This window comes from Catenovulum sp. 2E275, assembly GCF_025515275.1.
In the GTDB taxonomy this organism is placed as follows: Bacteria; Pseudomonadota; Gammaproteobacteria; order Enterobacterales; family Alteromonadaceae; genus Catenovulum.
On the sequence record NZ_JAOPFU010000011.1, the window covers coordinates 1 to 57,671 of the forward strand.

Sequence of the window (57,671 nt, forward strand, 5' to 3'; positions counted from 1 at the left end):
CTGCGTGTCGCTGCGTTGTGGGGGCGCATTATAGGGACAAAACAAACCCCGTCAACGCTTTTTTTGAATTTATTTCTTTTTTTTTATCGTTCGGTCATTTAACAAGCAAAAGCTTTATTTTATTGCATATTTTATGTACTTTAAGTGTTGTTAGAGTACAAAATAACCAAAATATAATGTACTTTAGTAATACCTTATTTTCATTTTATATTAATAATTAAAAAATTATCTTATTTTCGAGGTTTTCATGTCTAATAATAATGTTTTTAAACAGGCATCAGCAGTTATTGTTGTCACTTTATTATGTTTTTTTGTTGTACCTGCACTATCAATCAATTTAGATACTAATATTGCTTTGAGTATAGGTGTGTTAGTTGGTGGTAGTTTAGCTATCTTTCTTTCTGGGAATACTTCGTCAGCTAAAATAGAGGGTGACGATAAACCACTAGAAACTAAAACTATTTATGTTGGTAACTTACCTTACAGAGCAAATGAAGCAGCAGTAAAAGATTTATTTGCCAAATATGGGGTAGTTTCTTCTGTTCGTTTAATGCGTGATAGAAATACAGGTAAGCGTAAAGGGTTTGGTTTTGTAGAAATGGATGAGCAAGGTGCAGATAAAGCTATTTCGGCTTTAAATGAGCAAGAGTTTCAGCAAAGAACACTCAAAGTCAGAGAAGCAAAAGATAAATCATCTGACGATTAATTAAAAATAAGTGGCTATACATTGTTTGTATAGCCACTTAACTATTCCTTTATAGTTTTTCCAAAAGATCTGTATTGACGTTTAACTCCCTCCATAGAACTCAGATACAGTATAACTCACATCCTAATACCAAGATTCAAATGATGTTTGTGCATAAATCGGGTAAAATCTTTTGCTGAACATTAACCTTTAATTAAAATTGTAAAATGACCCAAGCTGTAAATAACTTAAAACCAGAAATCAACCATCTATTTTCCGTTGCGCCCATGCTTGACTGGACCGACCGCCATTGTCGCTATTTTTACCGCGTTATGTCTAAACAGGCTGTGTTGTATACAGAAATGGTAACAACCGGTGCCATTATTTATGGCAAAGGTGATTATTTACAGTTTCATCAGGCAGAACATCCCGTTGTATTACAATTAGGTGGCAGTGATCCGGCGGATATGGCAAAAGCTGCGGTTACAGCGCAAAAGTATGGTTATGACGAGATAAACATTAATGTTGGTTGTCCGTCTGATCGGGTACAAAATGGTCGTTTTGGCGCCTGTTTAATGGCCGAACCAGATACTGTAAGTGACTGTTTAATTGCGATGCAGCAAGCTTGTGATTTGCCGGTGACGGTTAAATCCCGTATTGGTATTGACGATTTTGATAGTTATGAATTTTTAACTCAGTTTGTTGAGAAAGTTCAGAATGCAGGTTGTCAGCATTTTATTGTTCATGCCAGAAAAGCTTGGTTAAAAGGATTAAGTCCTAAACAAAACCGAGAAATACCACCTTTGGATTATCAAAGAGTTTACCAGCTTAAAAAAGATTTTCCTGAGCTTACGTTTAGCATTAATGGTGGCATAGAAACCATTGAGCAAGCAAAACAACACTTAGAATTTGTTGATGGTGTCATGTTAGGCCGTGCGGTTTATCAAAATCCATTTTTAATGCAGCAAGTTGATGAACACATTTATGACCAAACAGCAAATACAATGAACCGGTTTGATGTGGCCGAAGCTATGCTTGAATATATGGAAATAGAAACAGCACAAGGGGCAACCAGCTGGCATATTGCCCGTCACATGCTTGGGCTTTTTAACGGCCAACCCAAAGCAAGGTTATGGCGTCGGTTTTTAAGTGAAAACGCAAGACAGTTTCCGCAGGGCAATGATCTATTAAAACAAGCGATCCAGTTAATGAAATAAATGAAAGTAATAATTTCAAAATAAATATTGCTCAAATCCCATTTACTGAAAAATTTTTATATGTAATTCAGCTAGATAAAAAATATAAAATTTCTGGTAAAGCATTCAAAAGCTTCTACTCTATAATTATAGATAATTATAGAGTAGAAGCTTTTGGGAGGCTTATTGGAAAATAGAGAGTTTAGAATGACCTCAGCTAACTTTGAGTTCATCAAAGCTTTAGTATACCAATCATCCGGTATAGTATTAGGTCTACATAAAAAAGAAATGGTTTACTCTCGTCTTTCTCGTAGATTAAGAGTGCTAAAATTATCTGATTTTGATCAATACTGTGACTATTTATCAAACCATAAACCCGAAGAATTTAGCCATTTTATTAATGCGATTACGACTAATCTAACTTCTTTTTTTAGAGAAAGGCATCATTTTGATTTCTTAAAAAGCACTTTGATCCCAAGAATACTAAGCAGATCGAATAATAACAAGCGTATACGAATATGGTCAGCTGGATGCTCTAGTGGTGAAGAAGCTTACTCCATTGCGATGACCCTGGCTCCAAATTTTCCTACGCAAAAATGGGATTTTAAAATACTAGCGACAGATCTAGACTCTAATATGCTAGCAAAAGCTAAAACAGCTGTTTATTCTGAGCAAGCGCTCCAAGGCATAGACCCTCAACAAATACGTCAAGGATTTAATTTAAATAAACGTACTAAGCAATATAAAGTAAAACCAGACATTCAAAATTTAGTTCATTTCAGAAGACTAAATTTACTAGAAAACTGGCCAATGCGAGGTACATTTGATGCTATCTTTTGCCGAAATGTCGTAATCTATTTCGATAATCAAACAAAAAATAACCTTATTCGTAGATATGCTCAATTACTAGAGCCACATGGTTATTTATTTTTAGGTCACTCTGAAACACTTAGTAGGGAAATAAGTGAGTTTAATCCACTTGGACATACTATTTACCAGCGTAAGGAATAAAAGTGGTAAGTATTCAACCTCACCTATCCGGCTTTGATCATATTAAAAGATTTGTTGATAAAAATAGACAAATAGTAATAGCTAAAATATTGCCCGGTGAATTATATGTAACCAAACAAAATGAATTAATTGCAACAGTCCTTGGCTCTTGCATCGCAGCATGTATTTGGGATGAAACTCTCGGTATTGGAGGAATGAATCATTTCATGCTGCCGGTTAAAAAAGATCAACATGGCGCATCAGGTTGGCAACTTGATACAAGCTATACTTGTCGATATGGGTACTGGGCAATGGAATTTTTAATCAACGAAATTCTTAAAAATGGTGGCAAAAAAGAACGGCTAGTCGCTAAAGTTTTTGGTGGAGGGAAAATAATTCCAAATATGTCCGATGTGGGAGAAAAAAACATTCAATTTGTTCGTCAATATCTAAGAGCCGAGCAAATTCCTGTCATAGCTCATGATGTTGGTGGCCCCTGGCCAAGAAAAATAATGTTCCACCCTAATTCAGGTATCGCTAAGATGAAACGTTTACGCAGCATGCATAATGATACAATTCAGCAAAGAGAGCAAACTTATATGCATGATATTGAGCTATCTGAAACTCAAAGTGATATAGAGCTTTTTTAACAAAATGGAAGATCAGATGACTATTAAAGTACTCATTATTGATGATTCTCCGCTGATTCGTGGTTTATTAACAGAAATTTTATCCAATACCAAAGACATTGAAGTAGTAGGCACAGCAGAAGATCCTTACGATGCTAGAGATAAAATAAAAATTTTAAACCCAGATGTGCTTACGCTGGATATTGAAATGCCAAAAATGAATGGTATTAGTTTTTTGCATAACTTAATGCGCCTGAGACCCATGCCAGTGATCATGGTCTCAACCTTAACTGAGGCTGGCGCACCAGCAACTTTGGAAGCACTTGAATTAGGCGCGTTAGATTATGTTGCTAAGCCCAAAGTCAATGTAATGGCAGAATTTAATTTGTATGCTGAAGAGCTTATCGAAAAAATTAGAGCTGCCTCAAAAAGTATAATTAACAAACAAGCAATTAAGCCACCATCATTACCTAGCGATTTAAGCTCGGTTGAATTTAACCCTAATTATATCGTTGCTATCGGTGCATCGACTGGTGGAACCGAGGCGATTAAAAAGGTGATCACCTCCCTGCCAAAAAATATGTCACCTATTGTTATTACTCAACATATCCCACCTGTATTTTCTAAATCTTTTGCGAATCGTTTAAATAGTTTATCTAAAATGACAGTTCACGAAGCAACACACAAGCAAATTATAGAGCAAGGTCATATTTATATTGCTCCGGGAGATCGGCACTTAACCATTAAAAAAACAACTTCGGGATATATTTGCCAATTAGATGATGATGAAAAAATTAACCGGCATAAACCTGCGGTAGATAAATTGTTTACTTCTGTAGCCGAACAAACCAAAGGTCAGGCAACCGGTGTATTATTAACCGGAATGGGAGCTGATGGCGCGCAAGGTTTATTAAAAATGAAACAAGCAGGCTGTAAAACCATTGCACAAAATGAAGCATCCAGCATAGTTTGGGGAATGCCTGGTGCGGCAGTTAAACTAAATGCAGCTAATAAAATAACGCCACTTAACGACATTGCCAGCTTGATTATCAAAACTTGTACGATAAAAGCTCACAAATAAACAATCACCCCTTGTTAAACCAGCCTTGGATTAATATATTGAACTCTATTAATTTAAGCTAAAAATGGAGTGTTTGTGGATAACCTAAATTTAAACCAACAAACCAATAATATTGTTCCGATTACTGCAGAAAATTTTCAACACGAGCTATTAACCGTTAGTCAAACCAAACTAGTTGTGATTAATTTTGCGACACAACGCAGTGGAGAAAGCATCAACCTCTCAGAAACTCTGGCTAAAATAGCAACCCAATATCCGCAAGATCTCAACTTAGCGATTGTAGATTGTGATGATCCTCAAATGCAGCAATTAGCAATGCAATTTGGGGTACAAAGTTTACCTACGGTTATTTTATTTAAAGATGGTAAAGGCTTAAACGGTTTTGCCGGTGAACAAACCGAAGCCCAGATAAAAGAGTTTTTATCCCCTTATTTACCTAAACCGGAAGATAAACTCATCCAACAAGTGGCCGCTTTAATTCAAGAACATAACTTTCAGGATGCTTTATTACCCGCAAAAGAAGCATTTCAAATAGCACCTGAAAACGCCTTGTGTAAAAAGCAGTTAATTGATGTATTACTCAGCCTAGGTCAAAATACAGAGGCAGAAGCTTTATTAAGTGATATTGGGATGATAGATCAAGACGATTATTATCAAAGTCTAGTTGCCAAATTAGAATTGAATAAAGAAGCAGCCGAAACCCCAGAAATACAAGCGCTTCGTCAAGCATTAAATGAGCAGCCAGATAACCTTGAACTTAATATTCAACTAGCCGTGCAACTACATCAAGCTCAGCAAAATGAAGAAGCGCTCGATATTTTAATGGCGATTTTAGTTAAAGACTTACATGCACAAGACGGCGAAGTGAAAAAAACCTTAATGGATATCTTAGCGACTATGGCTAAAGGTGATGCGGTAGCCACTAAATTCCGCAGAAAACTATATAGTTTGTTATATTAATCAAGCTCGTATCGGTACAAAACTTATGTTGCCGGAAAATCCCAAGACTTACATCCATGTAAGCACGGGATTCTTGTTCCCGACTAATCCCAAGTACTTACATCCATGTAAGCACGGGATTATTATTCCCGACTAATCCCAAGTACTTACATCCATGTAAGCAAAAAGGCGCCTAAGCGCCTTTTTTAATCTTGTTTAACCAACTTAAAAATTAAAGCAATACACGAGCACGAATTGTGCCTTCGATTTGTTTTAATTGCTCTAAAGCAGTTTGGCTATCATCAGAATCTACTTCTAATACCACGTAACCAATGTCAGCATTAGTTTGTAAGAACTGAGCTGAAATATTAATACCTTTATCAGCAAACGCTTGGTTAATGCTGGTTAAAATACCCGGTTTGTTTTGGTGGATATGTAATAAACGGCTGCGACCTTCATGTGACGGTAAAGAAACTTCAGGGAAGTTAACCGCAGATAAAGTAGAACCATTGTCACTGTATTTAGCTAATTTACCAGCTACCTCAATACCAATGTTTTCTTGAGCTTCTAATGTTGAGCCACCAATATGAGGGCTTAAAATAACATTAGCAATACCACGTAATGGGGTTACAAACTCTTCGTCATTTGACTTAGGCTCAACTGGGAATACGTCAATTGCCGCACCACCAACTTGAGGATCATCACCGCTCAGCGCTTCAGCTAAAGCTTCAATATCGACAACTGTACCACGAGAAGCATTAATGAACATTGCACCTTTTTTCATTGCAGCAAATTCAGGCGCGCCAAACATATTTTGAGTGCTAGCAGTTTCTGGAACGTGTAAAGATACCGCATCAGCCTGCGCTAACATATCATTTAAGCTAGCGACTTGTTTAGCATTACCAAGTGGTAATTTATCTTCGATATCATAAAAGATAACGTTCATACCAATTGTTTCAGCTAAAATACCTAACTGAGTCCCGATATGGCCATAACCAATAATACCTAAAGTTTTACCACGCGCTTCAACCGAACCATTAGCAGATTTATTCCAGATACCTTGATGCGCTTGTGCGCTCTTTTCAGGAATACGACGGAATAATAATAAAATTTCACCAATGACTAACTCAGCAACACTACGAGTATTTGAGAAAGGCGCATTAAATACCGGAATACCTAATTCAAGCGCAGCTTTTAAGTCAACCTGGTTTGTACCAATACAGAAACAACCAATACCAATTAGTTTTTCAGCAGACTCTAATACTTTACGAGTTAAAAAAGTTCTTGAACGCAAACCAACAAAATGAACATCTTTGATTTTTTCAATTAGCTCATCTTCAGCTAATGAAGTTTTTAAATACTCAATATTGGTATAACCTGCATTATTTAAGGTTTGAACCGCACTTTGGTGTACGCCTTCAAGCAGAAGGATTTTAATTTTATCTTTCGCTAGGGAGAATTTACTCATTTCATTTGGCCGTTTGGATTGCTAGACGTCTAAAAGAGCCTGCAATTATATCGATTAAAAAAATAACTGCACTAATTTTTATCAGTAAGTTTTTACGCCGTCATCTGTCGAAACTAATACAACATCAGCTCCACGTGCAGCAAATAAACCATTAGTTACAACACCAACAATTTGATTTAACTGATTTTCTAATGCAATTGGATCAGTAATTTTTAGGTTATGAACGTCTAAAATAACATTACCGTTATCAGTTACAACGCCCTGACGATAAACAGGATCGCCACCTAATTTAACAATTTCACGCGCTACATAGCTACGCGCCATTGGGATCACTTCAACCGGTAGTGGGAAGTTACCCATCACATCAACCTGTTTGCTGTCATCAACAATACAGATAAAACGTTTTGCAACAGCAGACACAATTTTTTCACGAGTTAAAGCAGCACCGCCGCCTTTAATCATGTGTTTTTGCGGATTGACTTCGTCCGCACCATCTACATAAATATCAAATGAATCAACTTCGTTTAAATCAAATACTTGAATGCCTAAAGCTTCTAATCTTTTAGTTGAAGCTTCTGAACTGGATACCGCACCTTCAATCTGGTCAGCGATTGGTGCTAACGCATCAATAAAAAAATTGGTTGTACTACCAGTACCAACACCAATAATTGTACCTTTTTTAACATATTCGATTGCAGCTTGTGCGACTGCTTGTTTTTTTTCATTCTGATTCATTTTCGTGTGTTCCTTGCTTGCAAGAGGGGCATATTATACACCCAAATTACTCTCAGATGCTAGATTCGAAACTTGTATAAAATGCAAGTTCAATAATACAAAACTTCACTATTTTGTTTGCGCTCAGCGCCCAATGCTCGCTACAATTCACGTTTAATTTTTGCCAATGCGCAATCAAAAAGCATGAAATAGAAGAGATAATTAAATGCAGTTAAACCCAGCACAGGCAGAAGCCGTTAGTTATGTCACCGGCCCCTGCTTAGTTTTAGCCGGCGCCGGCAGCGGAAAAACCCGAGTAATCACCAATAAAATTGCGCATTTAATTACTCGCTGCGGCTACAAAGCTAATCAAATTGCCGCGGTGACTTTTACCAACAAAGCCGCCAGAGAAATGCGGGAACGGGCAACCGCAACTTTGCCAAAAGGGGCTGGCCGCGGGCTTATGGTCTCAACTTTTCACACGCTGGGCTTAAACATTATTAAACGCGAATACAAAACTTTGGGCATAAAACCCGGTTTTAGTTTATTTGATGATCAGGATACGCGTGCACTGTTAAAAGAATTAACCGAAAAAACACTTGAGGGCGATAAAGATTTATTAGCCCAACTGCAAAACAGAATCTCGCAATGGAAAAATGATTTAATTTTACCTCCGCAAGCTTTAATGAGCGCCCGCGATGACAGAGATAAGTTTTTTGCTCAGTGTTACCAGCAATACGCAAAACAAATGACAGCATACAATGCATTTGATTTTGATGATTTAATTTTAGTCCCTACCCTGTTGCTAAAATATAACGAAGAAGCTCAAAACCGCTGGCAGCGAAAAATTCGTTATTTATTAGTCGATGAATATCAGGATACCAATACCAGCCAATACGAAATGGTAAAGCAGTTAGTTGGTAGCCGTGGTTTATTTACGGTTGTGGGGGATGATGATCAGTCAATTTATAGCTGGCGCGGAGCTAAACCACAAAACTTGGTGCTATTACAAAGCGATTTTCCTAAATTAAAACTGATAAAATTAGAGCAAAATTACCGCTCTGTACAATGTGTACTTAATGCAGCCAATATTTTAATCGCTAATAACCCGCATGTTTACGATAAATCATTATTTAGTGAAATGGCTTATGGCGAACCGATTCGGGTTTTATTTGCGAAAGATGAAGAAAATGAAGCAGAGCGAGTAGTCTCTGAATTAATTGCACATAAATACATGCGCAAAAGTAAATTTAAAGACTATGCGATTTTGTATCGTGGTAATCATCAGTCGCGAGTATTTGAAAAAAGCCTGATGACCAATCGTATTCCATACAAAATAAGTGGCGGCCAATCGTTTTTTGCCCGCGCAGAAATAAAAGACATTATGGCTTATTTACGTTTATTGGTTAATCCAGATGATGACAATGCATTTTTGCGGATCGTCAACGTACCTAAACGCGAAATCGGCCCAGCAACATTAGAAAAAGTGGGTAACTTAGCTAATCAGGCACATATTAGTTTATTTGAAGCCTGTTTTGAAAATAGTTTAGCTGAACATTTAGGCGGTAAAAAACTTGAAACAGTACAACAATTTGCCCGCTGGATGGTTGAGCTGGATGATAATGCTCAAAGAGGAGATGCGGTTCAGGCTGTTAGAGATTTAATTAAAGGCATCCGTTACGAAGAATACCTTTACGAAACCTCACCCAGTGGCAAAGCAGCAGAAATGAGAATGAAAAACGTTAGCCAGCTTTTTACTTGGCTAACCGGTATGCTCGAAGGCAATGAAGATGACGAGCCGATGACATTAAAAGAAGCCGTTAACCGTCTGACTCTGCGCGATATGATGGAAAGAGGCGAAGATGAAGATAATGCAGATCAGGTTCAGTTAATGACACTACATGCTTCAAAAGGGCTTGAATTTCCGTATGTATTTTTAGTTGGCGCAGAAGAAGGTTTACTGCCACATCAGGCTAGTATTGATGAAGACAATATTGAAGAAGAACGCCGTTTAGCTTATGTAGGCATCACCCGTGCCCAGCGGGAATTAATTTTTACTTTAGCGCGAGAGCGTCGCCAATTTGGTGAAGTGATTAAACCCGAACCCAGCCGGTTTTTATATGAGTTACCACAAGATGATTTGGTATGGGAACGTAAAAAAAGCAAAGAGTCTGAAGAAGTCCGTCAAGAAAAAGGGAAAGCTCACATTGCTAATTTACGCGATTTATTAAAATAAACAGTGGTTTTATCGGCTAAAATTTGTGCCAGTTGTTGAGCTGGCGCAATAAATTGCCCCTGAGCAAAACTACAGCCAATCGCATTTGCATTTAATAATCCCTGTTCATTATCTACTCCGTCGGCAATGGTAATAAAACCGACATCTTTACCAATATTAACCACGCTTTGAGCATATCTTTGTAATTGGAGATCCTGCGCTAAATCTTTAATTAACTTTTTATCTAATTTAATAAAATCAATATCGGCTTTAAATAACATTGCCATCGAGCCAAACTGAGCACCAAATTGGTCCAGCGCGATTCTCACACCGGCTTCTGCAAGGCGATTTAATGATTCAATGGCCTGCTCTGCATCAGTTAATGATTGCTCACTAAATTCAAGAATCAAATAATGTAGATCAACCTGACTGGCTTGCAATACATTAATTAATTGTGTCAACCGAGCTTGGTTATTTAAGAACAAGCCGTCAAGATTAACACTCATTAAGGCACTGGGTGCACTTTTTCCGCCCTGCTCTGGTTTTAAATAAGTTAAAGCTTGCTCAAGTGCAAAAAAGTCAATATCAAAAATAAGCTCGGTTTGCTCGGCCAACTCAATTACAGATTGAAGATTAACCAAACCGTCTTTAGGGTGCTGCCAATAAATTTGTGATTCAACCGCAACCACTGAGTTATCAGTTAAATCAACAACGGGTTGGTAATCGACAATAAATCGTTTTTGTTTTATCGCATTTCTGAGTTCAGTTTCAGTAGCAAGCTGAGCTTTTAAAGCTTCATGTAAACTTTGATCGAATACAACAAAGCGTCCACGACCTAGTTTTTTAGCCTGATACATCGCCGTATCAGCATCTCTTAATATATCCGAGGGCTTTTTATAAGCTTGCTCAGACGTTGTAATCCCAAGGCTGCATCCAGCAAAAATGTCATGGCCGTCAATGTCAAAACTCACATTGATTGTATTAATGATCTCTTGGGCTAAATCCTGCGATAGTTCAGATGCATTTTCACCTTGCAGTAAAATCACAAATTCATCACCACCCATTCGGGCTAAAATGGCGTTTTCCGGTACACACTGTGCTATTTTTTGACTTACCTCAATTAAAAATTGATCACCAATTAAATGACCAAAGGTATCATTTATTAATTTAAACCTGTCTAAATCGATAAATAACACGCTATAGGCGATCTCATTGTTTAAATGATTCTGTGCCAGTGCATTTAACAAATTACGGTTAAATAACTGCCGATTTGGCAAACCGGTTAAATTGTCGTGATTTGCATCATGATACAATTTAGCCTGCACTTGCTGATTAGCTTTAATTTGCTGATTTAAATCTTGATTAACCTGATTTAGCTGTTGGGTTCGCTCTTGCACAACTTGCTCAAGCTCTTTATGTGACTCAGCTAATCTGGCCTGTGTATGCCACTTTTGTAGAATTAAATTAAAATGGGTTGCTAAAAATGATAACGCTTCTAACTGCTCAGACTGAGCGCCAAAATGCGCTTCGCTTCTAACCATGCCAATCAATACAAAAGGCATTTGCTCATTTTGCAGTTGTTCGTTTTGTAATTGAACTGCCTGCCATGAAAAATGAGAGTTTTTAATCATAATATCAGGCACATACGCTAGTGCACCTAATTGGTTTAAATGATGAACATCTGCCGAGCGTAAAAATATAGGCAAAGGATCAATACTAAAATATTGATTAAGTGAATTAAATTGTAAATGGATATTTGATGTTATAAACGGCGTACGATTTACGGCTGGATAATGCCAATGTCCATCTAATTGCTTAACCGCAATATAATGTAGCTCAGGTGAAAATATTTGCTCAACAATCTGAGCTATAGCCTGATATAGATCGTCAAGCGTTAAACTAAAATCAAATGTTTCATTTAACTCTAATAATAATTTATGTGCTAATTGATACTGCTGTTTGAGTTTAGCTTCTTCTTTTAATGCTTGATGCGCAACCTGTAATGCTTTTGTCCGGCTATGCATTTCATGCTCTAACTGAACCTGTTGATTAAGCATATCAATGGCTTGGGTAATATGTTTGGCCAATATACTTAAAATAATTAAGTCTTGTTGGCTAAAATGAATCTCCGTCTGATGACTTTGAATAACAATAGCACCACAAGTCCCGTCATTTAACGTAAGCGGTACACCAAGCCAACTAACAGCTGGCTCACCGAGCTCTAAAACCTCACCCAGCTCAACTAAGTTGCGATAATCATCAGGGTTACATAACAAAGCGGTTTGAGTACGGAATAAATAACCGGTTAAACCGAATTCAATTACACCATCAGAAAAATGTGGGTTATCTAATACCCCACGTAACTGGCTAGCATAATAAACCAGTTCAAATTGTTGGTTAGTCTGATTTTTAAATACAATATATAAATCAGGGGCTTTAATTAGACTAGCTATGATTTCATGCAGTTGATAATAAAAATCTTTCGGCTCAATAAACAGGCGAGTTAAGTCAGCAATTTCTAATAAAGCAGTTTGCAAGCTACTTGCCTGACGTTTTAAGCCCAACAACTTCTTTAAATGTCTGCTTTTAAAACTTTTACCCGATGCCAATACTAAACTCACTTTATTAATTATTATTGCCGCATCTGTTCATACTCATTTGACATGGTTTAAGGCTTGTAGCTTAAACTCATGCCAATAAAGTTAACAGTTAAACTAAACAATCGTTGCTTTTGATCGTATCAACTAAAAGATAGCATAAAGCGCCGAAACTGTGCTGGCTTAATGATGTTTTTAGAATAGATTTAAGTTAACTCTTTGAAGCAACACTCAGATTAAATACTAAGCAAACATGTCATGTCCGACCAGTCTAGCGATGCTATAATAAATCGCATTTTGATCAAGATCAAAAAAAGATTATTTTTAGGTTACGCCTTTACTTTAGTTTAAACCTCAAGAGTGAAAGGCAAATGAAATGAGTTTTGAAATAACCAAAGTAGTGAAGCTAATTGACAATAAAACTAGAGGTTGAGCTGCACAAATACAGCTCAATTTAAGATAAATTATACGCCTTCAAGCATAAATTCAATTGCAGCTTTTAGCTCATCATCACTACAATCCATACAAGTCCCTTTAGGAGGCATTGCATTAAAACCATTAATAGCGTGCTCTAATAGAGTATCTAAACCTTTTTCTAATCTAGGTTTCCAGTCTTCAGTATGAGGCTTAGGTGCATTCAATACACCTGCACTGTGACAAGCTGTACAACTAGCATTATAAACGTCTTCACCTGAACGCGCACCACCAGAAGCAGCAACAGGTTGTGCTCCAGCAATATGCACTGAACCAACAGGCTTAAGACGCTCTTTAATTGCTTCATTGCTCATTTCATCGGCTTGTACAAATGGTGTCAGAGCGATAGCTGCCACCAATAATGATTTATTAAATTGTTTAAATACGCCCACAAGAATTCTCCAAGCTTGTAAAATTTAAATTTAGATTACTCAAAATATTACCATATAGCGAGGTTGAAAACCGAAACTAAACTTGAAAAGGGGTAACAGCTTTTGAGTGAATAAAAATGTTGGCGGGATTATAACTAAAAATTACTCAAATATAGAGGGCTTTTTTGGATTAGTTTAAATACAGACTTGATCTAAACCAATATTTTGTTCAAACAGTTAAAAAACAACAAGCCCGCAATGCGGGCTTGTTTAGTGTGAAAGCGCTGACTAATTAATCACGAATAATTAATTAACGAACTTCTTCCGGGTCATTCATTTTAATCGCATTTAACTGAGCATTACGGCCTAACACATTACCAGCATCATCTGTTGCCGGCTCTGCAATATAAATCCAGTCACCAGCTTGCTCACCTTGGCCACTACCAAAAGTAACTCTGTCAGTGAATAAAGTATAAGTGGTATCGCCATCATCATAAGTTAAATAAATATCATAAGTATCAGACGGTAAAGTTAAGAACTGATAAATTTCGCCTACTTCACGTTGTTGAATGCTATATGATGTCGTTGCAATTGATTCACCTTGTCTTACAAAATAAATATCAACTGCATCACTCTCTGTCGGGTCAGTATCGAATTGATTATTTAATAAGTTTACAAAAGTGATCTGATGGTTATCAGTAATATCGCGACTGGTATTTGAAAACGCAATGTTTTTAATTTTACCAACCGAAGCACCTTGTTCATAAGCTCTTTCTTCCACTACATCACGGTAATAAACAATTGTTTTATCAACACCATTTTGGAAAGGATAAGGTGAGCTTGAACAAGCGCCTGCATTTACACACGCATTGTATTCAATAGTAACATTGTAAGAGCCTACTTCGCCTGTGTCTAATGTTACAAATCCGCTTAATGTATCTGGCGCAATATCCGTTACGTTGGCTAATTTTTCTGCTGCAAGATTAGCTAATTTTAGGCTGATATTACCCAAATCGTTAACGCTATTATAAACACGGAAATAAGATGCAAGCTCAGAGTCTTTATATTCTGTTGGAGAAGTGGTGTTAGACAAACGAGCTAATGCAGGAATAGGCGTATCATTTAGCTTTGAATCTTTTAAAGCAAAAAAGTATTGATAATTGCTAAATGAAAAACTGCTGGTTTTTAAAATAGTTTCATCACCGGCTTTTAAAATGATGTAATACTTTTCAGCATCATCATCAATTGTTAATGTTTGTTTTTCTTTATAATTAATTACAAATTCCTGCATAATTGCAGAATCTTCAGTATCAACAAACTGTACTGTGATTGCACCATATTTATTGCTAATAGCTGGTGCTAAATACATCATATTAAATTCAAATGTATCTTCTTTAACATCACCTGTTTTGTTATTAAAAGTAAACAATAATGGCTCTTCGCCACCATTACCTAAATCATTAAGTGAAACCAAAAAGTTATATTTGTCTTTACCTAGGTTTAAATCGTCTTCATACAAAGTAGAAGTAGTATCTTCATCAACTTCTACTTTTAATTCGATTGTACTTGTACCCGATTCAACGGTTTTAATTGCAGAAGTTCTTTCATAACCTACCGCGGTGACATAACTATCATCATCATATAAAAGAACGGATGCTTTATTTGGAGATAAGTTATAATAAGTTAAATAAGTAGATGAATTGCTTGAACTATCACTACCACAGCCTGCAATAAATGCAGAGCCAACAACTAATGCTGATAATCCAATATTTTTAATGCTCATGAGCACCCCTTTAGTTACGCTCTTAATTTATATTAAGATTTAAAATCTAATCCTGTCTGGACAATAACCCAGATTCAACCTTTAACCAGGCTAAAGCTGATTATAAAAAGCTTGTTGCTAACAACTCGAAACCAAATTGAGTTGAAAATAGCCCAACATGATAATCTCAATCTTGCTTAGATGAAACCCAAATATGATCAAGATAACAAAATTTATCCGCATTTTACGTCTGTATCGACAAATTTAAAATGTATTTTCATTTATAAAGGTGATCGATTAAAACGCCAGCATATAGACTCAGGCTTTATACCAAAGTTCATTACTGAATGTAGAATTACTTTTCAGCCAGCCAAGTGGCAACATCTTTTGCAAAATAAGTTAGAATACCGTCGGCACCGGCTCGTTTAAATGCTAATAAAGATTCCATTACACAAGGCTTTTCGGCCAGCCAACCATTTTGAATAGCCGCTTTATGCATGGCATATTCACCAGAAACTTGATAAGCAAAAGTAGGTACCTGAAACTCATCTTTTACTCGGCGAATAATATCCAGATAAGGCATACCGGGCTTAACCATCACCATATCCGCACCTTCTTGAATATCCAAGGCGACCTCGTATAAGGCTTCATTACTGTTTGCCGGATCCATCTGATATGTTTTTTTGTCTGCCCCTTTTAAATTAGCCGCAGAACCCACTGCATCTCTAAACGGGCCATAATAAGCTGATGCATATTTAGCTGAATAAGCTAAAATTCGGGTATTGATATGTTGTTTTGCTTCTAATGCCTGACGAATCGCGCCAATTCGCCCATCCATCATATCTGACGGTGCAACAACATCAGCCCCCGCTTCAGCATGAGACAAAGCTTGTTTGACTAAAATTTCAGTTGTAATGTCATTTAACACATAACCATCGTCATCAATAATGCCGTCTTGTCCATGAGTCGTAAACGGATCAAGTGCTACGTCAGTAATCACCCCAAGTTCAGGAAATTCACCTTTTAATGCTCTCACTGTTTTTTGGGCTAAACCATCTTCGGCATACGCTTCTTCAGCCATTAAAGATTTTTTTTCAACCGGAGTAACTGGAAATAAAGCAACCGCAGGTATCCCTAAATTAACCAAGATTTCTGCTTCTTTTAAAATTAAATCGATAGAAAAACGAGATACGCCGGGCATAGACTCAACCGTTTCAGTTCTGTCTTTTCCTTCAACGACAAACATTGGATAAATTAAATCTTTAACACTTAATTGGTTTTCAGCCATTAAATCTCGGCTAAATGCGTCTTTACGCATTCGGCGCTTACGAATATGAGGAAAATGAGAATTGAACATACTTAAATTGCCTTAAATACTAAGATAAATTTTGGTTTGGATGAATTGCTCTAATAATATTGGGCTTGGCCTCAACCGTGCGATTACGCCCAAGTTGTTTAGCCTGATATAATGCTTTATCTGCTTGGCGAATTAACTCATCAGGATGATTATTGTCATTCGCATATAGAGTTGCAACTCCAAAGCTAGCAGTGATACGAATAGTTACATCACTAGTGACTATATTTTCATTACTTAAACTTTCTCTGATTTTTTCAGCAAAAATATGAGCGCCTTGTAAATCAGTTGCCGGTAATATGATAGCAAATTCTTCACCACCAAAACGACAGATGCAATCGGCGACACGGCGAATTTGCTGTTGAATTAATCTGGCCGTTTGACGAATGACCTGATCGCCAACTAAATGACCATAATTATCATTAATCGATTTAAACTTATCAATATCCAGCATAATTAAGCTCAAAGGCGCTTTTTCTCGACGGCTTCGCCTGAATTCAGAAAACAGTCTTTCATCAAAATAACGCCTGTTTTTAACACCGGTTAGAGCATCTTGGGTATTAATTTGTTCCAATTTATTATTTTTTTCTTGTAACTCGCGCAGAGTAACTTCTAGCTCAAAATTGCGAGCTTGCATTTCTACTTCAAGCTGTTGGTAGGCTTCATGTTCTGCCGATAGTTGATTTTGAATGGCAAATTTTTGCTGCATTAACAGATTTATCCGATCCTGATGATTGTTATTTTCGGTTAACTGAGCAATAAACTGAGCCCTGCAAATGGAAATAAATAAAAAGCCGCTCAATAAAGTCACCAAGCCATTATAAACTGCGATAGATAAATTAAGTTCAGCCGAAAAATAATTAGGTAAAGCTAAAAGCAGTGAAATCAAACCTGATAAAGCCGCCAATTTGAGTTTGCTCATTTGTTTAACGACGAAGATAAAACAAGATAACGCAGCTAAGACTAAGCCGGCATTTAGAGCATAAACATACCAATCGGCATTAAAATAAGTCGTGCCAGAGACCAACAGCAAACTAAATAACCAAACACCCCAAACAGGTTTAGCATGCACTGCGGCCTGTAAGTGAGCATCCAGCATCATTAATAATAAAACAAGTTGAATCAATAGCGATAAATACACGGAAAATGCAATAAATTGTTCAATTAGACTTAACTGAACAGAGCTAAATGCTTGGCTATCTAACTGAGTGTAAGCATAAAAAAGTGCATTTAAGCTTAATATAATGAAAACAAAAACAGAATGCAGAGCCAGTTTAGGTTGTTTATATATAAATGCCAGCGAACAGCTAATAACCAAAAGCGTCAAGCAAAAGGGTATTAACCAAACTGTGAGCCCGTTCATTAGCCATTTACCTGTTCATCTATATTAAAAAACTCAGATGCATTGGCAAATGTCTGAGCAGATAATTCAGCCAAGGTAATATTGAATTGAGCTGCAATTTGTTCAGCAATATGTGGCAAATATAATGGCAGATTGCGCTTATCTTTCGGTTTAGGCGTCAAGTTTCTTGGCAATAAAAAAGGGGCATCCGTTTCAATTAATAAACGGTTCAGTGGAATCTGATTAACCAGTTCCAATACATCTTTACCGCGCCTTTCATCACAAATCCAGCCGGTGATCCCAATAAAACAATCCAACGCAAGATAATCTTCAAGTTCTTGCCGATTTCCAGTAAAACAATGCACCACTACTTGTTTTAGCTCATTTCGTCTTGGCTTAATCACCTCTATAAACGCAGTGTGGGCATCTCGCTGATGTAAAAATACAGGCGCATTAAGCTCAATCGCTAAATCCAGTTGCTGGCTAAATACTTGTAGTTGCTGCTCTTGCGGTGAATAATTGCGATTAAAGTCTAAACCACATTCACCAATTGCTTTAACTTGTTGATTATCAAGATACAAAGCTTTAAGCACAGAAAGGTAGTTGTCTGATACGTCTTTCGCATCGTGCGGATGTACACCAGCTGTAGAATATACATTTTGATATTGCCCAGCCATTTGTGCAGCTAAGTGTGACTCTCGCTCATTTGTACCTGTGATACAAATGCGAGCAACCCCGGCTTGTTTAGCCAGTTCAATTTGCTGGTGATAATCACTCGAGAATTGGCTATTGGTCAGGTTTACACCTATATCAAACCATTGTTCAGTTGACGCTTGTTCTGTTTTATTTATTGTTTTAAAAGGTTCAACTGCCATTGTTATTGTCCTAACATAATTGATTATTATTCTTCTGGTTCGGTGTCGTCATCTTCCGGTTTATAATAAAAACGGGAAAGCAACACACCCAGTTCAAATAATAACCACATTGGCACTGCAAGTAAAACCTGAGATATCACATCCGGCGGAGTTAATAACATCCCAACCACAAATACGCCAACAATAACAAAACGGCGTTTTTCTGCTAATTTGGCTGGTGTAGTAATGCCAGTCCATACTAAAAGCACTGTTGCAATCGGGATCTCAAACGCTAACCCAAATGCAAAAAATAATTTTAAAACAAAATCTAAATAGCTATTAATATCGGTTGAAACCGTTACACCTTCTGGAGCTGCTCCTACAAAAAATGGAAATGCCAACGGGAAAACCACATAATAAGCAAATGCGATCCCACCATAAAATAACAAGGAAGAACTAGCGATTAAAGGTGCAATTAGCTTGCGTTCATGCTGATATAAAGCCGGCGCAATAAAAGCCCAAACATGATAAAGCGCATAAGGCATAGCCGCAAAAATAGACATCACCATAGTCAATTTAAACGGCGTTAAAAAAGGCGTCGCGACTCCAGTTGCTATCATGCTGGTTGATTCTGGTAGCGACTCAATTAACGGCAGAGCAATCCAATGATAAATTTGATTCGAAAATCCAACGGCTGCAATAAAAACAACTAACACCGCCAAAATAACTTTAACTAAACGATTTCTCAATTCAGTTAAATGACTAATTAAAGGTTGCTGCTCACTCATTCTTTATTTTCTTTGGTTTGATTTGAGTTCGACTCTGCTGGATTATTTTGAGGTTGAATAGATGCATTAACCGAGCGCGCGGCTTCTTCTAACTCTGACACTGCTTTTTTTTCAGCCGAGGTTAAATTTTGCATCCCTTTCGCTTCGGCTTGCTTTAATTGCTCATGCAGTTCAGAAACCCGCAGCTCGTGGTTAAGCTCAGATTTAAGGTTATTGGCGGTTTGTTTAACCGAGCGAATTAATTGACTAACAGAGCGAATTGCACTGGGCAATCGCTCTGGACCCAAAACTAACAGAGCAAGCACAGCAATGAGCGCTAGCTCCCAAAAACCAATATCCAACATTTATTTGTCTTTATTTACAGTTTGCTCAGTATTTTGTTTTGCCTGAGTTGGCTGCTCCGAAGATTGTTGACTAATATTTTTAGTTTCTTTTTCTTCTTTAAATTCAGAGTCTTTTTCATCAGAGCCTGATTCGCCCGATTTATACTCTTCTTTAAATCCTCTCAACGCACCACCTAGATCACGCCCCATATTTTTTAACTTTTTAGTGCCAAATAATAAAATAACTATGACTAAAACGATCAATAATTGCCAAATGCTAATTCCACCAAGCATGGATGACTCCTATAATTAAACTATGATAAAAATCTACTATGAGTTTGTTGTTATAATTTTAGCTATGCCAGTTGTTTTGCTAGGACAAAATATTGAATGATGTACCGAACAATAAAAATGCAATGCTGTGCTGCGCAGTATATTAAAGTAACTCGTCAGCTTTTGCCAACAACTCTGGCTATATTTGTACTTTTATTTTCAGCGGTTGTGCAGGCTGCTGAAAATGATACTTGGTTAGACAGCATGCAAACCGAAGTCAGTCAGTCAATTAATGCCAGTGCAAATTGGTTTGACGATTTTTTTGAGCAAGAAAATAAAACTAAACAAGCCAAAGCTTATGCAAAAATTCGGTTTGGTCTTATTCCGCTAGAACAGGATTTAATCCGGTTTGACAGTAAAATCAGATTACGAGCTAAATTGCCTAATTTAAAAGACAGATGGGACATTATTGTGTCCGATTACGATGAAAACCGTGAGCAAAGTATTACTGACGAAGCAATCAAAGATACCAGTGGTGGTCGTAAAGAAGAACAATTAAATCTAGCACTTAGAGTCACTCACAGCTCAAAAGAAAATCAATATATTTCCAGTCGGATTGGTTTTGCCAAAGGCGCTGACATTTATTTAAAAAGCCGTTATAAACGTAAATTTTTTCCATTTGATGGCTTAAATTTAGAAATTGAACCAGCTCTTTATTATTATCTGGATCATGGTTTTGGCAGCAGAGTTAACTTAGATTTAGAATTTGGTAAAACCCAAAATGGTTTATTCAGACAAACCAATAGCTGGGAAACTATTCAGGATGATAATCACCCAACCTGGCGCCATAGTTTATTACATTATTACCAAATCAATCCTAAATCCGCTTTAATTTCAGGTATATTTGCAACCGGCAGAATCATTAATGACGATTATTTATATGATAACCGTGGTTTTTTTATGCGATACAGATGCCAAGCTATGCGTAAATGGATATACTTTGAAATAGAGCCTTTTGTTCATTTTCCTGATTTTAGAGCGCATGAACGCACTTATGGTATGGCACTTAGGCTTGAAGTTAGTTTTGGTGAATATTAAGGAACACACTATGTTATATTTATTGGCAATAATACTTCCACCGATTGCAGTGCTATTTATTGGCCGCCCATTTATGGCTATTTTAAATCTTATCCTTACTTTATGCTTTTGGGTTCCTGGCGCTATTCACGCTATTTTTTTAGTTCACAGCGCTAAATCAGATAAAAGACAGAAAGAATTAATTGAAGCATTAAAAAATAAAAATTAAGGCAATCAAATGATTAAATCTATTTTATTATCCGCCACCTTACTTGCATTAACGGGCTGTCAAAGCGCTTATTATTCAACAATGGAAAAAGTTGGGTACCATAAACGAGATATTTTAGTAGATAGAGTTGAAAATGCTCAAGATTCACAAAAAGATGCTCAAGAGCAATTTAAATCTGCGCTGGAGCAATTTCAATCGATTGTAGCATTTGACGGTGGTGAATTAGAAAAAGTTTACAACCAACTCAATGATGAATATGAAGCTAGCCTTGAAGCAGCCGAAAATGTGACAAATAGAATTGAAAAAGTAAATGATGTGGCTGAAGCTTTATTTGAAGAATGGCAAGATGAACTTGAGCAATATAGTAATACTAGGCTCAAACAACAAAGCGCAACTCAACTTAGAGAAACTCGTGCGCAATACGACAAATTAATTCGTTCAATGCGTAAAGCAGAAAGTAAGATGCAACCTTTTCTAACATCTTTTAAAGATAATGTACTTTTCCTCAAGCATAATTTAAATGCAAGTGCTATTGGAGCACTAAAAGGAGAGTTGGTGAATATACAGAAAAATGTTGATAATTTAGTTCAAGAAATGGAACGCTCGATTAAAGAATCAGATAAATTTATCGAATCTTTAAAAAAGTCGTAATGTAGCAAAAGATAAACCTAAACAAATTATTTTATTCTACTTAAGTATATGTTTAGGTTTATTCAATTTACTAAAACCGATAAGCAAGCTGTGCATTAAAACGCTTGTCTTCTGTATCGAGCCCTGCAGAATTAGAGTTCCTTTCTCGTTTTGAAACCCCTACTTGGCCAGATAAATGCGTTGATAATTTTGTATTTAAAAATACAGACATAGAAGTATTTTTATCTTCTCGGTTTAAAGAGGCATTTGTAGTTTCATTCAAATAGCGACTTTCACCAAAAGTAGTATTAAATACAAGTTGTGTTTTTGTAGACATGGCATAAGCTGCAGACCAAGTTACAGATTGTGATTCTCGATCATTTCCAAGTGAGGTATTTTCTAATCCTTCTTGTTTACTATATTTATAAGTCAAATTAAATTTTAATTTTCGGCTGTTATCATAACCAATGCTAAAGCTACCAGAAGAGAATTTTACGACTTCGTCATTTAATTCTATATCCTGACCTATTATACCTATCTCTTCTTCACCAGGAGAAACTTGGTAATTAGGGTCAGTTGGCTGGAAGCACTCTGTAAAATCAAGTGTTCCTATAGGACATATAAATGACCCTACCTCACCAGATACAAACTGACGCCGAGAATTAATATCGACCCCTTGAGCGAACTTTGCTCTTGTTTTCAAAAAACGGCTATTCTGCTGTAGGTTTAAACTATAGTTCTCACCGAATTGGTTTCTGTTAGCAGAAAACTGTAAACTAGAACGATCCGAGGGTAACCAACTTAAATCACCACCAATAAAACTTCTAGTTTCTTGCTCCCCTGTTTTTGAGCGATAAGCTAATATATTTATATAGCTTTGGCGAGTAAAGCTCCACCTTAAACCTGTACCATATTCTTTATATGTCAAGCCATCACTCAAAGCCGTTTCGTTGTCGATTTTGTTTTTATCAATTTGGGTTTTAACTACCCACCCGAGCCGATCTGAAACAGGAATATCTAACAGAGTTGAAAAACGTGATTGTGTATAGTCCTGCTGATTGGCACGATCTGAATAGCTAGTCATCAAGTTGATATTCCATGAAAATCGAGATGAAATACCACTTCCTACTGATACACTGGCTTCTTTAGATTGAGTATCAAATTTTCCGGAACTAAAATTACTTCCGCTAAGATCTGTTTCGCCTTCAGCTTCAGCTTGGGAGCGACTAATAAGAGCCCCTGCTTTTAGATGTAAAAACCTTTGATTCCTCAGTTGATATAACAAGCCAGTTTGATAGTTCGTTACTCCTGTTAAATTTTCACTCCCCACGACTTCATCACTAAAAATACCTAATCTTGAATCCATTACTTTATAAGATTTACCGAAAGAAGTAGTCCAAGTTAAAGTATCTTGGATTAAATCTAGTTGGGTATCTAGTCCATAGCTAAAAAACTCCCGATCTGGTTCAGATTCATTATCGTGTTTAGTTTGAACATATTCGGTAAAGCCAGAAAGATTTAACTTTTTACTTTCGTAAATTAAAGCCAGCGATGGAGTTACTTTAACAACTTGATCATCGACATTTTGAGATTCTGCCGAGGTATTACTAGAAGATAAGGAGCCACTTTGAACTTCCACTTTATAGTAATCAAGGCTAAGCTCAGGTTTAAAAGTCAATTCGCCAGCTGCTATGTCAGTTACCATAGCGAGCAACCCAAAGCTAGTTACTAGTTTAATAGATGAACTGCATGGGCGTAAAACAAATTTAGTTTTTCGTATTTGAGGCGTAAGCATACGCATAGCCATATCCATATCCAGTTGTTGAAGACTGTTTTTTTGCTTTGTTCATAACAAAACCTACAGCCTTATCTTTATCAATTTGTTCAACAGCCTGCTTAAGCTCCGACAGATGTGTTTTTTCTTCTTCAACGACAACAAGTACTTGTCCAGCTAAATTAGCGAGCACAGCGGTTTCATTTATCCCTAATAATGGCGGCGCATCCATGACAACAATTCGGTCTGGATAGCGAGTGACAAACTCCTGAGCTAGTTGAGCCATTTTTTCACTGGCTAATAACTCCGTTGATAAATGGTTAGGTCTGCCAGCCGGAATAAAACGCAAGTTATCGATGTTTGTATTGTAAATAATATCTGTTACATCTGTAACTTCATCTAACAAGTACTCCATTAAGCCAGCATCAACTTGATGTTTAATATCCAACTTGCTGCTCACTGAAGGTTTAAGAACATCAGCATCAACCAGTAACACGGTTTTATCTTGCTCAAGCGCAATGCTTAATGCCAAATTAATCGCACAAAACGACTTACCTTCACCCGGGCGGGTACTAGTCACTGTAACTAAGTTTGCAGCTTTTAACGTTTTAGAGAGTCCGCCAAAGGCATTTTGTAAAACTTTACGTTTAATCGCCCGTAGCTCTTCATTTATTAACTTTCGATTCGTTGATAAAGAAACATACCCTTGCTCATCCAAGATATCGAGCTTTAAACTGACTGTTTTTGCTGACGCATGAGAATCAGATACATTTGTATCTGCCGGCATTTGCTCATTGATTTGTTCAGTTGGCTCAATACCAGGTTCCCTTTTATCTATATTCTGTGTTGACTCCAGTGAGCTTTGCTGCTTCTTGAGTTCTTCAGCTTTTTTTTGTTTAGCTAGCGCTTTCTCAATTGTACTCATTAGAAAATAGACCTCACTTGCGCCGTCACAGCAGAAAATATTTTCGTCATAAATTCACTATTTAGTCTATAACCCATCATGTCTAGTAATACAAATCCAGCAAAACCAATTAAAATAAGAATATTAGATACCCAAAACACCATTAACTTCTTATTTTCTACTTGTTTAAGTTTCTTAATGTCAACATGAGAAATTGTCCCAAATACGGGGTGTCCAGTAATTCGAGTTAATTGCGATGCTCTTAATACAACAGGCTGAATTTGACTAACTAAAAATGCAATGCCGATACCAGCTCCAAAACCTATTACTAGAATCGCGACATTCAATAGCATTCGGTTAGGCCCTGACGGTTTAAGCGCTTTCCTTGGCGCCTCTATTACTCTAAATTGAACATCATCAGATTGTAGGTCAGCCTGTTGAGACATTTGCATTGCTTCTCGGCGACTTAATAACTCATCGTATTTAGACTTTGTAATCCCATAGTCACGGTTTAAACCAGCCATTTCAGCTTCAATTTGAGGAATTAAATCCATTTTACTTTCTAAGCTTTTTATTTTATCAATATATGAATCTCGTCTTACTTTTAAAGAAGCAAGTTCGTTTTTGATATTTTGCATCGCGATAGCCATTTCTTCACCAACTCGCCCTTGAACTGCCGGCGCATCTTGAGGACTATTGCTCAGAGCTTTTTGATAACTTTGGATTTCCTGATTACGTAGTTTTTCCAGTGTCTGTAACATCGCCCGAGTTTCTACTACATCAGGGTGCTTGTCGGTATATCTAATCAATAGCTCATCCAATTGCTGATTTAATGAACTAATGCGATTGTCATACTGAGTTTCAATTGCACTGCTTACACTACCCGTTGAACTAACTGAATCATTAGCACTATTTAATGCTGTTTTTAACTGAGCTAACCTTGATTCCGCCTCTTGTATTTGCAATTCATTTGTTTCAAGCTGGGTTTTCAAAGATGAGAGTTGGCCATATACACCACCTGTACTTTGTACAAGTACATCATTATGTTTACGTTTAAAATCGGATAATCTGAGCTCAGCCGCACTCAATCTTTTCTCATATTCTGCAATTTGAGAGTCTAAAAACTTATTAGCTGTATCTGAATCTTGTCTGTTTGAACCTAATGTTGACTCTACAAATAAAGTCAAAGTTTCTTCAACAACTCGTTTTGCTATTTGCGGATCCTTATGCTCAAAGTCAATTGTATAAATGTTTTCTCGCCCCGATGCTTTAAAGTTAATATCTTGCTTTAACATATTGATCAAAGCTTCGTGTTGTTCTGGGGTCGTTACTGTTATATCTAAATCCGTATTCCGTGCAATTTTTTCTAAATTAGGGCGGCTCAATAATGTTTTTGCCATTAACTGCAATTCTTGATCTATATTTGTTTGCAGCGCTAACCCTCTTAATAGAGGTTGGAGAATTGATCTCGTATCAGCAAAAACTTTGGCTGATGATTGATAGACATCTTGCATATTTGCAACATATAACCAAGCGATCGGGCAAACGAGCCAAGTACATACAATAATAAAACGCTTTTTGATCCAAATACCTTTCAGGTATCCTAAAATATCATCCAGCGTTTGTTGAATGTTATCCATCTAAATAAAAACCTCGAATATCAAACTACAAACTTAAAACCAAGCTTCTGGAATTATAATTATATCGCCAGGTAATAAATCAACATTTGCGCTGATATCCCCAGAATTTATTAAACTATTGATTTTTATATTATAACTTTGCTGCTTTCCATTTACGACTCGAACTAACTTAGCGGCATCACCATCAGCAAATTGAGTTAATCCACCAACAACTACCATAAGGTCAAGCAAGGTCATATTCTGCTGATAATTAACCGCCATAGGCTTAGCAGCTTGGCCTATCACTCGAACTTGTTCGCTAAATGGTCCAACAAACCCATTCACACTGACTGTAACAATAGGGTCTTTAATATAGGTTGATAGCGTTTGTTCAATGTTGCGAGCCAATTCTGTCGGCGTTTTACCTGAAACAGAAATATCCTCAACTAAAGATGTGGTAATTTTACCATCGGGTCTTACCACAAAGGAGCCTGATATTTCAGGATTACGCCATACAAAAATATTTAAAGTATCACCAGGACCAATTAAATAACTATATTCGCTAATATTCGTTGTTTTAGATGGGTGTAATGTAGCCGTTGGTAAATGATTTGTACTACAGCCAATTAAGCCTAATGAGATACCACAGGCCAATGACAGTGTTGCTATATGCTTGTTTGTGAACAGCATTTTGTTATTCCTTTACATTTTAAAATAGTCAATTTTGATTTAATTTTAAACTACGAAAACATAATAGAGGAATCACAGATTAAATCAATCATACAATCAAGTTAAATTTATTTGACCGAATAAACCTATCAAATATTGCCAAACTTTAAATTAAATTCAAACTTTTTCATGCAGCAAAGCTGTTGTTGTTATTAAATACGCATAGTATACTCGACGTTAAACAACAACTTAGATTAGCGACTTATCTGTAATATATATTAGCAGTCGGATGAGCGTTGTGCTCACAATGGTTGTTTACTTGGTCATAAAAACCACTAACAAACCAAAAAAGCACAATTTAACACGGAACTCAAACAGGTATGGCTTATACATATTCTGGGCATACGCACCAGAAAATAAAACCATTGATATTAATAGAAACCACTATTTTATGTATTGCAGGGTATCTTGGTTTATATCTTTCCTCTATCAATAATCCTTTTGATGATTTTTCTAGCATTCAAATACATATAACTAATGTACTTGTTTTTGTTGTTGTAACTCAATTGGCTTTACTCTCTGTAGGTTTATATGAATTACGTTTGAGAGAATCTATTAGTGGTATCATAAGAAGAGTATTAGTTAGCGTTGGTTTAGCTTACTTCTGCCATGATGCGATCATTCTCAATCTATTCGACAGCCTAAAAATCAACCCTTTCTTTATACCTTACACTGCTATTATTAGTGTTATCTTTATTTCGATATTTCGCTATATCATCATTGACAATGAGTGGTTTGGTTTTTCCAGAAAAGATGTTTTAGTGATTGGCTCCGGTGAAAGAGCTTCAATCATTGAGCGCCGCATGAGACGACGAGCTGATCGACGAGGAATTAATCTGGTTGGATTTGTTCCTATCGCCGGAGATAAGCCTCAATGCATTATCAACGAGACTCTAATTGAGTTAGATGTAAAGCAAGACCTAGAAAGCTTTGTGATTGAAAATGACATCCAAGAAATTATTATAGCCTGTGATGAGCGTAGAAATGCGTTGCCATTAGAAGCACTATTCAACTTCAAAATTAGAGGTGTTGAAATTACAGACATCCTAGACTTTATAGAGAGAGAAACCGGCCAAGTTGCGGTCAACTTAATCTATCCTAGCTGGGTTATTTATTCGAATGGGTTTAATACAACTAACCACTTGAGAGACTCTCTGGATTACTTATTTAATGCATTTTTAGGCTTTGTCATTTTTTGCATAACTTGGCCTCTAATGTTGATTACTGCGATCTTAATATTTTTAGAAGATGGTAGACGTACAGGTGCATCTGTATTTTACAAGCAAGAACGAGTTGGATTAGATGGAAGAATCTTTAAAATTATAAAATTCAGAAGCATGGGACCTGATGCAGAAAAATCTGGGGCTCAATTTGCACAAAAAAATGATGATCGAACAACCAAAGTTGGGAAATTTATCCGAAAATACCGTATTGATGAGCTACCTCAATTATTTAATGTATTTAAAGGAGAGATGGGATTTGTTGGGCCAAGACCAGAACGTCCACAATTTGTCACTCAGTTCATTAAAGAAATCCCTTACTACAATCAAAGACATAATGTAAAACCAGGCTTAACTGGGTGGGCTCAGTTAAAATATCCTTATGGTTCAAGTTCTGAAGATACCATTGAAAAATTAAAATTTGATCTGTATTACATTAAGCATAGATCTATCATGTTCGACTTGTTAATTTTATTGAGAACTTTCGAGATTATTTTATTTGGAAAAGGCCGTTAAAACCGTGAAAAAATCCCCGATCTTAAACGCTATGACTGTTGATGTAGAAGATTACTTTCATGTTTCAGCTTTTGAAAAACAATTTAGCAGAGAAGATTGGGATAACTTACCACACAGAGTAGAGCAAAATACCTACCGTTTATTAGACTTGTTTGATTCAAACAACTGTAAAGCAACTTTTTTTATTTTAGGTGCTGTAGGCGAGAAATATCCACAATTATTAAAAGATATACATAATCGGGGCCATGAAGTAGCAAGCCATGGCTATGCACATAGAAGAGCAACAACTCAAACGGCTGAAGTTTTTAAAGCAGATGTAGAGCGTTCAAAAAAGCATTTAGAAGATACAATTGGAGCTGAAGTCATAGGCTATAGAGCTCCTAGCTTTTCAATAGATGAAAGCAATGAGTGGGCTTTTGAAGTGTTAGCACAGTTAGGTTTTCTTTATAGCTCAAGTACTTACCCTGTTAAACACGACCTATACGGCACTCCGCACTGGCCTAGATTTAAATATCAAAGGCCAGAAGGGATAATAGAAATACCGGTTCCAACATTAAAATTTGCCGGAAAACAAATTCCTATTGGCGGCGGAGGCTACTTTCGCCTCTACCCAACTTTTTTAGCACATGCTTTAGTTGATAAATATCATACAGCGGAACAACAACCCTATTCTTTTTATTTTCATCCGTGGGAAATAGATCCAGACCAACCTAGAGTAAAAGATGCACCTTTTAAATCTAAATTCAGGCATTATCTGAACTTAGACAAAATGGAAAGTAGACTAGAACTTCTGCTAAATCGCTATCATTGGTCAAGTATGAAAGATGTCTATAAAATACAGAACTGTTAAATATGGAAAAGCTGCTATTTTTAAGTCACGTTTTTCCAGCCCCGCCGAACAAAGGAAATAAAATAAGGGCATTTAATTTAATCAAATTTTTAAGCCAATATTTCGAAATACATTTAGGTTGCTTTAGTGACAGGGATTTAACCGAAGACGACCTTAACCAACTTAAACCGTATATTGCTCAATTATATTACGTGCCTATAAAACACCGAACCACCCACTTATTAACAAGTTTCTCATTATCGTTATTGACCAATAAAACCATCACCTATGCATACTTTTCTAATACTAAGCTACAAACATGGGTAGATAGCCAAGTTAAACAATATAAGTTTAACACCTGTTATGTTTTTTGTACCTCAATGGCTCAATATGCGACAAAAGGAATATCAACTAGAGCTTATCAGATAAATCTTCTTCTTGATTTAGTCGATGTAGATTCTAGCAAGTGGTTATTATTTTCAAACAAAGCGCAGTTTATAAAAAAATGGATATATCAACGTGAAGCTAAAAAGCTAGCAAGTTATGAAAAAGCGTTAGTGAAACAGTTTAATACTTGTTTACTTGTTTCACAGCAAGAAGCACATGAACTAACTCAAATGGCACCTAACTATGGTAATAAAATTCATTTTATAGAAAATGGAGTTGATACTGTTTTTTTTTCACAAAAGCCAACTATAAGTTTACAACTTAAAGTACCTTATATCGTGTTTACAGGTGCAATGGATTATTGGGCAAATGTAGATGCTATGCTTTGGTTCATAAAAAATGTCTGGTCTGATTTATTAGAAATATTACCAGAGCTAAAATTATTTATTGTTGGTAGCAATCCACATAAAGCTTTAAGAAACTACCATGGCAAAAATAATATTTATATTACTGGTTACGTACAAGATATCAGGCCATATTTAAAAAACTCTCTCTTTGCAATTGCCCCCTTACAAATTTCCAGAGGAATTCAAAACAAAGTTTTAGAAGCAATGGCAAGCGGTAAACCAATTATTTTAAGCCCATCAGCAGCTAATGGACTAAATTTAAATCAAGAACAGCTTAGTTTAATTTGTCAGACTAAAGAGGATTATTTAACTCAAATCCAAACGCTGTACAATAACCACTTTTTAATAGAGCGTATAAGTAAAGCTAACCAAAACTGGATTAAGTCAAATTATTCATGGGAACAGTGCTTAAATAAATTATTCCATAACAAGATTATAAAAATTTCAAAGGATTAGAAATGAAAACAATAAGCTTAAATATTTGGAAATACCTAACATTTATTACCTTGGGCTTATGGATAATACTATTCTGGGAAGGATTATATAGTGCTCTAGATATTTGGCTACGCTCCGAAATCTATAACCATTGCTTACTTATTCTGCCTATATGCATTTACTTAGCGTATCAAAAAAGAAAACAGATAAATTTAACAACTATCAAGCCGCTAACCGGTTTGATTATTCCTATTGTAGCTATATTGTTTGTTTATTTATTTGCTTTAATTGGCGAAATTCAAGTTTTAGCCCACATTGCTACATTTACCTCAATTACATTTATTTGCTTTTATTTATTAGGGTATCAAGAAGCTAAAAAAATCAGCTTTCCTCTATTCTTTGTTTGGTTTTCTATTCCTATTGGAGATCAATTAATTCCTGTGCTTCAACAAATGACTGCCACAGCCTCTGTAGCGCTACTGCAAGCTAGTCATATTCCCGTATTTAAAGACGGCTTATATATCGAAATACCAAATGGCAAGTTTTTAGTTGCTGAGGCGTGTTCTGGGATTAGCTTTTTTATCAGTGCCAGTGCTTTTACTTTTCTTTACTCTCATTTATATATCAGTCATACACCTAAAAAAATTCTCTTTACAATAATAGGGGTTACTACTCCTATTATTGCCAATATGGTAAGAGTTTATGGGATTATTATGGTGGCACATTTATCTGATATGGAATATGCCACTGGTGCAGATCACTTAATTTATGGCTGGGTATTTTATTTATTTGTCTTATGGTTGGTTTATTTAATAGGTGAAAAGTTTAAAGACTCAATCACTATTGAATCGACTCATATTTCAAATAAAGCTAAAAGCTCAAGCTCTGCTGATTTTAAAGTCATAATCACATCTAACTTTATTCTAATTTTAAGTTTATTAGTCGCTATATACATCAAACTTACAGTTGAAGATCAAACCATAGAAAACTCTAATTTTGCTGTATCTTTCAGCCAAACACACGATTTGAAAATATCTAATCAGAATCTGCTTGATACTTACTTTACAGACCCTGATAATATTACAAATTATGTGACTACAATAAAATCTTTCCCGGTTGCAATACAGTTAATTAATTACTCTGAGAATAATAGAAAAGGGGAGCCAATTTCTTCTATTAACAAATTTTATGATAATAAAGTTTGGAATATTACGACTAAGCTAAATTTACAAAAAAACCATTCTAATTTACCAGAAGATGCCAACATCTTAGAATTATCTGGGCCAAATAACCATAAACGAGTTTTAATCACTTGGTATCAATTTGAAGACTATAAAACGGGTAACCCTGTTAAAGCCAAGCTATACCATACCTTGCAAAAACTATTAGGTTCCCAATATGCCACTGGCATTGTAGCAATATCGATAAATGCAGCTAAAAAAGATATTGATTTGGCACTAGAGACAGCGCTTAATGAAAAATTAAATAACGCAGTCATGTTAAAATAACTTTACATTATTATAGGCATTCTATTTGTCACTTAATTGTATAAATCTTAATCAGGGATTAAACTGTCTCCGCATATAATTTTTCTATGTAGTATATAGGAGCAGTAAATTGTATCATTTAAAATCCCTTAATGTTGTTCGTCCGTTTTTTATCAATACAAAATTATTATTAAGCTTGCTTATTATTATTTTGAGTTATTCATCAGATCTTCAAGCTAGAATGTGGTCTGAAGGACAATGCTCAGAAAACATACAAGAAGGTGCAAATAATAAATTTTATAATCGTGGAGCTGGTTTACGTTGGAATCACTTTTTAGGTGATTGGCGTGATGCTAGAAACATAAAGCAAGGTTCAACTCCTTTCGCTAGCCTAGAAGTTCTCGACAAAGATAACATTCAAACGTTTTCTGTAGATCTAACTGAGTTGGCTCAAATATGGATTAATGACCCAGCCACAAACCAAGGTCTATTGGTAAAAAATAATTCAAGTAGTAAATTTTATATTGTCAGTAAGGAACATGAGCAATATGAACAAGCAGCTCAACTGGAAATAATCAGTTCGCAAGGCTCTTATCTTCTTGATGTGAGTGCTGATACAGCCTTACTCAGCTATACCTATAAATGTGGAGGTAATGCTCAGAACTTAGAAGTTAGTGATAAATCAAGTACTTTACTGTATTTTGATTTAAACAAAGTCCCAGATATTATTTCCGCACAATTACATTTTTCGACATCTGAAAACCAGTATGGTCATTCCAATATAGACTTCTATCGTGTTTCTATAGAGAAAAAACATAACATCGGATTTAATTTATCTAGTAAATATCCAAATGATTATTTAGTTGTCGATGATGAAAGCCTTATTATGGTGGAATCATTTGAAAATGATGACTGGCCTAGTAACTGGTCCTTTGCAGGTCCAATGCAAAACCTGTCATTAATAGAAAGTAATGATGCTGAGCACTTTGAAGCTTTAATGGGTAAAGCATTGCAAGTATATTTACCCCAAGGTGAATTAAGTGCCTTAAACGCAGCGTATATATTTCAAGATAAAATTGGCCATGATCTAGACGAAGTTTATTTTAGATATTATTTACGATTTGGTGAATCTTGGAATACAACACAAGTTGGAAAATTACCTGGCATAGCTGGAACTTATCATGGTGAAAGTTATGCTGGTGGCTGGGGAGGCAGACGCAGTAATGGCGAAAATGGCTGGTCTATCAGAGGCTATTTTAAACCAAGATTAAGTGAAGAGAACTATTTCGCAAATCGAGTTCCGATTGGTAACTATATTTATCATGCAAACCAAACAGGCACTTGGGGAATGGAGCTAACTTATGATGGCGAAAACCCAGGCATGCTTGAAAGAAATAGATGGTACTGCATTGAGCAATATGTAAAAGTAAACACCCCAGGTCAAAGTAATGGCATTTTAAAAGCTTGGATTGATGGAGCCCCTGCATATGAGTTAAATAACTTAAAAATGCGTAATGAGGGTTTTGAACATATATCAATCGACAGAATATGGATGAATATTTATCATGGTGGTAAAGATCCAAACAATAAAGATATATATGCTTTTATTGATAATGTAGTCGTGGCCACACAGCCTATTGGTCCAATTACATTTGATCCTAATTTGCCTAAAGCAGGTTCAGAACCTAATAGAGCACCTATAATCACGACTCAAACTCCTGAATCAGAGGTAACACTGGTGCAAATAGAAATTCCAACTGAGTTTTCTATTTCAGTGAATGAGCCAGACAGACAATCCGTCAATATATCATGGTATCTTGATGGTAAGTTAATTAATGAAGATTCCGAGTATTTTACTTACACCCCTACGTTGTCAGATAGCCCTGAGCAAAACTTACAAGTTGTTGTAACGGATACTTACGGTGAAACAGCAAGTTATAATTGGACAATACAGGTAGATCAAACCAACATTCAAAGATTAGAGCCAATAGAGGACACTTCTTTATTTATTCATTTGTCCCCTTCACTTGGGATGTCTGAGAAGTTAACTATCGGCTATCGAAATGAAACTATCCTGCTACGTTTTAAGAATTCAGTCGACTTTGCTAATAAAGCGATTAAAGAGGCTAAGCTAATACTTTTTGATGAAGAACAATATGGTAACGCGGAGCTAAATATTTTTGCAGGTAATGACTTGTGGCTTGAAGGTACATCGACAAGCAATGGTTCAACAGCAAGGTATATTGATCTCTCTACCCGTAATGAGTGGCCACAGGGCCAGAGTACTTGGTATGATACTCAAGGGATTGAATTTGGAACACAGCCTTATTACAGCCAATCCATACCAGATAAAAATAAAGGTTTTTATTTAGAGATAGATATAGCCTCTTTTATTTATGACTATCAAAATGCTGAAAATTTTAATTTAGTTTTAAAGACTGATATAGGTAAGCATTTATTTACTTCTAAACAATCACCAGTTGAGTCTCAACGGCCCCAACTAGTTATTGTATATGAATAAACTCTTTAGGTGGGCTTAATTGGGCCCACCTAAACCTATTTAGACTAAGCTGTTAACTGAAGCTTGCTTTTCTGCTTTTCTGCATATTCAGTTTCATGCTTATTGATTAGCTTATTTACAATCATAGTTAAACCAAATAATAGCCAAATAAAATCTCCATATACAAATGAATAAAAAGATCCACTGAATATAAACACGGTTTGACTACAAATGAATGCATCACACATTTGTTTGTAATAGGTAGGGTTCTCTAAGTATTCAGGTTTAGATTTTGCCTTTGCTCTTATTCTAAACAAACTAATATAGTTATTGATTAGCATAAATATCCATATTCCTATACCAATAAATCCATGCTCAGCAAGCAACTGAAAATGAGTACTATGTACAACTCGATTACGCCCATATAAACCATTAGTGTCATCATAATAATTATAATATTCTCGATAACATTCTGGCCCAACGCCCATTGGATGGTCAACGACCATTTCACGCGCGACTTTCCAAAAATGCGGTCTAGAAGCTGCTGATTGATCTCTTTCCTCTTTTTCAGCCGTTATTGATGCTAACCTCTCTTTATAACCATCAGGTAAGGGGGCAAGAATAAAACCAACAATGAGTAAAGGTGACCAAATTAAGATTTTCCTAAAACGCTTAGAATTCAGTAAATATAAAACCATTAAACCTAGCACTAAGGAAATCGCATTTCCTCTAGATTCTAGTGATATGACATTGTACATTGTGCCTAAAATAACTGGGATTAATCCTAATCTAAACCAATTTACTCTCTTTTTAAAAAATTCAGGAACCATATCAACAGTTAATTTATTACTACACTGTTGATAAAGAAAAATAAGAAAAAAAACAAAAAATACACTGCCAAATGCGAATGCGTTACTACCAGTAAATAATCCTGTCAGATTAGAAGAACCATAAGCGGATACACCTCCCCCAGTTAGAGAGTGTATGCCCCCTTTACCTGCATGAAAGCCCAATGATAATGCAATCACACTAATCATAGCTAAAAGCTGCTTTTGCGTTTGAATCACTGATACCGAGACCAAGATACAAATAAACATAGGTATTAATGTCATCATTGGACTGACGGTTTTAAATACATCAGAGCAACCATTAAATATTTGAGAAACAAACATAAACAAAACAAATGTGACCATCAGCTTAGCTTGTTTATCTTTCAAATATGGAAAGTAGCGCTCTTTTGCCGAAATTATAATTAATAGTAGAGCAGCAATCATTGGCAGTTTAAAACCAGAATAATCAGCATACACGTAATCTACTGGCCTAAATATAGAAAACCACCAGTAAGTTAATAAAGCATAAAATGGCGCTCTAAACGCTAAAAATAATCCTAAGAGCATCAAAGCAAGAAAAAAGAGGTCTCTCATTTACCAAACCCTATACTTGCTCTAAATATAACTGGGCTAAAATAGCAGTTTCAATGTAGGATAAAACTAATCCATTTACACTAATTACTTTATCCTCTGCAAATTCCTGCTGAATTAGCTTTTGTTTTTCAGCTTCGGGTAAATTAGTAATTTTTGTTGCCTGCAAATAAGGTAATGGTTTTATATCCAAATTTTGTTGCCAAGCTTGCCAAGCCTGTTCAAGTACAGAGTCATACTTGGCAGCATTTAAGCTAAAGTGGGAGGCAATTGCTGCAGATGGTATAATTCCGAATAACTTAATCAGTGTTCTTCGAGAAACTCTAGGCATGATTAAACTCCGTTTTTATATATTCTGCCAAACGAATTGACATAGCACAAATTGTTAAAGTTGGTGGGACATGACTACCGGTACAAAACACCGAAGAACCAGCCATAAACAGATTACTAGTTCCAAAAACTAATGAATTTTTATCTACAACACCGTCTTTCTCTGTTTCAGCCATTTTTGTTGTGCCCATGTGGTGATTACTAAAACCTAGTTGACTCCCCCAAATTCTAGAACTGAATTCAGGGTTTAATTTAACTCTTCCAAGCCCTAGAGCTCCAAACTCTTTTGCCAGCACATTCAATGATTTCCAGATTCTATTTCTATCATCCTGGGTAATTTGATATTCAATGTCCATCAACCTTAAACCAAAGCCATCTTTTTTCTCTGAAAGCTTTATACAATTTTCTCGAATAGGAGTTTGCTCAGTCATCATTGCGGGTAAAAAACCAATATTATCATTGGCAGATTCAAAAATACGTTTATCAAAATGTTTACGTGCAAGCCCTTCAATAACCATATCCAAATCGGACAGTACATTCATCACATGTGTCCCAAAATCATCAGGCATACTTACTTGGGAAAGCTCATCAGCAAGTATATGAGCAGACGAAATACCTGCAGATAACTCAAACTCACTAGCATTCATTAGTGGAATCCGTAAATTAACCGATTTTTCTTGTCGTAATGCTTGCTCTGTTAATGATAAAAACCCTTTAATAACTCGGCTCTGCTCATAGTGGGCCTGATAAAAATCAAAGTTTTTCTTTTCTTGTTTAAACATATAAACAGCTCTAACTGTCGGATGTTCCATTAAATAGGCACCAACATTTCCGCCCTGATTGCCCAATCCATTATCATATTTATCATTAAAGTGTAATAACATTCGAGCATTTTCTAAGCCGCCTAAACACATAATAAATACTTTTGCATTTATAGTTAGCTTTTTCCCTGTATACGACTGAGCTATAATCGAAGTAATTTTTCTCTTTCCTGATTCATAGTTCATATCAACCAAATTAGAGTTTTTGTAAATTAATATGTTCTCAGTCTGCTTTAATTCCTCTCCGTACTGAGCAAAAAAACGAACCGGAGGCAAAGAAGATTTAGCAATTTGTGTTTGCACTTTACCAGAGGCAGCAAACAAGTCTTCTTGTTGGTATTTGGATTTCCAATAATTTGTATTGTAACCATCCGGTTCTGTGCCACAGTAAGTTGCAGCTTGCATATAAAAAGGTTCAATATCATCTAAACTCAAAGGCCAACCACTATTAGGGATCCATTCTCTTTTTTCAAAATCAAGGGCGGTAAAAGGTGAAGTATTATTTTCCCAGTGATTACTACTGCCCCCTAGAAACCTTAGCCTTGAATAATGAGTGTTCGGAAAATGAGTGGTTTTATTCGATTGGTAAAGATCTTGAGAGTCCTGCGAGTAATACTCATCACCGCCTTCGACCATGATTATTTTGGCATAACTGTCTTTTAATTCTCTGGCTAGGACAATTCCTGCTACCCCTCCACCAATAATGCAAATATCAGCTTCATCATGTATATTTGAGTCAATTGTATTTCCGTCAATAATCATCTTGTGTTCCTTATTCTTTTTATTTGCTAACTAGGAGCAGTTGTTCTCTTGAGTACAACTTACCAGCGGTTCAATTGGCACTTATCCAAAACATAACGGATTGACATATAATGAGTGACATAAACAACTTAGCAACTCAGAAAGCTTTGTGCACCTGTCTAGATGTACCTACTCGACATTTATGTGGGTTAACACAAAAGAAATATTAAACAAACCCTACCTTTTGGTTTATTGTTAATCTTTATCCTTTAATTACAATACCTTAACTAACTAATTAAGCTTTTCCGAGCTGTGCCTCGATGAAAAAGCATTTAGTTAGCACAAGATTTGTATGTCAAACGTCAACTAAACACCTATTGCTAACCAACTAACTTCTGCCTGAGACATTCGAGTATCGCACCAAGTATTAAAGTCTAGTTTAAAACCTTCTGTGGATACCTCTATCACATTCACCTTTAATCTATGATCTTGCCCATGCCCAAAATCAATTAAGGAAAAAGAAGGTAAAACCACAGGAACCGTGGAGAAAACATGATTAAATGGAATAAAATGTTCAAAGGTTCCACGTTTTTTGCACTCTTCAGCGGAGTTAAGCCCATCAACTAACTGTTGGTTGATTTGTAGTTTTCCAGTTTCAACTGATACACCAGTTAGTCTAGAAGTGGCTAACTTTCTTAGAGTTTCCAGATCTTGAGCTCCTTGCTGAATTTTGTTCAATTCAAACGTAGCTTTACGTTGCTCACCTTCCAGCGTTTTAGCCAAATCAGATAGCCTCACAAACAAAGCATCATCATAAGTTTTCATTTGCTCGTTCACAGCCTGTGCTACCAGCTTACTACCTACGATTAACCACATTAGCCAAATACAAAATAATGAGCAAAAAATGCTGGTTAGAACACACTTAAAATATTGATTCATCTTTTCTACTTCTTATTATCTTTGCAGGGTTACCGGCAACAATAGAAAAATCAGGTACTTTTTTGGTAACAACTGAACCTGCCGCAACAATACATTTATCACCTATATCAGCCATGATAATAGCGCCATTACCAACCCAGCAATCTTGACCTATTTTTATTTTTTGATAATGTCCACCCTGTTGCTGAATTGGGGTATTTAAATCAGAAAAGTTATGCTGATTTTTTCCACTTAAAATATGTACACCACTGGCAATTAAAGAGTCTGCCCCAATAATACAGCTACCAATATTACATTGAGGGCCGATATAAACTCGACAATTAATTTCTGTATCTGGTTGAGAAAAAATGGTTGCAAAATGAATCCGCGTATCACGAGCACAGAAACTCATAGCAGAGTGATAAAAACTAACTCTAATATAGCTGCCAGTTTGTCCCGGAAATAGACTTAACAACTGAGAAAAACTAAAAAATAATGAGTTTTTTAGTGTAGTCGGAGCAAGCCTAAATAAAATAATTAATGGTAAAACAAATAAAAAAGTAATAAACAAATAAAGTTTTTTTATAAATAATTTCATCTTTATTCAGCTTTTGAATGTGGTAAAAAAATAGCCAACTCATCTATAAAAACATGCATATCTTGATAAGCGACTTTATTGCCACCGTAATAAATATTCATCCAAATACTTTCAATGTTGATCTGTGGATTATTAGTAAAATTTATATTATTTTGGTAATAGGCTAATTGGTTATTTATCCAAGCTTGAATTACACCATTAGCTTGCCCTGCCTGATTCATTTTCAGGCACTGTTTAACCTTATACCAACGGTTTTTTTCCAGCATACCTAAACCAAAATTATTCCATACAATATGCTGTCCCCACTTCCCACCCATATCAGTATGGTAAAGATATGTCCCGACAGGTATACGGCCGCTATATTCATTATTTTCACCTATTACAGGTTCAAATAACCCTCTAGCACTCCACCCGTTAGTCCCGTCAGAGGAACGACCACCCCAGCCACCACGGTATTCTTTATCATAATACCGCCCTGAGAACCCCGGCATTTTCCCTTCGGAATCAGGCTCCCAGCTATTAGAAAAGCGCAAAGCGTATTCAAAACATGCACTACGTATACTTTGTCTAGTATCCTGCCGGCTGAACCACAGAATATCCTTATCCTTGTTTTCAAAATAATAATGGGCATTTAAAGCATAATGTTGCCCTTTAGGTAATGTAACTTGTAATGCTTTACCGTTAAATGGTTCAAAAAGCTCTGTGTGGTTTTCTTGGACTATTTTAATATGAGAATTTTCTCCGATTGACCAACCCTCTTGCCAGTCATCATTTTCAAAGGATGTCTCATAAACCTTTTGAAAGTTTGAAAATATATTTGTTATATCTGAGCCTAATTTGCTTGGAATATCCATATCAACCAAAAATATGCCTATTTGCTGTTGGCTTCTATTTTTTTGCTTCAAATATAAATTTAATGTAGCAGATTTAATATTTGTTTTGACTTCAGATAAATCAAATCTAAGTAAAACATGACCTGCACTCAACAACTCTGATTGATTCCCTTTACACCTATGCGTTCCCATTAAAGTTGTATCAGCATTAGGCAAAAGCGTTACAACTGAGCCACTTACTAGTTCCAGCTCTAATCTGGGTGTTAAACTTGTATCAGACGTCTCTTTAGAGTGAAATATATTACCTATACCCTTTAATTTTTTAATCATAACGCCATGATTAAAAATACTATTGCGCTGCCACTTATCTACAATTTGAGTAATATCAACCTGTACAGGTTCAATTAGCTGACCGGCATTAATATCCGCCGTTGCAAAAGGAGATGAACCAAATAACCTGCCATTAGCATCAACCCAATCACCATTTTTTTTCCGCCAACTTAATTGTGCTCCTCGGTTGGCGTAATCAGTATTAGCACCACTATAGATTCTATTTTTATCATCACAAGTACCCTCGCTCCACGAAATAGCATAAGCATAAGATACAAAGAACAGGCAAAGAAGCTGACTAAAAAAAAAGTAGAGAAGTCGTTTCATCAGTTAATAATCTTATTGAATATATCGCACAGTAGAATCACTATTACGCTATTAACGACAATAGCAATCAAAATTTTTGACCAATTAAATGTATTCTTTTTTTCAAGTTTATGTCTGGGTGAGCTCCAAGTAACTTGGATATTCCCTTGCAGAGCGGTAATTACCCCAATAAGTGAATAATAATTAACCATCACAAAATAATAAGGTATGAAAAAAATAGGAGATGATTTCTTTTGTTCAGATAATAAAAAACCAACTTGTGCCAAAATAAAAAAGATCAAAGCTAAAATTGATATAACCTGAAACAGTAAATAATCAGAATAAGATAAAACCAAAGAGCCAAGACTAAAGATAACAAGGAAAATCGGCATCAGCCACCGGAGTAACTTATGAGATATAACCTCGTAGCTAAAAAAGCCAAATCTAAAGGGGTTTAAAACAGATTTAACTTTCATCAATCCCCGAAAACTTCTGTTAACTATTCTCTGTTTTCGTTTAGCTTCTTTAGCAAAGTCACCCGCAGTTTCTTCCAAACAAACAGCTTGTTCTTCAAAAATGCCGCGAAATCCTTGCTCGATAATCTGTAGAGGATTCACAAAATCATTAATATCTTTAGCATCTAAAGGAATAAATAACTCACGTTTAATTGCATAAATAGCACCGTCGCCCCCAACGACTGAATGCAATAAACTTTCCTGCTTTTTTAAGGCGATTTCATAGTTCCAATATAAATTTTCACTCGCCGCGGCTGAACTGTCTTTGCCATCAATATACAATGCAGCTCCAACAACATACCCTACTTTGGGGTCATAAAAGTTACGGACTAATTTTTGAATTGCATCAGGCTCATACATAGCATTAGCGTCTGAAAAAACAACAATTTCAGACTCTACACTTTGCATTGCCAAATTAATTGCAGATGTTTTCCCTAATCTACCTTCCTGTCTGATAAGTTTTATTCGTGGATGATTAAATTGCAAAACAGCTTCATCGGTTCCATCATCAGAGCCATCAGAAATAATAATAAAATTGAGTTTGTTCAACGGATATTGTAGTTCGAGACAATTAGTGATTTTTTCTTGGATAACATCAATTTCGTTATAACAAGACACCATCATAGTGACTGTTGGCTCAAATTTTTCTTGAACTAAATTTCTAGTACCTACCCCCATTTTTGTTAATAAATATAAAGTAAGCGGGTATCCCAAATAAACATGGAGAACTAAAAAAGCACAACTTAATGTAATAGCTAAAACGATATAATCCATGAAATATTATTTCCTAAAGTTATTAGTATATCGGCCTAAAATTTTATCAACCAATGCCAAACTCCGCCCAACCAAATACAAATAAAAAATCACACTAGCATTAGCAATATGGCGTATAGATATAAATCCAAATTTCATATATACCATCAACATACAAATAGGGAACATTATACAAGCATAGCTAATAAATGAGGGAACTCCCCCCGTAAAGAAAAGTGCATTAAATACAAAGAAGGTGAATACAAGCAAGTGAAAACTGGCAATCCAAGCGACTTTAGACGCCAAAAACTTATCCATATTTTCAAAATCTTCCCTACCATGCCAGCGCTCTCTTTGAATAAACTCCCCAGCTGTTTCAGGATAACCGTCGTGGATTACTCTTAGCTGAGCGTTAGGCTGAAGTTTAGCACCGCTAGCAATCGCTCTTTGACAAAAATCATAATCTTCTGCTGTTTTTAAATTTTCATCAAAGCCATTAATTCGATCAAATAACGACCTGCTAATGATTAAGTGACCTGAATTAATATAATTTGCAGGCGCCTTATTCTCAATATTAAACCAAAACCGATTGAGCCATGCATATTGATTTGGAGGAGTGTATTTTGAACCGGTTAAAATAAGAGGATCTGATTTGAGTACATGGCATGTTTTGAAAATATTTTCTTCCCACTCTTCAGTTAATAAGATATCTGAATCCAAGAAAATTAAAATATCCCCCTTAGAGTACTCCACACCTTTGTTACGCACAGATGAAATTGTATCACCTTCAGGAAAGTATATAACTTGGTCACAATATTCATTTGCAATTTTTTGAGTTGAATCAGTCGACCCATTATCTACTAATATAACTTCGTGGTTTAATTTTTGGCTATACTTTTGAATCCCAAGCAGTGTATTTTCAATGCATGATTCTTCGTTATAGGCCGGAATAATAAACGATATAAAAAAGTCTGTACTGTTATGGTTCATTTTAATATTTAACCTTTTATCCAATGGTTTTATTGTAATTCCTAGTATTTGTTAATCTCTCGAGGTGTTTAACTCGTCGTCCAGACTTTAAGACATCGATATTATAAACAAGTATAAATTAAACAAACAAATAATCATGAGTTTTTCTTTAACAAATCTCTTGATGGGAGTTCGATTAGCTTATAAGAGAAGTGGGCAACAACTACCGAAATTAACATCAAACATAGACATATACTAAAAGCATCGAAGTCAGTTTCAACCGTAAAAAGCTCACGAGATCGAAGCCAATTATGAACTTGAATAATCAGCCAATGCCACATATAAAGTGAAAAAGAAATATTACCAAGATAAACAAAAAAAGAGCGGCTGAATAACTGGCTTAAAAAACAATGGGAGCGGCTCAAGTGAACAATTAATAAAGCAGAAGAAGGCAGAAATAAATAATAACAGGATTCAAATACTAACGAAAAAATTACACCTAAGCTTAATAAACTACTCACCAATTGAGCATGATGGTTTGTATACCTAAAAATAGAATCTCGAGCAAAAAATAAAGTAACCCCTAATAAAAACTCAAAAAAGACCCTTATCATTCCACCAAAGCTAACACCGCCATAACCATTCAAATCAAACAGCAGGATGCTCACATGATGACTAATAAAAATAGCAAAAATCCCGACATATACCTGAGATAAACATAATCGGCTAATCCCCCACAAAATAAACGGAAACAGCAAATACATAAAAAACTCAGCACTGATTGACCAAGACACAGAGTTCCAACTCAGTCCCGAAATCCAATTTTGAATTAAAAATAAATTCAAAATAAAATCATAAGTCGAAAATTGACCTGGATAACGCTCAGCAAATCCACCTGCAAATAAAACAAGCAATAAAGTAGCAAATAATGTAATAAAATGAAGCGGATATATTCTTGCAATACGCTTAACAATAAAAGATTTGTAACGTGTGCAATTCAGCCAAACCAATTTTGTATCACTATATACATAGGCCAGAATAAACCCACTCAGAACAAAAAATAAATCAACACCAAGCCCTGCATTTTCAAACCAAGAAAAAATGGCTAAGTTATAGTTTTGATAGGATTGATGAATATGTAATAGCATCACAGCTACAGCAGCGACACCCCGTATACTCGTCAAAGGTAAAATTTCGTTTTTCAATTTTGGCCTCAGGAAAGTTGGCTGCTATAAAGAGATGCTAAATAGCCTGCTTGAATAGAGGAATAAACAACTTGAACTTAATATACAAACGTACTTTATAGACTGCTTATTAAAAAATAAATTGTGCTTAGCATACATTAATCAAATGGTTCAGTTATTGAACTGTACAAACAAAAAATTGAGAACTAGTGCACTATGAAAAAATCGCGCACATATTAATTAAGTATCATCTAAACAGTAACGGCAATAAAACTTAATTTTTCAGAAATACAATACTTTAGCAGTGCTAAATATCATAACGAACTAATATAATTTGGTCATCAAGTTTTGTATAAATACTTTAACAATACTCTATTTAATACCATGAATAAAATCATGATTTTTTTAGATGACCACAAAATATTTAGTTCACTCTGAATCAAATATTTAGAAATAACCATTGATATAATGGTATGCTTACGTCACAAAAATTTGACTACCAATGCAGTTGAAAAAAGATAAAGTACAAACATTAAAAGGTAACGGATATTTAGCCTAGCTCAAATTAAAACAATAACCGGAAGGATTTACATTAAAAATGATTTTATGCAATGTGCCTATTAGCTTAAAAAATATCAAGCGAGAGCTTAAAGGCTGGATATGGGATTATCAAAACTTACCAAATAAGCCAGCAAAAGCAAAACCAGCGCTCTTTACTTTCGTTTATTTTACATACCAACCCGATTTTGAATTCGTCTCTTTGTCTATTCAGTCTCTTGTTAGAAATGTGAGTTTAATCGCTGATATTTATGTATTTATTGACCAAAAAGCCCCACTAACAAAAGAGCAAGAGAACAGTCTAATTCAAATCTATCCGAACATTAAATTTTATCCGGTTGAAAATTTTGCTTGGGCTTCGATTGAAACAACTATGACAGAAGTAAATAGTTTCTTAAAAGTTGCAAATGAATCCGAGCCTGAAAATTATTTAGTTAAAGTTGATTCCGATATTTTATTTTTAAAAGGCTCTAAATTAGCACGTATTTCTATCAGTGGATTAGATACTATTGGAGATTATAGACATACAGAGGGACAATATTACCAAGGCGGTTTATACTTTATTAAACACAAAGTAATAAAGCAGTGTTTTAATCATGCTACTGCGGATGACTTTAAGCAAATAGCAAAACAATGGAAAGGTAACTTTGCTGAAGATCTGGCAATTAGCCAAAGACTTATAGATCAAGGTATAAAAACAAACTCAACTCGATTAATGTTGTTTCCTAATGAATATCAAAACCTTAAACACGCTAATAAAATGGTTCGTTGGGAATTTGCTGCGCTCCACTTTGTAAAAGATAAGCAAAACATGCAACATTATTTTGATTCATTTATCAACTAAAAATAAGACTAAAAATGAAACTAGAATTCTTAAGACTCGCTGAAACTATTATTTCTTTACAAGGCAATAAGCCTGTTGTTTATGTCAGTTTTGATGGCAACTGGGGTGATGCATTAATCCGAGTTGGTACAATTAACTTCTTTCGCCACTTTAATATTGACTACACAGTAATCAATCATCAAACAAGCTCTCTAGATCGGAATAAAATTCTGCTATCAGCTAAACTAAATAACCAATTAGTTGTGATTGCCGGTGGGGGAGCTTGGTGTGGTCACTATCAACACGCATCTAACCTAACCCAAAAGTTACAAAGCCGATTTAAATTTAATAAAGTATTAGTGTTACCTTCAACATTTGATAAGCATTACGATATTCCAAATACAATCTTTTTCAGAAGGGATATTTTAAATAGCAAAGAAGTTATGCCAAAAGCTTATTTTTGTCATGATATGGCATTTTTCCTCGCGCCACTTGAAGTCACAGGCAAACCGACTCAAAAAGAAGCTAACTTTTTTAGAACGGATGTAGAAAAAAGTGGAAAAATAAAAGTACCAGATAACAACCTAGATTTAAGTGTTCAAGGTACTGTTTTGTCTGATGCATTTAGTTTTTTTGAGAAGCTATCTGACTACGAACAAATCAATACAGATAGGCTTCATGTTGCAATTGGAGGTTCAATTTTAAATAAGCAGGTGAATTTACAAGCTGGATCTTACTTTAAAAATTATGCTATTTTTAAAAGCTCCATAGAACCTTTCTACCCGAACACTCAGTTTATCGAATAACACATAATTCTTGAATCAATTTGAACAGCCTATCCATGCTTATTGGCTGTTCGTTACTTAAGCTGAGAAATGACTTGCGCTGCTAATTTTTCATAGCTACGATCAGAAAATCGGCAGCTACCAATGTAATGAATAACAGATACATGCCCTTGGAAATTTTCACTAAATTCAGGAAACTTGTAGTTTTGATATTTAGGCCACGGTAAAACATAGGCATTAATATCAGTCGATACAATAGCATTTGAAGCAAACTGCTCTGAGCCCCATTGATCCCACTTTTGTTTACCCAAAATATCAGACATTTGTTGAGAAAATGCTTCTAACATTTCAAAATTAAAATGGCCTTTAGCAAAACCAGTGAACGCAGCGCAACCTCTCAAGTAGCCTTCTAATGAAAAGTTATTTAGCTCACTTAATTTTGATTCACCTAAACACTGCACATGATCATTATTTAAAGTATCAAAATAATGTTTTAAATACTGTAAACTCGCCCGGTTTTGCCACATGGGCGAACCAATAGTAAATGACTGGTTATTTTTATAAGAGTTATATACGTCTGTCACCGGACCAACAGTTATAGTGTCAGTGTCGACCTGAATAACATAAGCAGACTGTGAGCGATGAATAATGTAAGCCAACCTTTCCCAGCATCCACCTGACGGACATAAACCTAAATTGACATCTTTAATATGAATGATGTCTGAGCCAGGCAATTGTTGTGCAATAAGGTGTTTATCTTGTTCTGTTAATGAACCATCATCCAATAATTCAACTTTAGCTGAGCCAAAACTTCGTAAAAAAGACTTAATAGCGACTAAAGCCATATTTAAACCTTTACTATATACCAGCGACACAACAATCACATCACTATCTATGTTCACTTGAATCGGTTTTGTATTCTTAATTTGCTGTGCGGTTTTGTTAAATAACCACTTATTTAGTTTTGTTCTGGCTTTTGCTACGAGCATAGTGAGGTCCTTTATCCATAACCCTGCTGTTTTATAACAGCGTTTTAGTTTTATTGGTTAATTTTCCCATTACAGTCTAAAAAAATAAACAATTATAATGATTTTCTACGTTTAAATTTACCCATTGTTTTACCCCACAAGAAAACCCCTAGCTTTCTTACTACAATAAAATCAGGAAAGATATTTCCCAATAACCTGACACTTATCAAAGATAATAATATATAAGTTGGCAGAGCAAAAATTAGGGTTAAAGCAAGAGTATAGTAACTGTTAAGATTCAAAAGGTTATGTCCAATAAACTGGTATGGGTAAACACTTATGAAAGCGATAGTTAGATAACAAAATAATGCTAAAATGCTAGTTCTTAAACTGACAATAACATATTTTTTAAGCACCAGTAGACTAATAAAAGTAGCAAAAGGTACAAGTGAAATTCTAACATAAGCATATTGGTCAATATCGGGATCAGTATTAATTGTAATAAAAAGCACACTTACAATGATAACCGTCAGAGCTAAATTCATAAAAGTGAGTACTTTTATTCTTTCATTAGCAACTAAAGTAGAGCCAATAAGTTGAGTAAAGCACGTAAAAAAAGTGAGGATTAGAAACCCTTGAAATAAAGGTAATACAGGCAGCCATTGCTGGCCAAGTAATAAATATACAAATACGTCCATAAAGTAGTAACACCCTATAAATATAGGGCTTAAAAATAAGGACATGACAATTATGGCTTTCTCAAAATCATTTTTAGATCCCTTATTCTTTCCGTCTGAAATTATGGTTAAAATTATATTATTAACAGGTTTAAACAACTCCTGTATTAACATCCCGCCATTAGCTTTACTGACTTCATAAAACCCCATATCAGTAGGTGTAAAAATTCTACCCGCTAGAATTACATCAATTTTAGCTCTAACATTTCCAACAAATACTTCAAACAATAACCATTTAGAAAAATTCCAATTATCAATTAAGCCTTTTGTGGTTAATTTAGGTAAATCAGGCGCCCGCCAGTACGTTCTTAAAGTCATAGCAAAAACATAGACTAAGTTACCATAAACAATGGCTCGGAAATCTTCAAAATAAAATGCAAAAGAAATATTGGCACTAATTGCAATGATTTTGGCTAATATCTCTGCATTCACAACAGGCTTGTAGTTTAAATCTCGCATGTACTGCATAAAATGAGTATTACCAAAAGATGCTATGCAAATACAAAAAGCGTAGATATAAAATAATTCCTGAATTACTGGCTTTTGATAATATTGAGTAACAAAAGGAGAGATTAGTAATAGTAGTGCTGCCATTAAATTCATAGCAATCAAACGGAAAGTAAAAGTCGCGTTATAAATATCTTTATTTATATTCTGTTGTTTTAAAATATATTGCTGTACACCAAGCTGACCAATCGCCAGAAAAATTTCATAAACGACAACAGCCAAAGCTGCAATCCCAAAATCTTCCGGGGCAAGAATCCGAGCCATAATGACGGTACTGAGAATACCAAGAGCTTTTACGACCATATTCCCGACGATACTAATCAGGGTACTAGAAATTATCTTATCCAAAATGAACCTTTATTTTGTAATACCCTGACTTGAGTAAGGTACAGTCAATTGTTTATTTTTTATATTTTCTCTAATTTTATCTATTTTATGCATGACAACTTCATTGACAGCCCAACTCACCACTAAAGTAAAAATAACAGCAAATAGAAAACCAGCTACAGTACAGTAAGAGCCTAATGCTGTATATGCGACATAAGCCCCGCTCCAATGAAATAAATACATAGGGTAAGAAAAATCACCTAATAATTTATCTATTCGACGATAGGTAACTTTTATTTTGCTTAATAAAATAACCAGTAAAGCAGAAAATACTAAGTTTAAATACATGCTCAGTAAGTTAACTTTCCATGCATTATCTTGCCCAACTAACATGACTGAATTAGCACTTATCACAATATTCAAGCTAAATAAAATAACGACTAAATGAGGAGCAAACCGTTTACCAGATATAAATTGATATATATTTTTCTGATAAAAATAGCTCAAAGCACCAAGAGAAAAAGGTAAAGACGCAGAAAAAATATTTCCATAACCTATATTAAATGTTGAGCCTACTAGAATTTTATAAAAAAGGTACATGACACTAATAATTACCCAGAACCATGTAATGATTAAATTTCGGGAAATACCTAATCCAATAGCGATATAAAAAACAATTTCAATAGTTAATGCCCAAGAGGCTGGTGCAACTCTAATCGGGTAAGTAACTGGATGTAAACTCGGATAAAAAATCGATAAATTAGCCAACCAAGCCTCTAGAGAGGCAGGGAAAGACATATAAGGATGTATTAATGAGGGCGAAATACCAAGAAAAAAAAATAACAATAAAGATATAAAAAATAGAATCCAATAAACAGGGTAAAGCCGCCAAAAGCGATTCAATGCATACTTTAAACAACCCTTAGGATCATACGAATAAGTATGATGCATAATATAAGTCATTAAAAAGCCGCTCAAAATAAAAAAGCTATAAACCGCTAAGGCTCCAATATTAGGCACTTCTAATAAGTGATATAAAATCACATTGAATGCTAAAATAAATCGGAATATGCCCACTCAATTACCTTTAATTATTATGGATTTAAACTTTTAAAAATAACTTGAGCCTTTTGAGCATGAGCCTGCCAATCAAGTGTGTTCACTACATGTTCCCTCCCTTTTTGCCCTATCGAAGGTAAGTTCATACGATTATTGAGCAATTCCACCAATTTAGTCGCTAATTTTGTTGGCTCGGTACAATCAATAACAAAGCCTGTTTCTCCAATAATCATAGTTTCAGGCGTACCACCTGAATTACCGCCGATAACGGGCTTAGCACAAGATTGAGCTTCAACCAACACCATACCAAACCCTTCAATATTTAACCCAATCGTGCGATTAGGCAAAGCAAAAATATCACACTGCTGATAGCATTCTATCATTTGTTCATCGGATAATTCTGACATAAACATGACATGGTCGGATAACTTTAAACTCTCCACCAAGTCTTCCAAATAAGTACGTCGGTCTCCTCCACCAATGATCGCATAAAGTACATCTGGATGATGAGCTTTTACTATATCGAGAGCTCTTATCAACATATCATGCCCTTTACGCTCTTCCAGCCTAGAAACTGTTAAAATAACGGGCCTGTCTTGCCAATTAAACTTATTACGAATTTCACGGTTATATTCGGCTGGAATAAATTTATTAGTGTCAACGCCTGGATTTAAAACCTCAATTTGAGATTCAGGACATCCCCAGTCTTTCATTAATACGTTTTTACTGTTTTGGCTATTACAAATTAACTTAGAAGAAGATTTAAGTGCTTTATTGACCATCCAAGTAAATTCTCGACTTCTAGCCGCATTAGTAACATCTTCGCCATGAACAAAACACAAGTAAGGAATCCCTTTAAGTTTAGCGACTATATATGCGGCAACACCTTCAGGTATACAACGACCACAATGAATCGCACCAATATTTTCAGATTCAACTAGATGTAATATTTTACGTATCAGACGCCAATAAAATTTAATTCCAGTCCAATTTAATATTCCCCAATCAGCCCATTGTTTAATACTCATATTGAAACGATGAACCTGCATATGATGTGTTTTATCAAACTCATCAGCATGAACACTTTCTCCTGCTAAAACACAGAATTCGTTTGCAGGCAAACGAGAGTATAACTCCCAAAACCATCGGCCACTTCCTCCATTAATAGGAGGAAATATTTCAGAAATTAATAAAATTTTCTTAGCGGACATTTTGATTATCCAAAAATTGAGACAATACGGTTTCGCATGCTAATTCATGTTTTAAAAACCATGCATCATCTGCATAGCTTTTCCATTTATCTAGTTGAACCTGCTCGACAACTGCTGCTGCTTTATCAATATCTGGATTATGCCAATTAAGTACAGTTAACACTTCAGTCAAGACACTTTTAGGTGAGTGGCTAAGTTGCTCAAACCCAATACTAATATCTGAATATTTTTGTCCAAATAAAAATGAAAGCTTCCATAAATAATAAAATCTTTGATATGGATGTGGTGTGATATCTTCGGATAAAAAGGGAAAGTAATTCTTTAAATTATTACACCAAGGATTTAAATAAAAAGCATCTTTGTATGTTTGCTCAACCTGTTGAGCATTCATTATTTTTTTATCTGTTAAAAAGGAAAGCCATTGATCTCTGGGGTTTCGATATAAATGTAATATTTTGCAATTTGGAAAGGTAGCTTTAAGCCATGGTAGGCGAAAATCAATCCGGTTAAACTGTAGTACGGGACGCGCTTTTGAGTTTTCAACACAAATTTCGATAAACCTTTTCATATCAGGATTAAAAGCTGCACCATCCATAAAAAGTTCATCTCGAATCCAATCTTCATGATAGTATTTGGACAATTCATTTAAACCAACAAATTCTTGCCAATAGTTATCGACACCGAGATGAGTAGAATCGACATTTTCTCCTCGGCAAGATTCATCAAACCAACGCCTTTCATTAAATGGTTCATAGTAAGCAGTCGCATCATTTAGATTACGAAAAACATTCCATAAAACTGTAGAGCCACTTCGGAATCGACTAGAAATAAAAACAATATCATCCCGCTCAAATGTTTTATTAACCTCTAGCTGGTTATCCATACTATGATATGGTGAGGTCTGATTATCTAGCTTTGGTAAAAGGTGTAAGCTTTTTTTTACTTGGCGATTAAATACATCAACAACACTAGGGTGAGATAAAAATTGATTAAATGTATTAATTAGTTTTTTTTTCGTTTTATTAACTAGCATTACTCTCTTCCATCAATTTTTTATACACTGAATGAAATTGTTCAACCATTATTTTGCTTTCAAATTTTTCAACAAACAGGCTACGAGCACTACTGGCCATTTTTTGCATCATTTCAGGATCCGATGCTAATTCAACAATGGCTTGAGCAAATAGCTTGGCATCATCATTCGGAGTAACAAGCCCATTAACTTTATTTTCTATAATTTCAGGGTTTCCACCTGCATCGGTTACGATACATGGTTTACCTAACGACATCGCCTCAAGTAAAGTCATAGATGTACCTTCGCTTAGCGAAGACAATAAGAATATATCCATTAATTTAAGATAATTTACCGGCTTAGTTATATATCCAGTGAATATAACTCTTTGATGCAAATTAAGTTCTTGCGCTAATAATTCCAGTTTTTGACGCTCCTCACCATCACCCACAATGACCAAGTAAAGATTTGGAACTTGTTCTAGTGCATATTTAAACGCATGTAGCATCATGGTTTGATTTTTAATAGGATCGAGTCTTGCAATAGTGCCTAAAATGATAGATTCGGATTCGCTAACCCCTATAGTTTCAGGTTTTACTGGCATTATATCTTTATCCGCCAGTTCTAAAATTCCATTGTAAATTACATCTATTTTATTAGCTGAAATATTTTCAAATTCAATCAAAGCCCGCTTAGTGGCAATAGAAATACAAGTCGCATAATCAGTAAACTTCATCAAAACAGGGTTAATTAGCTTCCGCTTCCAACTACCACTATCTGGATAAAACCGTCCATGTTCAGTAAAAATAACTTTAACTTTTAAGCCTATTGCGGCAATAACACCATAAACCCAAGGTGTGTATTGATGGCAATGTAGAATATCGATTGAGTGCTCTTTTAAATATTGGCGTATATTTTTGATTAATTTATTATCAAAACCAGGCGTTCGCTTAAAAGCATCAACTTGAATTCCTTGTTCTATTAAACAAGCTCCAAATGGTCCCACAGGCGATTCAATACACAGAACAGAGTTAACTATATTGCTTGACTGATTCGTATTAATTAAGTTAACAATTACCTGCTCAGTCCCACCAATCCTCATATCAAATGTCAGATGAAGTATTTTTATTGTTTTAACATCGTTCACTTATATTTTTCCGTTTAATAAAATTTGTCCCACTCGATTTGAGCTAACTAAAAGCCAGTGCAAGCCCACAGCGATAAAGCCTGTTATGGTCAATAGTAAGAAAAATCCTAACCATGCTGGTAAAGCTAAATAAATAAAAAAACTAGCTAGAATTACAATGATTAACTGATGAAATAAATACACACTATAAGCTGAACTTGCTAAAAATTGCCACTGTAAATTTACCTTGGCAAACAGTAAACTAAAACTAGTAAAACATAAGCAACTTAGTAGCCAAGTAGCCAGATACTCCAAATAAAGTCTAATGACATCTAAAACAAACATTTTGGGCATATAAGCCACTATTGTAAAATAAACTGCACTCAACAGCATCAAAAAAATTAGACCAAATTTAATATTTATCTTGATATACGTCTGATAAATATATTTTTTTTGTGCCATTAATAAACCAAATATAAAATACGGTAAATATTCGATTATCATAAAAGAACTAATGCCGAAGAACTGACTATAAATAGGAAAACCTAGTTTATTTAAAAACAATAAACCTAAATTAGAGATAGGCAGTAAGCAAAGCCAGATGTATAAATTTAATCTAGGAAAAACAATATTAAATTTTATGTGTTTTTTGTTTATGTAGTAAAAAAAAGCAGCGAAAACAATAAAATATATACTTAAATTAATCAAAAACCATAAATGTGAAACCCAATTTCCTTCCACCCAATACTGTTTATAAGTAGCACTCTCCCAAGAGTAAGGGTTAATAAATATAAATTGAACGTAATTAATCGTTGTAGCAACTACTATTAATGGAATCAAAACTCGAGCTAAACGCTTTCTAATAAAAACTTTAAATGGGTATTTATTAATCGAAATATAAAATAAATAACCAGAAAGTATAAAAAAAGCTGGCATTCTAAATATATGGATAAACTCAGATAATAATATTGGAATATCCAAGCTTTGAGGAGCACTAACCAGCCAACTTTTAGCGGGATTATATACCTGAGCCGAATGTAAAAAGATCCCCAGAAGCATTAAAGTGGCCCGCATTGGTTCAAGATAAGGAATACGCTCCATTAACAGAAGAGCTCCTTGATAGGAAAAAAGTAGTGATACCCTTGAGCATTTAAATGGACACCATCATCTAGAAATAAATTTAAAGACGCAGGTTCGTCGGACCAATTAGAGTAAAAAGTAAATTGCTTTTCCTGTTCAGCCTGATACCTCAAATTAAAATTAACTCGTTTAAATTTATCCCATAATTTTGCTCTTGCTGGCGATGGTTTAATGCCAACCACGACAATATGAGCATCAGGATATTTAGATTTTAATAAGTTAATTAAAGCAATATAGAGCTGACTAGTTTCTTCTGGCTCTTCAAACGCTCGTATATGGTTTTCTCCTGCATAAATGAGAATATTTCTTACAGACTCCACTTTAGAGTGTTCAATGTAGAAAATAATTTCTGCCATATGAGTATTAACAAAACCCCGATTTAACCATGTGAGTCCATCACATGTGGCTAATTTATCTATCCTTTTAATCGTGGAGGTACCAAGTAGCAGGTTATAATCTTGAGGTTCGAGCTTAAAATCTTGATATATATAATTAAAGCTTTGCTGTTTTGATAAATAAAAGCGTCCAAATAACATTAGGCAAATTAACACAATACTAAAAATTGCAAAAAAAAGCTTAAACTTGGCCACTGGTAGACTCTGCTTTACTAAACAGCCATATACCTGTCCCACCACATCTGAAACATAAGCATGCTCCACAACAGAGTTGAATTATCTTTTTTCTCATTCACATGCTCATCCCACATTTGCTTGATTACATCTGCATTAAAAATTTTTGTTAGACCATGTGGATGCTGAATTAGCTTTTCTTCACATATAGTTTTAAGTTCTCCACGCAGCCAACTCGCCAATGGAACAGAAAATCCCATTTTTTTACGATACAAAATATCCTCGGGCAAATCTTCTAGAAAAGCTTCTTTTAAAATATATTTTTTTTCGCCTTCATTAAATTTAAATTGTGATGGTATTTTGGCTGCAAATTCCATTAACTCATAATCCAAAATAGGAGCTCTTACTTCTAGGGAGTTTGCCATACTCATCCTATCAACTTTAACCAAAATGTCGCCGGGTAAAAAAGTTTTCATATCCGTATATAATACTTTTGATAAATGGTCTTTGCCGTCACACTTGGCATAAGTATCTAAGGTTAATTGAGATGGATGATATCCTAGTAAAGACTCTTTAGTTTCCTGATTAACCAGCTTGTCCCAGTCGTGCTGTTTAATAAAAGAATTGGTAATATAAAAGCCCATCGCAGGTTCTAAGCTTAAACTGTGTAACAGAGAGCTGGCTTTCTGTAACGGCCTAAGATTAATTTGACCACATATTTTAGAAAGACGAGGAAATACATATTTACGAACAGCTGAAGGAAATTTATCCCTAAGTTTATTCTCAATATGATCAATTGCATATTTTGAATAACCAGCAAAAACTTCATCTCCACCATCACCTGCAATTGCAACCGTCACTTTCTCTCGAGCTAGCTGAGAAACAAAAAAAGTAGGAACAAGAGAAGGATCTGCAAAAGGCTCATCAAAAAAGCTCACAATATGCTCCAAGTTCTCGGAAACATTTTGATGAACTGTCAGTTCATGGTGGTTAGTTTGATATTTATCAGCAACAATTTTAGCAAATTCAGTTTCATTAAAACGTTTTTCATCAAAACCAATAGAGCACGTTGTAATAGGAGTGCTACTATTTTTAGCCATCATGGCTACAACACCACTAGAATCAACTCCGCCACTTAAAAAGGCACCAAGCGGAACATCTGCCAACATCCGCTTCTTAGTCGCATCATTTAAAACTTGCTTTAACTTTTGCTTAATGCTGGTTTCAGCATCATTAATTTGCTCAGCAAAGGAAATATCCCAATATTGCTCAATTTTAGTCCCTTCATTTGATATTAAAGCATAATGTGCAGGGGGAAGCTTAAAGATATCATTAAAAATAGTTTTAGGATCAGGTACATACTGATAAGCAAAAAAGTCATATACCGAGTCAAGTCTCAGACTTTTTTTAATTCCATCAATTTTTAATAATGATTTTAATTCACTAGCAAAAACAAATTCTCCATGGTGATGTGTGTAATACAGTGGCTTTTTTCCGATCCGATCTCGGGCTACAAATAATTGTTTAGCTGATTTATCCCAAATGGCAAAAGCATACATTCCATTTATTTTTTCAAGGAGCTTTATCCCATATTCTTGAAATAAAGCTAATAATACTTCAGTATCTGTATGAGTATTAAATTGGTAACCTAATTCCTCTAAATGTTGTCTAAGCTCAACAAAGTTATATATTTCACCATTAAAAACGATAATATAATTACCGTTATTTGAATACATTGGCTGAGTACCTGCACTAGATAAATCTATAATACTCAAACGCCGATGACACAAACCAACAAAATTATCTAGGTACTCACCACCGGCATCTGGACCTCTATGAAAAATAGCTTGCCCCATTTGTTGCAGAGTATCTTGATTGCCAATTTCAGTCTGAAAAGATGTAAAGCCCGCTATTCCACACATTTAATAATTTCCAATTTATAAACTAATATATTTTCTAATTTTAGGGCCAAGCAAGTTACAAATACCGAGTGGCATTTTTTGCCATGTGGTTTCAACCACATCCCTGAACTTGCTTTTATTGGTAATTTGATCTGCTAAGAGTGTTCCATTTGCATTGTACTTTTCCCATACTAAAGTTTTGGGACAAGCCCCCCATTGGCTTTTAAATTTAAATGTTCCTTCTCCATAAGAGGAACGCCCAAAATCAAACTCTTTAACCCCAGCATCACAGACATATTCAAGTAATTTCCAATAAAGCAACATATTAGGAGCTAGCCGGTTGTAATCACTATTGGTTGAAGCCCAAGGTATGCAGGCTTTATCTCCGTTCAATAAAACAATTCCAGCACCCACAACTTTAGATTCAAAGT

At 35.3% G+C, this 57,671-nt stretch carries 51 protein-coding genes (1 of these 51 running past the window's edge); 17 read left to right on the forward strand and 34 right to left on the reverse strand.

Annotated elements, in window-relative coordinates; genetic code table 11:
- Window positions 1-247: 247 nt before the first annotated feature.
- The 6 genes from N7931_RS07655 to N7931_RS07680 all read left to right on the forward strand — a co-directional run bounded on the left by N7931_RS07655 (window position 248) and on the right by N7931_RS07680 (window position 5,541).
- Window positions 248-706, forward strand: coding sequence for an RNA recognition motif domain-containing protein (locus N7931_RS07655; RefSeq protein WP_262793130.1), 459 nt, complete (start codon window positions 248-250; stop codon window positions 704-706).
- A 206-nt stretch (window positions 707-912) separates the two neighbouring features.
- Entirely contained in the window at window positions 913-1,902 is a 990-nt protein-coding gene (gene dusA, locus N7931_RS07660) for a tRNA dihydrouridine(20/20a) synthase DusA (RefSeq protein ID WP_262793132.1), read from the forward strand.
- A 186-nt stretch (window positions 1,903-2,088) separates the two neighbouring features.
- Window positions 2,089-2,892 (forward strand): CheR family methyltransferase, encoded by an 804-nt coding sequence (locus N7931_RS07665; protein WP_262793259.1) that lies wholly within the window; start codon window positions 2,089-2,091, stop codon window positions 2,890-2,892.
- 2 nt (window positions 2,893-2,894) lie between these two features.
- Entirely contained in the window at window positions 2,895-3,521 is a 627-nt protein-coding gene (gene cheD, locus N7931_RS07670; protein ID WP_262793133.1) for a chemoreceptor glutamine deamidase CheD, read from the forward strand.
- 16 nt (window positions 3,522-3,537) lie between these two features.
- Entirely contained in the window at window positions 3,538-4,581 is a 1,044-nt protein-coding gene (locus tag N7931_RS07675) for a chemotaxis response regulator protein-glutamate methylesterase (RefSeq protein ID WP_262793134.1), read from the forward strand.
- A 75-nt stretch (window positions 4,582-4,656) separates the two neighbouring features.
- Window positions 4,657-5,541 (forward strand): tetratricopeptide repeat protein, encoded by an 885-nt coding sequence (locus N7931_RS07680; RefSeq protein WP_262793135.1) that lies wholly within the window; start codon window positions 4,657-4,659, stop codon window positions 5,539-5,541.
- Window positions 5,542-5,752: 211 nt separating this feature from the next.
- Here the strand turns inward: N7931_RS07680 and serA are convergent, their stop codons facing one another.
- Together serA and rpiA are read right to left on the reverse strand one after the other, a co-directional pair.
- Window positions 5,753-6,988: a phosphoglycerate dehydrogenase gene (serA, locus tag N7931_RS07685; RefSeq protein WP_262793136.1), complete on the reverse strand. Its 1,236-nt coding sequence runs from the start codon at window positions 6,986-6,988 to the stop codon at window positions 5,753-5,755.
- 81 nt (window positions 6,989-7,069) lie between these two features.
- The gene (gene rpiA, locus N7931_RS07690) at window positions 7,070-7,723 is read right to left on the reverse strand and encodes a ribose-5-phosphate isomerase RpiA (RefSeq protein ID WP_262793138.1); all 654 of its coding nucleotides are present in this window, start codon (window positions 7,721-7,723) and stop codon (window positions 7,070-7,072) included.
- 205 nt (window positions 7,724-7,928) lie between these two features.
- Between rpiA and rep the strand changes: the two genes are divergently transcribed.
- Entirely contained in the window at window positions 7,929-9,938 is a 2,010-nt protein-coding gene (gene rep, locus N7931_RS07695) for a DNA helicase Rep (RefSeq protein WP_262793140.1), read from the forward strand.
- Here rep and N7931_RS07700 read toward each other — a convergent pair.
- The 9 genes from N7931_RS07700 to tatA form a co-directional block, all read right to left on the reverse strand.
- The gene (locus N7931_RS07700) at window positions 9,905-12,538 is read right to left on the reverse strand and encodes an EAL domain-containing protein (protein ID WP_262793141.1); all 2,634 of its coding nucleotides are present in this window, start codon (window positions 12,536-12,538) and stop codon (window positions 9,905-9,907) included. The genes rep and N7931_RS07700 overlap by 34 nt on opposite strands.
- A gap of 440 nt (window positions 12,539-12,978) precedes the next feature.
- A complete protein-coding gene (locus N7931_RS07705; RefSeq protein ID WP_262793142.1) occupies window positions 12,979-13,380 on the reverse strand; it encodes a c-type cytochrome in 402 nt (133 codons plus the stop codon).
- 289 nt (window positions 13,381-13,669) lie between these two features.
- Window positions 13,670-15,142 (reverse strand): hypothetical protein, encoded by a 1,473-nt coding sequence (locus tag N7931_RS07710; protein WP_262793143.1) that lies wholly within the window; start codon window positions 15,140-15,142, stop codon window positions 13,670-13,672.
- 334 nt (window positions 15,143-15,476) lie between these two features.
- A complete protein-coding gene (gene hemB / locus N7931_RS07715; protein WP_262793145.1) occupies window positions 15,477-16,478 on the reverse strand; it encodes a porphobilinogen synthase in 1,002 nt (333 codons plus the stop codon).
- Window positions 16,479-16,497: 19 nt separating this feature from the next.
- Complete coding sequence (locus tag N7931_RS07720) at window positions 16,498-17,838, reverse strand: sensor domain-containing diguanylate cyclase (RefSeq protein WP_262793146.1); 1,341 nt, start codon at window positions 17,836-17,838, stop codon at window positions 16,498-16,500.
- Window positions 17,838-18,692: a TatD family hydrolase gene (locus N7931_RS07725; protein ID WP_262793148.1), complete on the reverse strand. Its 855-nt coding sequence runs from the start codon at window positions 18,690-18,692 to the stop codon at window positions 17,838-17,840. The genes N7931_RS07720 and N7931_RS07725 overlap by 1 nt, the downstream gene beginning before the upstream one ends.
- A 26-nt stretch (window positions 18,693-18,718) precedes the next feature.
- On the reverse strand, window positions 18,719-19,459 hold the full coding sequence (gene tatC / locus N7931_RS07730) for a twin-arginine translocase subunit TatC (RefSeq protein WP_262793150.1): 741 nt from the start codon (window positions 19,457-19,459) through the stop codon (window positions 18,719-18,721).
- Complete coding sequence (gene tatB / locus N7931_RS07735; protein ID WP_262793151.1) at window positions 19,456-19,803, reverse strand: Sec-independent protein translocase protein TatB; 348 nt, start codon at window positions 19,801-19,803, stop codon at window positions 19,456-19,458. The genes tatC and tatB overlap by 4 nt, the downstream gene beginning before the upstream one ends.
- Entirely contained in the window at window positions 19,804-20,076 is a 273-nt protein-coding gene (gene tatA, locus N7931_RS07740) for a twin-arginine translocase TatA/TatE family subunit (RefSeq protein ID WP_262793152.1), read from the reverse strand.
- Between the two features lie 96 nt (window positions 20,077-20,172).
- Here tatA and N7931_RS07745 point away from each other — a divergent pair, with 96 nt between their 5' ends.
- From N7931_RS07745 to N7931_RS07755, 3 genes are read left to right on the forward strand one after another with little or no spacing between them, the layout of a single operon-like run.
- Window positions 20,173-21,153, forward strand: coding sequence for a hypothetical protein (locus tag N7931_RS07745; protein ID WP_262793154.1), 981 nt, complete (start codon window positions 20,173-20,175; stop codon window positions 21,151-21,153).
- Between the two features lie 10 nt (window positions 21,154-21,163).
- Complete coding sequence (locus N7931_RS07750) at window positions 21,164-21,361, forward strand: YqaE/Pmp3 family membrane protein (protein ID WP_262793155.1); 198 nt, start codon at window positions 21,164-21,166, stop codon at window positions 21,359-21,361.
- Window positions 21,362-21,370: 9 nt separating this feature from the next.
- On the forward strand, window positions 21,371-22,012 hold the full coding sequence (locus tag N7931_RS07755; RefSeq protein WP_262793156.1) for a DUF2959 domain-containing protein: 642 nt from the start codon (window positions 21,371-21,373) through the stop codon (window positions 22,010-22,012).
- A 70-nt stretch (window positions 22,013-22,082) separates the two neighbouring features.
- Here the strand turns inward: N7931_RS07755 and N7931_RS07760 are convergent, their stop codons facing one another.
- The 4 genes from N7931_RS07760 to N7931_RS07775 are packed head-to-tail and all read right to left on the reverse strand — an operon-like array spanning window position 22,083 to window position 26,978.
- Window positions 22,083-23,798 carry a hypothetical protein gene (locus tag N7931_RS07760; protein WP_262793157.1) on the reverse strand — a complete coding sequence of 572 codons (1,716 nt, stop codon included), beginning with the start codon at window positions 23,796-23,798 and terminating at the stop codon, window positions 22,083-22,085.
- Window positions 23,758-24,690: an XrtA-associated tyrosine autokinase gene (locus N7931_RS07765; RefSeq protein ID WP_262793159.1), complete on the reverse strand. Its 933-nt coding sequence runs from the start codon at window positions 24,688-24,690 to the stop codon at window positions 23,758-23,760. The genes N7931_RS07760 and N7931_RS07765 overlap by 41 nt, the downstream gene beginning before the upstream one ends.
- On the reverse strand, window positions 24,690-26,309 hold the full coding sequence (locus N7931_RS07770) for an XrtA system polysaccharide chain length determinant (RefSeq protein ID WP_262793160.1): 1,620 nt from the start codon (window positions 26,307-26,309) through the stop codon (window positions 24,690-24,692). The genes N7931_RS07765 and N7931_RS07770 overlap by 1 nt, the downstream gene beginning before the upstream one ends.
- A 33-nt stretch (window positions 26,310-26,342) precedes the next feature.
- A complete protein-coding gene (locus N7931_RS07775) occupies window positions 26,343-26,978 on the reverse strand; it encodes an XrtA/PEP-CTERM system exopolysaccharide export protein (protein WP_262793161.1) in 636 nt (211 codons plus the stop codon).
- A gap of 359 nt (window positions 26,979-27,337) precedes the next feature.
- On the opposite strand from N7931_RS07775, the gene N7931_RS07780 reads away from it, so the two are divergent.
- The 5 genes from N7931_RS07780 (at window position 27,338) to N7931_RS07800 (ending at window position 34,819) form a co-directional block, all read left to right on the forward strand.
- Window positions 27,338-28,753, forward strand: coding sequence for a TIGR03013 family XrtA/PEP-CTERM system glycosyltransferase (locus N7931_RS07780; protein WP_262793163.1), 1,416 nt, complete (start codon window positions 27,338-27,340; stop codon window positions 28,751-28,753).
- Window positions 28,754-28,784: 31 nt separating this feature from the next.
- Window positions 28,785-29,603: an XrtA system polysaccharide deacetylase gene (locus N7931_RS07785; RefSeq protein ID WP_262793261.1), complete on the forward strand. Its 819-nt coding sequence runs from the start codon at window positions 28,785-28,787 to the stop codon at window positions 29,601-29,603.
- Window positions 29,604-29,605: 2 nt separating this feature from the next.
- On the forward strand, window positions 29,606-30,832 hold the full coding sequence (locus N7931_RS07790; protein ID WP_262793165.1) for a TIGR03087 family PEP-CTERM/XrtA system glycosyltransferase: 1,227 nt from the start codon (window positions 29,606-29,608) through the stop codon (window positions 30,830-30,832).
- 2 nt (window positions 30,833-30,834) lie between these two features.
- Window positions 30,835-32,319 carry an exosortase A gene (xrtA, locus tag N7931_RS07795; protein ID WP_262793167.1) on the forward strand — a complete coding sequence of 495 codons (1,485 nt, stop codon included), beginning with the start codon at window positions 30,835-30,837 and terminating at the stop codon, window positions 32,317-32,319.
- A gap of 109 nt (window positions 32,320-32,428) precedes the next feature.
- Window positions 32,429-34,819, forward strand: a complete 2,391-nt coding sequence (locus tag N7931_RS07800; protein WP_262793169.1) for a polysaccharide lyase — start codon at window positions 32,429-32,431, stop codon at window positions 34,817-34,819.
- Window positions 34,820-34,863: 44 nt separating this feature from the next.
- Here the strand turns inward: N7931_RS07800 and N7931_RS07805 are convergent, their stop codons facing one another.
- The 9 genes from N7931_RS07805 to N7931_RS07845 form a co-directional block, all read right to left on the reverse strand.
- Window positions 34,864-36,222 carry an O-antigen ligase family protein gene (locus N7931_RS07805; protein ID WP_262793171.1) on the reverse strand — a complete coding sequence of 453 codons (1,359 nt, stop codon included), beginning with the start codon at window positions 36,220-36,222 and terminating at the stop codon, window positions 34,864-34,866.
- Window positions 36,223-36,232: 10 nt separating this feature from the next.
- Window positions 36,233-36,550 carry a hypothetical protein gene (locus tag N7931_RS07810; RefSeq protein WP_262793172.1) on the reverse strand — a complete coding sequence of 106 codons (318 nt, stop codon included), beginning with the start codon at window positions 36,548-36,550 and terminating at the stop codon, window positions 36,233-36,235.
- Entirely contained in the window at window positions 36,543-38,132 is a 1,590-nt protein-coding gene (locus N7931_RS07815; RefSeq protein WP_262793174.1) for a GMC oxidoreductase, read from the reverse strand. Before N7931_RS07815 ends, N7931_RS07810 begins: the two co-directional genes overlap by 8 nt.
- Before the next feature lie 345 nt (window positions 38,133-38,477).
- Window positions 38,478-38,987, reverse strand: coding sequence for an H-type lectin domain-containing protein (locus N7931_RS07820; protein WP_262793176.1), 510 nt, complete (start codon window positions 38,985-38,987; stop codon window positions 38,478-38,480).
- Window positions 38,988-39,033: 46 nt separating this feature from the next.
- Window positions 39,034-39,627 (reverse strand): acyltransferase, encoded by a 594-nt coding sequence (locus N7931_RS07825; protein WP_262793191.1) that lies wholly within the window; start codon window positions 39,625-39,627, stop codon window positions 39,034-39,036.
- Between the two features lie 2 nt (window positions 39,628-39,629).
- Window positions 39,630-41,117 carry a polysaccharide lyase gene (locus tag N7931_RS07830; protein WP_262793193.1) on the reverse strand — a complete coding sequence of 496 codons (1,488 nt, stop codon included), beginning with the start codon at window positions 41,115-41,117 and terminating at the stop codon, window positions 39,630-39,632.
- Window positions 41,117-42,385: a glycosyltransferase family 2 protein gene (locus N7931_RS07835; RefSeq protein WP_262793194.1), complete on the reverse strand. Its 1,269-nt coding sequence runs from the start codon at window positions 42,383-42,385 to the stop codon at window positions 41,117-41,119. Before N7931_RS07835 ends, N7931_RS07830 begins: the two co-directional genes overlap by 1 nt.
- A gap of 6 nt (window positions 42,386-42,391) precedes the next feature.
- Window positions 42,392-43,354, reverse strand: coding sequence for a glycosyltransferase (locus N7931_RS07840; protein ID WP_262793195.1), 963 nt, complete (start codon window positions 43,352-43,354; stop codon window positions 42,392-42,394).
- 134 nt (window positions 43,355-43,488) lie between these two features.
- Window positions 43,489-44,538, reverse strand: coding sequence for an acyltransferase family protein (locus N7931_RS07845; protein ID WP_262793197.1), 1,050 nt, complete (start codon window positions 44,536-44,538; stop codon window positions 43,489-43,491).
- Between the two features lie 739 nt (window positions 44,539-45,277).
- Between N7931_RS07845 and N7931_RS07850 the strand changes: the two genes are divergently transcribed.
- Window positions 45,278-45,919, forward strand: coding sequence for a hypothetical protein (locus N7931_RS07850; protein WP_262793199.1), 642 nt, complete (start codon window positions 45,278-45,280; stop codon window positions 45,917-45,919).
- Between the two features lie 14 nt (window positions 45,920-45,933).
- Window positions 45,934-46,704 (forward strand): hypothetical protein, encoded by a 771-nt coding sequence (locus tag N7931_RS07855; RefSeq protein ID WP_262793201.1) that lies wholly within the window; start codon window positions 45,934-45,936, stop codon window positions 46,702-46,704.
- A 53-nt stretch (window positions 46,705-46,757) separates the two neighbouring features.
- On the opposite strand, the gene N7931_RS07860 is transcribed toward N7931_RS07855, so the two are convergent.
- From N7931_RS07860 to N7931_RS07905, 10 genes are all read right to left on the reverse strand, one after another.
- Window positions 46,758-47,672, reverse strand: a complete 915-nt coding sequence (locus N7931_RS07860; protein WP_262793202.1) for a hypothetical protein — start codon at window positions 47,670-47,672, stop codon at window positions 46,758-46,760.
- Between the two features lie 92 nt (window positions 47,673-47,764).
- Entirely contained in the window at window positions 47,765-49,243 is a 1,479-nt protein-coding gene (locus N7931_RS07865; protein WP_262793204.1) for an oligosaccharide flippase family protein, read from the reverse strand.
- A 9-nt stretch (window positions 49,244-49,252) separates the two neighbouring features.
- Window positions 49,253-50,299, reverse strand: coding sequence for an acyltransferase family protein (locus tag N7931_RS07870; RefSeq protein WP_262793206.1), 1,047 nt, complete (start codon window positions 50,297-50,299; stop codon window positions 49,253-49,255).
- A gap of 17 nt (window positions 50,300-50,316) precedes the next feature.
- Window positions 50,317-51,492, reverse strand: a complete 1,176-nt coding sequence (locus N7931_RS07875; protein WP_262793208.1) for a glycosyltransferase family 4 protein — start codon at window positions 51,490-51,492, stop codon at window positions 50,317-50,319.
- Window positions 51,482-52,525 (reverse strand): sulfotransferase, encoded by a 1,044-nt coding sequence (locus tag N7931_RS07880; RefSeq protein WP_262793210.1) that lies wholly within the window; start codon window positions 52,523-52,525, stop codon window positions 51,482-51,484. Before N7931_RS07880 ends, N7931_RS07875 begins: the two co-directional genes overlap by 11 nt.
- Window positions 52,515-53,651: a glycosyltransferase gene (locus N7931_RS07885; RefSeq protein ID WP_262793211.1), complete on the reverse strand. Its 1,137-nt coding sequence runs from the start codon at window positions 53,649-53,651 to the stop codon at window positions 52,515-52,517. The genes N7931_RS07880 and N7931_RS07885 overlap by 11 nt, the downstream gene beginning before the upstream one ends.
- A complete protein-coding gene (locus N7931_RS07890) occupies window positions 53,652-54,731 on the reverse strand; it encodes an acyltransferase family protein (protein ID WP_262793213.1) in 1,080 nt (359 codons plus the stop codon).
- Window positions 54,731-55,360 (reverse strand): hypothetical protein, encoded by a 630-nt coding sequence (locus N7931_RS07895; protein WP_262793214.1) that lies wholly within the window; start codon window positions 55,358-55,360, stop codon window positions 54,731-54,733. Before N7931_RS07895 ends, N7931_RS07890 begins: the two co-directional genes overlap by 1 nt.
- Window positions 55,361-55,377: 17 nt before the next feature.
- Window positions 55,378-57,261, reverse strand: a complete 1,884-nt coding sequence (gene asnB / locus N7931_RS07900; protein ID WP_262793215.1) for an asparagine synthase (glutamine-hydrolyzing) — start codon at window positions 57,259-57,261, stop codon at window positions 55,378-55,380.
- 15 nt (window positions 57,262-57,276) lie between these two features.
- Window positions 57,277-57,671, reverse strand: partial view of a FemAB family XrtA/PEP-CTERM system-associated protein gene (locus N7931_RS07905; RefSeq protein ID WP_262793216.1) — the 3' portion only. Its footprint extends 646 nt past the window's final position; the window shows 395 of its 1,041 coding nt (coding positions 647-1,041); its start codon lies beyond the right edge, outside the window; its stop codon occupies window positions 57,277-57,279.

What these genes read in the sequence shown, in the direction of transcription:
- N7931_RS07655 (WP_262793130.1), top strand. Translation starts at nt 248, where the DNA reads ATGTCTAATAATAATGTTTTTAAACAGGCATCAGCAGTTATTGTTGTC.
- dusA (WP_262793132.1), top strand. Translation starts at nt 913, where the DNA reads ATGACCCAAGCTGTAAATAACTTAAAACCAGAAATCAACCATCTATTT.
- N7931_RS07665 (WP_262793259.1), top strand. Translation starts at nt 2,089, where the DNA reads ATGACCTCAGCTAACTTTGAGTTCATCAAAGCTTTAGTATACCAATCA.
- N7931_RS07675 (WP_262793134.1), top strand. Translation starts at nt 3,538, where the DNA reads ATGACTATTAAAGTACTCATTATTGATGATTCTCCGCTGATTCGTGGT.
- serA (WP_262793136.1), bottom strand. Translation starts at nt 6,988, where the DNA reads ATGAGTAAATTCTCCCTAGCGAAAGATAAAATTAAAATCCTTCTGCTT.
- rpiA (WP_262793138.1), bottom strand. Translation starts at nt 7,723, where the DNA reads ATGAATCAGAATGAAAAAAAACAAGCAGTCGCACAAGCTGCAATCGAA.
- rep (WP_262793140.1), top strand. Translation starts at nt 7,929, where the DNA reads ATGCAGTTAAACCCAGCACAGGCAGAAGCCGTTAGTTATGTCACCGGC.
- N7931_RS07710 (WP_262793143.1), bottom strand. Translation starts at nt 15,142, where the DNA reads ATGAGCATTAAAAATATTGGATTATCAGCATTAGTTGTTGGCTCTGCA.
- hemB (WP_262793145.1), bottom strand. Translation starts at nt 16,478, where the DNA reads ATGTTCAATTCTCATTTTCCTCATATTCGTAAGCGCCGAATGCGTAAA.
- N7931_RS07720 (WP_262793146.1), bottom strand. Translation starts at nt 17,838, where the DNA reads ATGAACGGGCTCACAGTTTGGTTAATACCCTTTTGCTTGACGCTTTTG.
- N7931_RS07725 (WP_262793148.1), bottom strand. Translation starts at nt 18,692, where the DNA reads ATGGCAGTTGAACCTTTTAAAACAATAAATAAAACAGAACAAGCGTCA.
- tatC (WP_262793150.1), bottom strand. Translation starts at nt 19,459, where the DNA reads ATGAGTGAGCAGCAACCTTTAATTAGTCATTTAACTGAATTGAGAAAT.
- tatB (WP_262793151.1), bottom strand. Translation starts at nt 19,803, where the DNA reads ATGTTGGATATTGGTTTTTGGGAGCTAGCGCTCATTGCTGTGCTTGCT.
- tatA (WP_262793152.1), bottom strand. Translation starts at nt 20,076, where the DNA reads ATGCTTGGTGGAATTAGCATTTGGCAATTATTGATCGTTTTAGTCATA.
- N7931_RS07745 (WP_262793154.1), top strand. Translation starts at nt 20,173, where the DNA reads ATGATGTACCGAACAATAAAAATGCAATGCTGTGCTGCGCAGTATATT.
- N7931_RS07750 (WP_262793155.1), top strand. Translation starts at nt 21,164, where the DNA reads ATGTTATATTTATTGGCAATAATACTTCCACCGATTGCAGTGCTATTT.
- N7931_RS07755 (WP_262793156.1), top strand. Translation starts at nt 21,371, where the DNA reads ATGATTAAATCTATTTTATTATCCGCCACCTTACTTGCATTAACGGGC.
- N7931_RS07760 (WP_262793157.1), bottom strand. Translation starts at nt 23,798, where the DNA reads ATGGCTATGCGTATGCTTACGCCTCAAATACGAAAAACTAAATTTGTT.
- N7931_RS07765 (WP_262793159.1), bottom strand. Translation starts at nt 24,690, where the DNA reads ATGAGTACAATTGAGAAAGCGCTAGCTAAACAAAAAAAAGCTGAAGAA.
- N7931_RS07770 (WP_262793160.1), bottom strand. Translation starts at nt 26,309, where the DNA reads ATGGATAACATTCAACAAACGCTGGATGATATTTTAGGATACCTGAAA.
- N7931_RS07775 (WP_262793161.1), bottom strand. Translation starts at nt 26,978, where the DNA reads ATGCTGTTCACAAACAAGCATATAGCAACACTGTCATTGGCCTGTGGT.
- N7931_RS07780 (WP_262793163.1), top strand. Translation starts at nt 27,338, where the DNA reads ATGGCTTATACATATTCTGGGCATACGCACCAGAAAATAAAACCATTG.
- N7931_RS07785 (WP_262793261.1), top strand. Translation starts at nt 28,785, where the DNA reads ATGACTGTTGATGTAGAAGATTACTTTCATGTTTCAGCTTTTGAAAAA.
- N7931_RS07790 (WP_262793165.1), top strand. Translation starts at nt 29,606, where the DNA reads ATGGAAAAGCTGCTATTTTTAAGTCACGTTTTTCCAGCCCCGCCGAAC.
- xrtA (WP_262793167.1), top strand. Translation starts at nt 30,835, where the DNA reads ATGAAAACAATAAGCTTAAATATTTGGAAATACCTAACATTTATTACC.
- N7931_RS07805 (WP_262793171.1), bottom strand. Translation starts at nt 36,222, where the DNA reads ATGAGAGACCTCTTTTTTCTTGCTTTGATGCTCTTAGGATTATTTTTA.
- N7931_RS07810 (WP_262793172.1), bottom strand. Translation starts at nt 36,550, where the DNA reads ATGCCTAGAGTTTCTCGAAGAACACTGATTAAGTTATTCGGAATTATA.
- N7931_RS07815 (WP_262793174.1), bottom strand. Translation starts at nt 38,132, where the DNA reads ATGATTATTGACGGAAATACAATTGACTCAAATATACATGATGAAGCT.
- N7931_RS07820 (WP_262793176.1), bottom strand. Translation starts at nt 38,987, where the DNA reads ATGTGGTTAATCGTAGGTAGTAAGCTGGTAGCACAGGCTGTGAACGAG.
- N7931_RS07825 (WP_262793191.1), bottom strand. Translation starts at nt 39,627, where the DNA reads ATGAAATTATTTATAAAAAAACTTTATTTGTTTATTACTTTTTTATTT.
- N7931_RS07830 (WP_262793193.1), bottom strand. Translation starts at nt 41,117, where the DNA reads ATGAAACGACTTCTCTACTTTTTTTTTAGTCAGCTTCTTTGCCTGTTC.
- N7931_RS07835 (WP_262793194.1), bottom strand. Translation starts at nt 42,385, where the DNA reads ATGGATTATATCGTTTTAGCTATTACATTAAGTTGTGCTTTTTTAGTT.
- N7931_RS07840 (WP_262793195.1), bottom strand. Translation starts at nt 43,354, where the DNA reads ATGAACCATAACAGTACAGACTTTTTTATATCGTTTATTATTCCGGCC.
- N7931_RS07855 (WP_262793201.1), top strand. Translation starts at nt 45,934, where the DNA reads ATGAAACTAGAATTCTTAAGACTCGCTGAAACTATTATTTCTTTACAA.
- N7931_RS07860 (WP_262793202.1), bottom strand. Translation starts at nt 47,672, where the DNA reads ATGCTCGTAGCAAAAGCCAGAACAAAACTAAATAAGTGGTTATTTAAC.
- N7931_RS07875 (WP_262793208.1), bottom strand. Translation starts at nt 51,492, where the DNA reads ATGTCCGCTAAGAAAATTTTATTAATTTCTGAAATATTTCCTCCTATT.
- N7931_RS07880 (WP_262793210.1), bottom strand. Translation starts at nt 52,525, where the DNA reads ATGCTAGTTAATAAAACGAAAAAAAAACTAATTAATACATTTAATCAA.
- N7931_RS07890 (WP_262793213.1), bottom strand. Translation starts at nt 54,731, where the DNA reads ATGGAGCGTATTCCTTATCTTGAACCAATGCGGGCCACTTTAATGCTT.
- asnB (WP_262793215.1), bottom strand. Translation starts at nt 57,261, where the DNA reads ATGTGTGGAATAGCGGGCTTTACATCTTTTCAGACTGAAATTGGCAAT.